Annotated in this window: 28 protein-coding genes and 2 pseudogenes (2 of these 30 cut by a window edge); 6 read left to right on the top strand and 24 right to left on the bottom strand. The window is 41.4% G+C overall.

The window, feature by feature from the left end; translation table 11 throughout:
- From AB3G73_RS22535 to AB3G73_RS22505, 7 genes are all read right to left on the bottom strand, one after another.
- A protein-coding gene (locus AB3G73_RS22535; RefSeq protein ID WP_367745650.1) for a fasciclin domain-containing protein crosses the window boundary here: on the bottom strand, positions 1–588 show its start. The gene continues 1,674 nt to the left of window position 1, outside the view; the window shows 588 of its 2,262 coding nt (coding positions 1–588); the start codon lies at positions 586–588; the stop codon falls past the left edge of the window.
- A 31-nt stretch (positions 589–619) separates the two neighbouring features.
- Positions 620–1,195, bottom strand: coding sequence for a hypothetical protein (locus tag AB3G73_RS22530; protein WP_320980167.1), 576 nt, complete (start codon positions 1,193–1,195; stop codon positions 620–622).
- 29 nt (positions 1,196–1,224) lie between these two features.
- On the bottom strand, positions 1,225–2,910 hold the full coding sequence (locus AB3G73_RS22525) for a pectate lyase (RefSeq protein WP_320980168.1): 1,686 nt from the start codon (positions 2,908–2,910) through the stop codon (positions 1,225–1,227).
- A gap of 83 nt (positions 2,911–2,993) precedes the next feature.
- Positions 2,994–5,525 carry a glycoside hydrolase family 88 protein gene (locus AB3G73_RS22520; RefSeq protein WP_367745649.1) on the bottom strand — a complete coding sequence of 844 codons (2,532 nt, stop codon included), beginning with the start codon at positions 5,523–5,525 and terminating at the stop codon, positions 2,994–2,996.
- Positions 5,526–5,725: 200 nt separating this feature from the next.
- Positions 5,726–7,036, bottom strand: a complete 1,311-nt coding sequence (locus AB3G73_RS22515; RefSeq protein ID WP_148364279.1) for a glycoside hydrolase family 28 protein — start codon at positions 7,034–7,036, stop codon at positions 5,726–5,728.
- A gap of 172 nt (positions 7,037–7,208) precedes the next feature.
- Positions 7,209–8,699, bottom strand: a complete 1,491-nt coding sequence (gene ltrA / locus AB3G73_RS22510) for a group II intron reverse transcriptase/maturase (RefSeq protein WP_367745096.1) — start codon at positions 8,697–8,699, stop codon at positions 7,209–7,211.
- 232 nt (positions 8,700–8,931) lie between these two features.
- A complete protein-coding gene (locus AB3G73_RS22505) occupies positions 8,932–9,084 on the bottom strand; it encodes a hypothetical protein (RefSeq protein ID WP_167511788.1) in 153 nt (50 codons plus the stop codon).
- Between the two features lie 1,043 nt (positions 9,085–10,127).
- Here AB3G73_RS22505 and AB3G73_RS22500 point away from each other — a divergent pair.
- Positions 10,128–13,091, top strand: a complete 2,964-nt coding sequence (locus tag AB3G73_RS22500) for a sugar-binding domain-containing protein (RefSeq protein ID WP_367745648.1) — start codon at positions 10,128–10,130, stop codon at positions 13,089–13,091.
- 42 nt (positions 13,092–13,133) lie between these two features.
- On the opposite strand, the gene AB3G73_RS22495 is transcribed toward AB3G73_RS22500, so the two are convergent.
- The 5 genes and pseudogenes from AB3G73_RS22495 to AB3G73_RS22475 all read right to left on the bottom strand — a co-directional run.
- On the bottom strand, positions 13,134–13,934 hold the full coding sequence (locus tag AB3G73_RS22495; protein ID WP_367745647.1) for an alpha/beta hydrolase: 801 nt from the start codon (positions 13,932–13,934) through the stop codon (positions 13,134–13,136).
- Between the two features lie 114 nt (positions 13,935–14,048).
- Complete coding sequence (locus AB3G73_RS22490; RefSeq protein ID WP_367745646.1) at positions 14,049–18,341, bottom strand: two-component regulator propeller domain-containing protein; 4,293 nt, start codon at positions 18,339–18,341, stop codon at positions 14,049–14,051.
- 90 nt (positions 18,342–18,431) lie between these two features.
- Positions 18,432–18,746, bottom strand: a complete 315-nt coding sequence (rhaM, locus tag AB3G73_RS22485) for an L-rhamnose mutarotase (protein ID WP_004301580.1) — start codon at positions 18,744–18,746, stop codon at positions 18,432–18,434.
- 18 nt (positions 18,747–18,764) lie between these two features.
- A pseudogene (locus AB3G73_RS22480) lies at positions 18,765–20,111 on the bottom strand (glycoside hydrolase family 105 protein); the annotation flags it as partial.
- A pseudogene (locus AB3G73_RS22475) lies at positions 20,109–21,947 on the bottom strand (rhamnogalacturonan lyase); the annotation flags it as partial. The pseudogenes AB3G73_RS22475 and AB3G73_RS22480, both read right to left, overlap by 3 nt.
- Positions 21,948–22,190: 243 nt before the next feature.
- On the opposite strand from AB3G73_RS22475, the gene AB3G73_RS22470 reads away from it, so the two are divergent.
- Together AB3G73_RS22470 and AB3G73_RS22465 are read left to right on the top strand one after the other, a co-directional pair.
- Positions 22,191–23,333: a glycoside hydrolase family 88 protein gene (locus tag AB3G73_RS22470; RefSeq protein WP_367745645.1), complete on the top strand. Its 1,143-nt coding sequence runs from the start codon at positions 22,191–22,193 to the stop codon at positions 23,331–23,333.
- Positions 23,334–23,463: 130 nt separating this feature from the next.
- Positions 23,464–25,098 carry a rhamnogalacturonan acetylesterase gene (locus tag AB3G73_RS22465; RefSeq protein WP_217721964.1) on the top strand — a complete coding sequence of 545 codons (1,635 nt, stop codon included), beginning with the start codon at positions 23,464–23,466 and terminating at the stop codon, positions 25,096–25,098.
- Between the two features lie 616 nt (positions 25,099–25,714).
- On the opposite strand, the gene AB3G73_RS22460 is transcribed toward AB3G73_RS22465, so the two are convergent.
- The 9 genes from AB3G73_RS22460 to AB3G73_RS22420 form a co-directional block, all read right to left on the bottom strand.
- Complete coding sequence (locus AB3G73_RS22460) at positions 25,715–29,065, bottom strand: DUF6250 domain-containing protein (protein ID WP_367745644.1); 3,351 nt, start codon at positions 29,063–29,065, stop codon at positions 25,715–25,717.
- 167 nt (positions 29,066–29,232) lie between these two features.
- Positions 29,233–31,323: a hypothetical protein gene (locus tag AB3G73_RS22455; RefSeq protein ID WP_148364274.1), complete on the bottom strand. Its 2,091-nt coding sequence runs from the start codon at positions 31,321–31,323 to the stop codon at positions 29,233–29,235.
- A gap of 29 nt (positions 31,324–31,352) precedes the next feature.
- A complete protein-coding gene (locus tag AB3G73_RS22450) occupies positions 31,353–33,065 on the bottom strand; it encodes a RagB/SusD family nutrient uptake outer membrane protein (RefSeq protein WP_148364273.1) in 1,713 nt (570 codons plus the stop codon).
- 22 nt (positions 33,066–33,087) lie between these two features.
- Positions 33,088–36,159, bottom strand: a complete 3,072-nt coding sequence (locus AB3G73_RS22445; protein WP_148364272.1) for a SusC/RagA family TonB-linked outer membrane protein — start codon at positions 36,157–36,159, stop codon at positions 33,088–33,090.
- 38 nt (positions 36,160–36,197) lie between these two features.
- Entirely contained in the window at positions 36,198–38,216 is a 2,019-nt protein-coding gene (locus AB3G73_RS22440; RefSeq protein ID WP_148364271.1) for a RagB/SusD family nutrient uptake outer membrane protein, read from the bottom strand.
- A gap of 21 nt (positions 38,217–38,237) precedes the next feature.
- A complete protein-coding gene (locus AB3G73_RS22435; protein ID WP_234131851.1) occupies positions 38,238–41,432 on the bottom strand; it encodes a TonB-dependent receptor in 3,195 nt (1,064 codons plus the stop codon).
- 105 nt (positions 41,433–41,537) lie between these two features.
- Positions 41,538–43,106 carry a fimbrillin family protein gene (locus tag AB3G73_RS22430; RefSeq protein WP_195648506.1) on the bottom strand — a complete coding sequence of 523 codons (1,569 nt, stop codon included), beginning with the start codon at positions 43,104–43,106 and terminating at the stop codon, positions 41,538–41,540.
- Between the two features lie 50 nt (positions 43,107–43,156).
- A complete protein-coding gene (locus AB3G73_RS22425; RefSeq protein ID WP_167511718.1) occupies positions 43,157–44,173 on the bottom strand; it encodes a fimbrillin family protein in 1,017 nt (338 codons plus the stop codon).
- Positions 44,174–44,492: 319 nt separating this feature from the next.
- Complete coding sequence (locus AB3G73_RS22420; protein ID WP_195648508.1) at positions 44,493–45,671, bottom strand: phage integrase SAM-like domain-containing protein; 1,179 nt, start codon at positions 45,669–45,671, stop codon at positions 44,493–44,495.
- Positions 45,672–46,115: 444 nt separating this feature from the next.
- Here AB3G73_RS22420 and AB3G73_RS22415 point away from each other — a divergent pair, with 444 nt between their 5' ends.
- Positions 46,116–49,247, top strand: coding sequence for a TonB-dependent receptor (locus AB3G73_RS22415; protein ID WP_342993131.1), 3,132 nt, complete (start codon positions 46,116–46,118; stop codon positions 49,245–49,247).
- A 24-nt stretch (positions 49,248–49,271) separates the two neighbouring features.
- Positions 49,272–51,353: a RagB/SusD family nutrient uptake outer membrane protein gene (locus tag AB3G73_RS22410; RefSeq protein ID WP_367745642.1), complete on the top strand. Its 2,082-nt coding sequence runs from the start codon at positions 49,272–49,274 to the stop codon at positions 51,351–51,353.
- Positions 51,354–51,455: 102 nt separating this feature from the next.
- Here AB3G73_RS22410 and AB3G73_RS22405 read toward each other — a convergent pair whose 3' ends face one another.
- The 3 genes from AB3G73_RS22405 to AB3G73_RS22395 form a co-directional block, all read right to left on the bottom strand.
- A complete protein-coding gene (locus AB3G73_RS22405; RefSeq protein WP_195648510.1) occupies positions 51,456–52,142 on the bottom strand; it encodes an SGNH/GDSL hydrolase family protein in 687 nt (228 codons plus the stop codon).
- 88 nt (positions 52,143–52,230) lie between these two features.
- Positions 52,231–53,613 carry a glycoside hydrolase family 28 protein gene (locus AB3G73_RS22400; RefSeq protein WP_167511717.1) on the bottom strand — a complete coding sequence of 461 codons (1,383 nt, stop codon included), beginning with the start codon at positions 53,611–53,613 and terminating at the stop codon, positions 52,231–52,233.
- 59 nt (positions 53,614–53,672) lie between these two features.
- The gene (locus AB3G73_RS22395; RefSeq protein ID WP_367745724.1) at positions 53,673–56,417 is read right to left on the bottom strand and encodes a beta-galactosidase; all 2,745 of its coding nucleotides are present in this window, start codon (positions 56,415–56,417) and stop codon (positions 53,673–53,675) included.
- Between the two features lie 446 nt (positions 56,418–56,863).
- On the opposite strand from AB3G73_RS22395, the gene AB3G73_RS22390 reads away from it, so the two are divergent.
- A protein-coding gene (locus AB3G73_RS22390) for a sugar-binding domain-containing protein (RefSeq protein WP_367745641.1) crosses the window boundary here: on the top strand, positions 56,864–57,671 show its start. Its footprint extends 2,069 nt past the window's final position; 808 of the gene's 2,877 nt are visible here — the first part of the coding sequence; the start codon lies at positions 56,864–56,866; its stop codon lies off the right edge, out of view.

The raw sequence follows: 57,671 nt of genomic DNA, 5'->3' as shown, positions 1-57,671 counted from the left end.
TTCGTAGTTACTCTTCGCATCAATACCTTTCGTCTGGAAATAACGATAAGAGAATACCGGCAAATAGCGTTCCAAGTGGTACACCATAACAGAAGAACCTGTAGCAGTTGTCTCAATTGTTGGCGCATCACTGCTTCTTGTTCGGTGTTTGTAATACAGACCTGCTGCTACACTCTGCTCTTCTTCCGTTTCCGTATTTCCCGTTGGGCGGAAGTTTACCAACTTCTCCTTATTATAAGAATAATAAAGAACGTGGTAACCTATTACTTTTTTTACCTCATCGACAGGCATGTCGTAAATAGTGGCATAACCTTTTTCGTTTAGATAGGATTGGAAAGCACTATCGTCTGGTGCCATAATAGTCAGGATTGCTTTACCTTCAAGCATTTGCTTGAAACCGGCAATCTCCACTCCTTGTAGGAAGATGGAATAGTTTCCGTGTTCACTAGAACTTAATACTTCCCATGCGTTGTCTGCTACCCAATCAGGCACTTCGTAATGCTCGTCCATGTTGTCTTTACAGGCTGTAAAGAGTAATGAGAGGCATAACAGCCAAAGCATTCTCCGTAAAGATACTTTGTTTTTCATTGTTTTCATTAGTTTAAAATTATGAGTTTTATTATTTGAAATCCAGATTGATTGATAACGCATAATTATTCTCTTCCAAATATGGATAATCTACATCAAATTCTGCTACAAATCCGGCAGTTGTGGTAGATGTATGGTCTTCATCCAAATCTACCGTATTGTAATAAAATTCTTCCCCTAAAGCAGTAATTTCAGATGTTACTAATATTGTACATTTTTGATATGAGTAACGGACTCCTTCGTCTATCATAATAACTAGCTTTACATGATGTTTTCCATAAGACATTTTATGCCATATATCAACATATTTTTCGTTTTCTAAGGGTACAGTAATATTGGGATAAGCAGGATACTCTGCCCCATCTAAATATACATGACAATAATCCTGTCTATCTTGCGTATTATAAATATAGCCATTATGAGCCATTGCAATAACAGATATTAGATTCTCAAAAGTAGAATCTTGTTCTGATATACTTTTTGTACTCTTTTCTATTTTTTGTATACAAGTAGATGTGTCGAATAAATCCGTACTATCGCAAGCAACAATGAAAAAAGAAGAAAATAAAATTCCTAAGATGAATTGTAAAAAATATCGCTGTTTCATATAACTTATTATTTATTGTATTTCACTATTTATTCACCGTACGCTTCTTTCCAAGCCTTTTCATACTCATCTAGAAATTCGAGTGAAAAAGCATAGTTTTCAATCATCGTATATCCGTTCTCTGCAATACGAACGGCATCTCCCGCATTATTTTTATTTAGCCCCCATTTGTCCTCAAAATCATCGGGTATGCCGTCGCCATCCGTATCTTTTCTAGCAGTGCCAACATTAATATTTTGCCAAGTCTTGGCAAGAGGGTATTGTGTCTCTATGTTTTGATTTCTAAAAATTGTTCCTTTAGTACCTAATGAAGTCAGTTCATCAATCATGAATTTATCTACCAAATCACGATTGGGTAAAACCGGCCCAACATTTTCAACAATCCAATGATAAGCTTCTGTAGCACTAGTTTTTATGCTGATTTCCGAGTGTTGGCTATCTGGTTTACTCAAAAAGACAGGAGTGGCACTGCAATAAGTCTGCCAATTACCCTGAGTGATTTCGAATCCATTTAATGTGCCGTCTTTATCGTTATCATAATAATTACCTACACAATAAGTATCAAAATCACCATCACCATTACCACCTATGAAAGGTTTAGTTGGATTTACTTGTTGATAAGTATCTGCCAAGTAATTATTATTGTCACTACTTATTCCATTATAATGATATTTCGTTTCATCATCGAACATACTCTTATCTGTAGTTGCTATAGGATATGACGTATTCACCCATGTATAAGCTGGTCCTTTGATAAAATAATTATTTTCAATAACTGTGTTAGAGTGCCCTGAAGATTCCCCCCCCATATTATAAGCCGCTCCATTTCCCCAATTATAAATAACATTGTTAACAAATTGATTCAATCCTTTCACTTTAAAATTACGAGTTTTATTGTCAATAAATAGATTTCGAAAGACAGTAACTCCTTCTTTATCACTAGTTTGAACTAAACCTCCGCAAGAATGATTCTGGCATCCTTGTCCTAAAATTGAATTCTGCAATGTTATGTTATAGAGACCTTTCGGTTGCTTGTCATTATTGAGTGAAAAACATTCATCTGTTCCCCATGTGAAAGAACAATGATCATAAATTTGATCATGCCCATAGGCAGCTCCTCCTGCGTCTATGTTGTCACTGCCACTAACCTGGCGACCAGTACGCATACGCATATAACGTACAATCAGGTTATTCGCATTGGTGGAAGAAGTCCTACCATTATAAAGTTCGATGCCATCGCCGGGAGCCGTCTGAAACAAGACTGTTTGATTGTCTTTAAACACAAGTACTTCTTTATTCAAATCAATCACACCTGACACGTTAAACACTACAATTCTGTTTGCTTGACTAACAGCATCTCTTAACGATCCAGCACCACTATTATTCAAATTAGTTACTACATAAATTTCTCGGTTGTTACTACCACGTGCACCATCAGCGTTTCTGCCATATCCTACTGCACCCGGAAATGCCGGTGCATAATTGGCTAAGACAGGAAATGCCGGACCAGAACTTGTATTACCACCACTTTCTTCCTCCTCCAGATATGAACTGTGAGGATTGATGGCAGGATCTGCATCCTCCTCATCTACAGGTTCTTTATCTACGCAAGCCGCTAACGACGAGAGTGAAAACAAAAAGAAATATAAAATGCTTGTTAAGCATCTCACGGCAATTGAACATGCCTTTTTTTGAAAAAATACTGTGTTTTTCATCAACATAAATTATAATTTAAATTGTTAATTTGATTAATAAATAAAATCAAACTTAAAAAGTGTACATCTATTATGGAATACACTCAATAATTCAACTCAATACATCCCATAATGAAAGGTCCTGTTGCTTTAGCATCATTATCTCTCATTTTCTCTCCTATATAATACTCGAAACTGCCGTCACGGTAAGGCTTACCACCTAATCCACCCACTTGGCAACATTTTGTCAATGTCAATGTTCCGTCCGAATTTGAGATTAGTAGTTTATCACACAGACCTTTAAAGGCTTTTTCTGCAATAGCACGATACTGACTATCAATATATCCTTTATTCACAGCTTTCATATAAGCATACATACATTGTGTCGTAACAGAAGCTTCCGGAAAATTACCGGTACGTGAAGGTTGGTCAATTACTTGATACCACAAGCCATTTTTATCTTGGTATTTTGAAAGAGTTTCTGCTAATTCCTTCGTCCATTTAATCATATCAGCATAGCCTGAATGATCTTGGGGAATATATTCCAAAGCATCTACTAAAGCCATAAACCACCAACCGATACTACGTCCCCAGAAATTAGGAGAATGGCCAGTTTCCGGATCAGCCCAGCGCTGGCTACGGTCCTCATTCCATGCATGATAATAAAGTCCGGTCTTGGTATCGTATGTATGCTGATGGCAGAGAGTGAACTGTTTAACAGCCTCATCAATCCATTCCGGACGATTAAATTCAGCTCCATATCTAGCCATAAAAGGAGAAGCCATATACAATCCATCCAACCACATCTGATTAGGGTATATTTTCTTATGCCAAAAACCTCCATCTGTTGTACGAGGCTGCTTTTTCAACTGGTCTATCAGATTCTCGATAGCCAATTTATATTTCTCCTTTTGGGTTTCATCGTATAAATCAAAAAGAACTTTCCCGGAGTTGATATAATCCAAATTATAGGTTTCTTTCTTATACAAATAAATATCCCCTTTATTATCTACCAAAGAATCAGCCCATGCCTCTACATAATCAAAGTACCTACGGTCTCCTGTTTTCTTCCAAACTTGTAACATCGCACAACAACCTACTCCTTGCGCATAACCAAAATACAGGCGTTTTCCATGATCCAGTTGCCACGCTTTCGGGAAACGGCGAATTTCCGAATCGGCAAACAGACGATAATAAGTGTCGGAAGCAAAAGAATCCGTACGGAAAGGAACTGCTGGAAATCCGGCTTTATTAAACAGATTCACTCTAAAGAAAGTCCCATAACCGTAGCGTACAGCTACAGGTACAGAGACATAAGTTGAAGAAAGCGTTATCGAACTTCCATCAATTACGGCTTCAGCCGGATAAAACCGCGCATCATTGCCAGCAATAAAAAATCCTTTTACCGGTTCATTGCCGGGTGTCTGCAGGCCACCTTCCGCAAATTCAAAATCTAATGTAATTTCTCTCCCATTCACTTTCATTGATTTGTAGAGAGGTCCTGAATAAACAATCTTTTTACCATATTGCTTTGCTAATGCCCAAGCTGCCAGCCGTTCGCCCGGTGCAACTTTATTTCGTGGATGTATGTCTGTAGAATCGGCTGCATCCGTCACTACTGCCATTCCAATGTTCTCAAGTCCACCTAACCATGTTTTCAATTGTGCTTCACGAATACCTGCCGATTGTTTGTAATGTGGTGCAATCTGTACAAAATAGAATGGCATATCCGGCTGATTCCACTCTTTCCGCCAACTATTTATCAAGTTAGTAAATACCTCCTGATATTTCTCATAACGAACAGAGTTGGACTCTCCCTGATACCAGATATTCCCTTTTACAGTATACCCTACTATAGGAGCAATCATACCATTCCACAATGTAGCCGGAACCTTGCACTTATCTTTTTCCCTACTCACCTTTTCCTTTGAATATTGTTTTAAGACATCGGCATACAGCGGATTGTTTTCCATCACTTTCATGCTTGTCCAGGATTCGGCATGTGTTCCTCCCCAAGTAGACTGAATTAAACCAACCGGTGTACTCAATTCCTTATGCAATTTACGCCCAAAGACAAATCCTATAGCAGAAAAGTCTTTCAGATTCTCCGGACTACAAACCACCCACTTCCCTGTACAATCCTCTTTTTCACCATCAGGCGCCATCTGATGCTCTACATGAAACAGACGGATTTCCGGAAAATCAGCATCTTTCATTTCCTCCGCTTCATTCAGCATTCCTGTTTTCCATTTCACTTGCGGATTACGAGCTACTGGAAATTCCATATTTGACTGTCCGGTACAAAGCCAAACTTCACCTATTAATACATTATTGATATGAATCTTATTATCGCCTTTCAATATCACAGACTGTCCGGAAGTAGCAGCCGGTGTTTGTATCATCAATTCCCAATGACCGCTTTCTGAAGCAACCACCTTATATTTCTTATGATCCCACGAAGTTTTTACCTGAATCTTCTCTCCGGGACGTGCTTTTCCCCAGAAACGTACCTTCGCATTTTGCTGAAGTACCATATTATCTGATAATATAGAGGGAAGTTGTATATCTGCATAAATTCCCAAAGGGAAAAAACAGATCAATAGCCACAGACAAAAAATAATTCTACAGAATTTCATTGTATTTTATAGTTTTAGATTCAATGTTTTACTAAATAAGCACATGTCAAAGATACCGTATTACATGGCAGAATGAAAGGAAAGGAATATGGAGAATTCGACTTTCTTATGTAAATTCATATGCGTACAGCCTATCAGACGTCGTTTTTGTACGATTTTACAGTCTATGTACAATTTTCCAGTCTTTCTGCCATTCTTTTTTAATTCACCTTAGTTATTTCAACCTTTCTTATGATGAGTGAATCAATTATGTTTTCATCTATCTTCACATCCTTTTTCGCCTTGATAGCCAGATTGTCGAAACAGAAATTGGATAATTTGTACTGATTTGATTTCTCTACAGCAAAAAAGGAATCGCAATCCAGGTGAATATTACGCATCGTTATATAGCTGGAATATGAGACCGGCATATCTTTGCGATCTTTCAGATCATAAAACTGTGTCCATGGAGCAATAAAAATGCAATTGCGAACATTCCCTTTTACGTCTTCAACCAAGATGTACTTATATTGTTGAGGAGTATCCGGACGCATTTTCAGCCATAAAAGGCGTTTAGCCTGATCCAAATCACAACGCCGGAGAATTATATTATGATTATAGATTGACTCACTTCCACAAGTCAGCACTCCGTGACAAAATCCGAAAGTACAGTCTTCAATAATAATATCACAATTGCCACCATTATCGGGATCTTGATCCGCCCAGGGTCCTTTCCCGCCTTTTAAAGCAATTGCATCATCGTTGACAGACATATAACATCCCTTAACTAGTACATTTTTACATGCATCGATATCAATAGCATCTGTACTGGGAGCTTTTACAGGGGAAGAAGGAGAATAGATATGTAAATCCAAGAGTTTTACACTATCACACTTATAAATGTGAGTCGTCCAAAACGGAGAGTTCACCAGCCGTACATCAGAAATCTGTACGTTATTACTATGGGATATATGAAGCAAACGGGGACGCAATTCATCCATATTAGTACATTTAGGAATAACCCGCCGCCGCAACCAGAATGATTTCCAGTATCGCTCACCGTTTCCATCAATCGTTCCTTTCCCGGAAAGAGTAAAACCATCAATCTTATCAACATTAATCAAGGCAGAAAAGTATTTCAGATTCTGTCCTTCCATCCGTGTTTCTATTACAGGAAAGTTGCTAATATCATCACTACCTTTTAATATAGCCTTTGATTCCAGATGTAAATGTGTTCCCGGTTTGAAGAAAAGTGCGCCACTAAGATAAGTGCCCTCCGGAATGACAACAACTCCCCCACCATTGTCGGATGCCAAATCTATAACAGCCTGAATCTTTTCAGTTTGTAGTAGTGTACTATCATTCACTACTCCATAATCTGTAATCAAGAATTTCTTTCCCATTATACTGATATCAGTTTTCTCATTTTGGTAAAACCAATCCGGTATCATTTTGCCATCGGGAAATTTCTCCTGACTAAATAGTTGTAAGCTACAACATGCCGCTACTATTAAAATTGCTGACTTTATCATTTTCTACTGCTTATTAGTTATGTAGGTCGGCGGCATTGCTGCCGCTTTCCCCATTAAGAACTGTACGTGCGACTTTCACCGCATACAGCTCCGATAATTCTAAATTTAATTCTCATAAAATTAAATCGGCTCATAATCATCTTGCGATGACTTGTTTCCGATAAAGTTTTCTTCACGCACGTTGACGGGCACTTTTGAGTTTCCGCCTTTCGAAGTATTCGTCCCATGATGGGTCGAACGGATTGGCCTCGCATCTTATCTTTGTGTGTCGCTTGATTGGAATTTCTGTCAGTTGCTGTAATGTGAACTTATCCTTTATTTCTCCACATACATATTCAAAACCGAAAATCCAATTTCTGCCACCTTTTCGGATAAAATACTTCTTCCTTATCCATTTCCTTGACTTGTCGGTATGTCTGCGATATGACCATCTTTTAAGTTGATTTATTAAGATATGGTCACATCGGCAGAACACCTCCTTTGATACCACATGGCTGTAGTAGTTACCCCATCCCTTTATTATAGGATTGAGTTTCTCTATCAGCTCCTGCTGGGATGATGCCTTACCTTTGGTCAGCACAACCTCATGCAGCTTGTCAGTGAAACGTTTCTGACTTTTCTTTGACGGCTTTATTAACAATGTGCCGTTGTACTTCCGGACATTGAAACCTAAAAAGTCAAATCCGTCACTGATATGTGTTATCAGTGTCTTCTCATCGGATAGGGTAAGTCCTCTTTCCTTTAGAAAAACTGTCAACATTTCCTTTATTTCAAGTAACGTTTTCCTTTTGTCAGCAGTGACAATGAAGTCATCCGCATATCTTACGAGATTGACTTTGGGGCAGTAAAGTTTTCCATTGACATAACTTGCCTTGTACTTCTCTTTGAGCATCCTTTCCATGCCGTCAAGAGTTGCATTTGCAAGTGTCGGTGAAATAATGTCGCCCTGTGGTGTCCCTTCAATAGTCGGTTGAAGCAGTCTGTTGAATACAACTCCACTTTTCAGCCATTTTCTTAATATCTGCCTGTCGATTCGTACGTTATCGAGAAGCCATTCATGGCTGATATGGTCGAAGCAGCCTTTTATGTCTCCCTCCAATATCCATTCGGGAGAGCAATCCCTGCTTAGCCATCTGTGAAGCGCATCTATCGCATCTGCCGTACTTCTGAACTTTCTGAATCCGTAAGAGTTTGCATCCGCTTCACTTTCCGTTATGGGTTCCAATGCCATAAGATACAGTGCCTGCATGGCTCTGTCTTTCATGGTCGGTATTCCCAACGGTCTTGTCTTGCCGTTTGCCTTAGGTATGTTAACTCTTTTCAATGGGAGGGCTTTATATCCTCTCCGTGTCAAAGAACGTATAGCTTCTATTTTATTGGCATCGGTATCCCACTTTATGTGGTCAACCCCTGCCGTGCGTTTACCTTTATTGGAGGTCACTTTCCTTACTGCCAATGCCTTGGCTTCGAACGAAGTGACAAGCAGGTGCTGCAAGGCTTTAACCTTGTTGTACCTCTTTTCTTTATGAGCCTTTGCTATTCGGACTTGCAGCTTTCTGACCTTTCGTTCACATTTGGAGAAGTCAATGCTTTTCCATGTTGTGTTACGCTCGGCTGAAGATGCACACTCGGCTTTCGCCTTGCTCCTTTGCTGTTTCTTCATTTCGTTAAAGTTCTACAATCATTTCACAAAGAATTACCCTGCGGAAGTCTGCCTGCTTTCGCATGAGGTGACGTTTAAACCTCTATCTTCCGCATTACACGGAAGCGTTCGCTTTCTCCGCAATCCTTTACCCGCACATCATTCGGCTTCTCTTGCGATTGGCTTACCTGCCCGATAAAGGACAGGAGAGATACGGGCTTACCAAGTTCCGTACAAGTAACTTACGACCGACTTAAAGTCCGCCCATCCACCGGCAGTGCTGCATCCGTGTAGTCCTGAAAAAGAGAGAACTATCCTGACTGCCCGCCATTTTGGCTATAGCTTGTAAATATCCGTAAGCTATTCTTTTGTTACGATGGTGCAGCGGTTCACATACGTTACTCATATCGGTCAGCCTAACAGCCTATACATTGGATATTTCTGCATAGAACCATATTGTCAAGAGGGCTTCGCACCAAACAATTACTCGTAAAGCACGCCTCTTTAGGCTACTGTTGACGGAACAACAGGTTCAGACATTATGCTGAACAATTACTTGTACGACTTCTTGTCGCACCTTTTTCTGCAAAAGTACCGCATCTGCCCATTCACCCCAAGCTTAAGGATATGGAGATATTGATTTTCTTATGGAGTTCCATGCAAAAGCCTCAAATACTACTTATTCGTATACAATATTCCATATCCGGATGCACTTTTCTACATACCTAAAATCAGTACAGTTTCTCCGTCTCTTAAATAAAAAGCGCATCCTCTTTATAAAAGAAGACACGCTACAAATAGACTTTTTTCTTATATCGACGTTTGGAGATTAATTCCCCGGCAGAATATTATCTCGTAGTCACAGAAACTGTAATATCGTACGTAAAGAATATAATTTTCCAACAACAATGTTTATATCATTTACTTTTCATAAAAAATCCCCAATCAAGTTATATTTCGTATTATACCAAAGAAGAAAAAAACTGACTCATCTTTCATAATCCTCTTCACCGTTCTTAATAAATTATTGAGGAGTTTATTATAAACGCTATCCAAGTTTATTATAAACTATAAATTCCGGATCTAAGAACACAGCCATGATTTTTTGCAACAAAAAAGGCTGCAAATCCCATAAAGATTCGCAGCCTTTGGCTTATACGAAAACTCTCACAGTTTAACTACTGCAAGAATTTCCTAATATATTGTCATCATATTGTACCGGTTTCTTTTTCATTCTTTTTATAATACTACCTTTTACCCATTGATATTAACATCCACAAATATACAACATAAAAAAGGTTTTGTCAAGAGCATCCCGCCCATAAGAAGAATTATTTTTAAATTAATTTCAAAAGGTGCACAATTGTATATAATCTTTGTACATTTCTCCATTTCATACATTCAAAAAAGAAGTAATTTTGCGAGTGAATAAATATATTATTGATTATCATGAAACACCAATTATATCTTTTCGTTTTTCTGCTGATCACACTGTCTATTATCAACAGTCAGGCGGCCGAACGCAAAAAATACAACTTCAACAGTGAATGGAAGCTGCAAATAGGAGAATTTCCTAAAGCCAAAGACACTAAATTCGACGACAGTGAATGGAAGCAAGTAACTTTGCCTCATGCTTTCAATGAAGATGAAGCATTTAAACTCTCCATCGAACAATTGACAGACACAGTGGTGTGGTATCGCAAAAGTTTCCGGATTCCGGAACTGAAAAGTAACCAGAAAGTATTTATCGAGTTCGAAGGAGTACGTCAACGTGGAGACTTCTATCTCAACGGTCATAATCTGGGCAGACACGAAAATGGCGTAATGGCAGTGGGATTCGACCTGACTCCATATATGAAGGAGGGTGAAAACGTAATTGCCGTTCGCACCGATAACAACTGGATGTACAGAGAAGAGGGAACCAACTCCAAATTTCAGTGGAACGACCGCAATTTCAATGCTAACTATGGCGGTATCCCCAAAAATGTATTTCTGTACGTTACCGATAATGTATATCAAACTCTTCCCTTATACAGTAACCTGAAAACAACAGGTGTTTATGTGTACGCCAAAGATTTCGATATAAAAGGGCATAAAGCAACCATTCATGCCGAATCAGAAGTCAGAAACGACAGTAAATCTCCCCGCCAGTTCAGTTATCAAGTGACTGTACTTGATGCCGATGGCAAACGATTGAAAACTTTCCAAGGTGATAAAGTGACTTTAAAAGCAGGAGAGACTAAAACGGTAAAGGCATCCGCCATTATCAATAATCTTCATTTCTGGAGTTGGGGATATGGTTACCTGTATACGGTAAAAACTGCCTTGAAAGATGACAGCAATCAGATATTCGATGAAGTCAGCACCCGCACCGGATTCCGTAAAACACGCTTTGCTGAAGGAAAAATAGAATTGAACGACCGTGTTATCCAAATGAAGGGATATGCACAACGTACCAGTAATGAATGGCCTGCAGTAGGTCTGTCCGTACCAGCCTGGTTAAGCGACTTTTCTAATGGTCTAATGGTAAAAGGAAATGCAAACCTGGTTCGTTGGATGCACGTCACTCCATGGAAACAAGATGTAGAATCTTGCGACCGTGTAGGTCTGATACAGGCAATGCCTGCCGGAGATGCAGAAAAAGACCGTGAAGGACGCCAATGGGAGCAACGGGTGGAACTGATGCGCGATGCAATCATTTATAACCGCAACAACCCGAGTATCTTGTTCTACGAATGTGGCAACAAAGCTATCAGCCGTGAACACATGATAGAGATGAAAGCTGTTCGTGACAAATATGATCCGTTTGGCGGACGTGCTATCGGCTCACGTGAAATGTTGGATATTCGTGAAGCGGAATACGGCGGCGAAATGCTGTATATCAACCGAAGTGAGCATCATCCGATGTGGGCTACCGAGTATTGCCGCGACGAAGGTTTAAGAAAATACTGGGACGAATACAGCTATCCTTTCCATAAAGAGGGTGACGGTCCGCTTTATAAAGGTAAACCGGCTACTGATTATAACCGTAACCAAGATGAATTTGCCATTACCATGATAGCCCGCTGGTATGATTATTGGCGTGAGCGTCCCGGAACAGGCAACAGGGTCAGCTCCGGCGGCACTAAAATTATCTTCTCTGACACCAATACCCATTACCGGGGAGCGGAAAACTATCGCAGAAGTGGAGTGACAGATGCTATGCGTATTGAGAAAGACGCCTTCTATGCACATCAGGTGATGTGGAACGGATGGGTAGATACGGAAGAAGACCAGACCTACATTATCGGACACTGGAATTATCCTGAAAATACAGTAAAACCCATACATGTGGTATCTACCGGGGAAGAGGTGGAACTTTTCCTGAATGGTAAATCTCTGGGTAAAGGCAAACGCCAATACAATTTCCTCTTTACTTTTGACAACATAACATTCAAACCGGGTAAACTGGAAGCAGTCAGCTATAATCAAGCAGGAAAAGAAATCAGCCGCTACGCTATACATACAGCCGGTGAACCAGCCAAACTGAAACTTACCGCTATTCAAAATCCCGAAGGATTCCATGCAGACGGTGCAGACATGGCTTTAATACAGGTGGAAGTTGTAGATAAAGACGGAAAACGTTGCCCGTTGGATAATCGTACGGTTCAATTCACACTTAGCGGTCAAGCAGAATGGCGTGGAGGGATTGCCCAAGGTGAAAACAATCATATCCTTGATACAAAACTTCCGGTAGAATGTGGCATCAACCGTGCACTGATCCGCAGCACAACCACTGCCGGAAAAGTAACTCTGACAGCACAGGCTAAAGGATTACCTGCCGCCACACTCACATTGGAAACAGTGCCTGTAAAAGTTACTGAAGGTTTAAGCACTTATCTCCCGCAGGAGACTTTAAAAGGACAACTGGACAGGGGTGAGACTCCTTCTACCCCTTCTTACCAAGATAGCAAAAAAGGTGTACGCATCGTTTCAGCAAAAGCCGGTTCCAATAACAGCGATGCTGAAAAGAGCTATGATGATATCGAACTGACAGAATGGAAAAATGACGGTAAGTTGAGCACTGCCTGGATTACTTATACACTGGAGAGAGAAGCCGAAATAGACGATATATGTATCAAATTGCAAGGGTGGCGTTCACGCAGTTATCCATTGGAAGTATATGCCGGAAACATCCTGATTTGGAACGGAAATACAGATAAGAGTCTGGGGTATATTCATCTCAATGTAGAAAAGCCGGTACGTGCCAACACTATAACCATTCGCCTGAAAGGAAATACTAGTGACAAGGATGCTTTCGGACAGATCATTGAAGTAGAAGCCAAAGCTGCCAATAAAATGGAACAGGAAAAGAGCAGTAGCAAAAATCAGTTAAGAATCATTGAAGTAGAATTTCTCGAAACAATCAAATAAATTAGTTCTCAACAGGTATTAGCACTGCTTTAATAGCCTCCCCTAAAAAGTCATTAGCCAAGCTTTCAGCTCCATCAACATTTCATTGCGGAATTTAAAACTATCTTTCATTCCCCATCCGTGTCCACCACTGGGATAAATATATATGGCAGCCGGTATCTCCTTTTCTTTCAAAGCAGAATAGTAACGAATAGAATTCATAGGTACCACGCCCCTGTCGTCATCGGATAAAGCTATAAACGCTCTTGGTGTAAGAGAATCCACCTGATACTCATTACTAAATTCCTTTTTCAATTCCTCCGTTGCTTTTTCACCTAGAAACTGTCTGCACGATCCACCATGCCCGTATTTAGATTCCATCGAAATTACCGGATAAAAAAGAATCTGAAAAGCAGGACGAAGTTCTTCGGAAGCATGCGTAGCCACTGTAGAGGCCAAATGCCCACCTGCCGAAAATCCCATGATGCCAATGCAATCAGGATTAATATTCCATTCAGAAGCATGTTCTTTCGCATAACGAATAGCTTCGTATGCATCCGACATGGGAACTTCCCGATTACCATTAGGCATACGGTACTTCAAGACAATAGCAGCTATTCCCTGTTCATTGAAAAACGGTGCCCAGTCATACCCCTCGTGAGCCATTGCCAAATGCCCATATCCACCTCCCGGACATATAAAAACAGCTCTCGCCGGCTGTTGAGAAGCTTTCGGCAAATATACCCGGATACTAGGTTTGAAATTATTCTTTTTATCATCATATCCCTGGGCTTCCATCCCATTCGTATTGGGTAAGCCGTTTTGCCACAAATCTATATCAATAGGCGAATCCTGTTTTTTCATAACTTTGTCTTGTGCATTCATAGAAGTACAAACAGTTGTAAAGCAACCGCTTAAAAGTAATATTTTACAAAAAGAAATTAGTCTCATACTATGCTGTTTTAATTAATCTTATTCTTATGAATCCTGCGGAGAATCATTATCATTACTCACACCACGTTGATAAACGGACGGTGCTACTCCGAATTGAGCTTTGAAGCATTTACTGAAATAGAAAGGATCGCTGATACCCACCTTATAGGAGACTTCTGCAACCGTCAGATTATCTTCCGACAGTAACAACTCGGCTGCTTTCTTCATGCGCACAACACGTAAATATTCATTAGGCGAATATCCCGTTACTCCACGTAGTTTCCGATAAAATACCGTTCGTCCCAACTTCATCATCTGTGCAAACTCATCAATAGAGAATTCAGGCCGGGCGAGGTTCTGTTCAAGGATGGCAGCCAACCGATCTGCAAATTCTTTATCCCGGTCAGTGGTACACATGGCCGGACGCACAATACCCGGTTCACTGGAGAACTTCTCACGCAATTTATCGCGCTGCTCGATCAGGCGGAATACACGTGCCAACAACAATTTTACACTAAACGGTTTGGCTATGTAAGCATCCGCTCCGGCTTCTATACCTTCCAGATGTTTCTCCGGCGAACTCAAAGCAGTCAGCAGAATGATAGGAATATGGCTCGTATCAAAATCCGATTTCAGCTTCTTAGTAACCTCAAATCCCGTCATTCCCGGCATCAGGACATCGCAGATAATCAAATCTGCATCATACGTACGTGCCTTTTCAAATCCGGACGTACCGTCGGCTGCAACTTCCACTTCGAAATAGGCTCCGATTTCCTCTTTCAAGAATTCACGAATATCATTGTCATCTTCAATAATCAAGACTTTCCGTTTATTCAGAGGAACAGCCAGTTTTTCCGAGTCAGGAAGTTCTTCAGAGAGCTGCAACAAATGATGCGCATGTCCATCCGCCTCTTTCAGCAGTACATTGCCCGGGACAAGGAAGTCTTTCTCCGAATACACCGTCTTATCCGTCGGAATGCATACGGTAAATACTGAACCACCGCCTTCATTATCCTTATACTCAATCGTTCCTTTATGTACCTGAACTAGTTCATGGCTCAAATGCAACCCTACACCGATACTGTCACCGGAGAAGTTGCTCTGCATAAATCGCTTGAACAATTCGTTCTGCTTCTCTTTAGGAATGCCGACTCCCGTATCCGAAACCTGAATCTGCAAGGTTTGCTTCCCTTCGTCCACATTCACCGAGAGAATAATTGTTCCGTTCGAAGGAGTATATTTAAAGGCATTTGAAAGCAGGTTATAAGTCACCTTATCCAAATTTCCTTTATCAATAAACATTTTATAGGACGGCACCGAAGGCAGGAAACGGAAATTCATATTCTTTTGTTCCGCTACATCTCCGAAGCTCAAAAATATTTCATAAAGGAAAGAGATGACATCCGTTTCCTCTAAAGAGAGTGCCAGCTTATTATTCTGCATCTTTCTAAATTCCAGCAACTGATTGATAAGCCTCAACATACGCTGCGTGCTCTTATCCATTGTTTTCAGCGGATATACCAATTCACGCGGGATATCAGTCACCCGTTGAATCTTCTCCAATGCTCCCTGAATCAAGGTAAGCGGAGTACGGAATTCATGAGAGATATTGGTAAAAAACACCAGTTTATATTCTGTCAACTGCTTTTCTACATTGATGCGGTTACGCAAGCCGTTAAAGTTACGAACGATACGGAAAGCAAAGTACAAGGCTATGATTAATAACAGCACATAACCCAGCATTGCCCAAGTCGTTTTCCAGAATGGAGGGACAATTACAATTTTCAGTGTAGTCTCGCTATCATTCCAAACACCTGATCCATTGCTCGACTTGACGTGAAGTATATAAGTTCCCGGATTAAGATACTTAAACGAAGCAAAATTCAGAGGAGAAGGAGCACTCCATCCCTGATCGTAATTTTCCAGCCAATACATATATTTGGTATGACCGCTATCCGAATAATCAAAAGTAGAGAAATCTATCAGGAATGAGTTCTGAAAAAACTTCAGGGTTATTTCGTCCGAATAAGCCAACGATTGCTTTAACGGAGAGTCCTCCATCTGCGGATTCATCTGCGTTCCATTGACATATAAATCCGTGAAAACAACCGGGGAGAAAGTTTCGTTATCCTGTATCTTTTCAGGATCGATCACTATTAATCCGTAGTTTGTGCCAAAAAGCAGTTTTCCATCTTCGCGCATACAGGCGCTATTCTCACTATACACATTTCCCAGTGTATAGGAAGAAAAGAAATAGTTTTCAAAAGAATGGGTAGCCGGATTAAATTTGGAAATACCATATTCGGTGGCAACCCAGAGATTCCCCTTTTTATCTCCCAGAATGGACTGGATTACATCGTTAACCAATCCTTCGGAAGTTCCGTAATGTTCATATTTCAAAGAACAATAGTTATCCTGCGGCTCACAAAGATTCAGTCCCGAACCGGACGTACCAATCCACATCCGCCCTTCCGTATCCCGGTAGATACACTTGATTTCATTACTGCAAAACTTTCCGTTTGTATAACTGAAAAGATGATAATTATCGGCATCTGCAATCAATGAATCCGGATGAAAAACACAAATACCCTCACTGGTTCCTACCCACACCATCCCATTTGCATCTTCTTCTATCACACGCACCATCCTCATCCCGAATGTTTGCTGGAAGAAATGACGGAATTTATATTTACCGTCGGGAGTAGGTTCAGCCAATTCCAGCCCACCGCCAAATGTTCCTATCCACATGCGGTCTTTACGGTCGCGATAAATGGCAAAAACGTTATTATCGGATAAGGCTGTCAAATCAGAAGGATTATTATAATACCAGGTATCCCCCACTTTGAGACCATTTCCACGAGTTCCCATCCACATTCGTCCCTGCTTGTCTTCGGTGAGAGCATAGATATTAGAATGGAAATATTGATTGGTCATTTTTGAATGAAGGCTCGAATCAAAAGTGTATAATCCCCCCTTACGCGTACCTACACAGATATCTCCATTAGACATTCTAGTAAGCATACGGATGGTGTTCGACCGGTCGAACAAATCACGGGATTCGGGATAGATGCGGGAGGTTCCTTCATTCAATACGGAAATACGGGACAAGCCTGAATATTCCGAAGCTACCCAGATGCCACCAGCACGATCTTCCATCACATATTGCAGGAAATCCGAACTGATATGACTCTGGTCATTAATGTTCGCCACAAAATGCTCCAGTTTATCTTCGGCAGTATTATAAGCGAAAAGCCCATTTCCATAGGTCGAAATCCAAATAATTCCCCGCGAATCATGGACGATATGATAACGTTCAAAGTCGATATAACTTATCTTATCCTGGGGAATCAACTGGAAGTCCTTACTCTCTCCGGTTTCGGCAAGCACATATGTAAGTCGTCCCGTATGATTGTATATCCAATAATCTCCACGATTATCACGTATCAATTCTCCCTTTTTAATATTCAAGCGAGGATCTGCGGCCATCTCTCCGGTAGCAAATTGATAAGTATATACTCCGGTAGTAGTCAGGATCACCCACTTATCTTTCAACAGGAAATTTCCGGTTGGCGATGTCGCCCCTGCCACAGTGGCAAGAGAAGCCAACTTTTGCATCTTTTGAGTAGCCTCCTGATAATAATAGATATCTCCATCTGCTGTAAGGAAATACATATCGTTCTTATAGGCTAGCGAAGAAGTGAAGTGGATTAATCGGTCTTCTATCCGATATTGTCCGTTGGAGACAGAAACCAGACCGCATTGAGTGCCGATCCAAATACGCCCACTGGTGTCCTCATTCACGAATTTCACCCGGTTATCCGGCAGGTTTCCACGTTCGGTCCTGAATACGGTAGATGTCATCTCACCATTTTTCTGATGTACCATCTTCCGGCAGCCGTTTCCCGAATGGGAAAGCCAGACATCTCCGTTAGCAGCTACAAATACCCCTGAATAATTCTGTCTTAGTTCGCCACAACCGGTATAGTCAACAAAACGGGCACGTTGCAAATCATAGCAACTATATAATTCAGGTGTAGTGGAAATCCACAAAAAACCATCTTTATCTTCTGTCAGATCGTAGATACGGTTGTCTGCCAAAGACACCTTGTCACCGATTTCCGGACGGAAAGTAAGAAAAGAGTTGCCGTCATAACGACTTAATCCGTTCAAAGTAGCCAGCCACAAAAAACCTTTGCTATCCTGATAAATGTATCGAATAGAGTTATTGGGAAGACCGTCACTCGTTCTCATTTGTGTAGAACGAAGCTCTATCGCACCATAGGCATTCAACACAAAACTAACAAGAAAGGTAAAGATTAAAAGGTGTCTTTGCATCATATAGATTCCAAGATTAATAATTAATGTTGGACAAAAATAATCAAGATAGTTGAGATAATAAAAGAAACAACGAACCTAATTACTAAAAAATCAATCCATGTGAAATACTTCCGGCAAAGGAATGGACACCGGCGAGTTGTCCGGATTCACTTCCATGATATCCGCCATATAGTCCCACCATTTCTGCACAATCTCCGTATTACCCAAGTCCTGCGAACCGGCCTCACCTTCCGTTTTCTGGAAAGCAAACAGGATATTGGTCTCCTTATCCCAATAAATCGAATAGTCCGACACTCCGTTCTTGGAAAGCAATGCTTTCAATTCGGGCCAGATGGCAGCGTGTCTTTTCTCATATTCAGCTTCACATCCGGGTTTTAAATACATTTTAAAAGCTTCTCGTTTCATGGTTCTATCTATTTAAAGTTAATCTTTCTTTTCTTCTGTATCGATGGCAAAAATAGGTGCAGTCGTCTTCTGTTTCACCTGATAATACTGAACGGCGCTGTCATTCATCTGCGGGTACTGATTCTTCAATAGAGAAATCATTTCCGCACCTGCCCAAAGCACCGGTCCGTATCCATGTGCCGCATATACATTGACCGGACGATAGTAATAAAAAGCAGGATCGAAAGCCATCCCCGTACCCACACAAGTGCCTTCCACCTGACCTTCCGCATTGATCTTACCGGCCACGGCATGCCATCCCAAATGAGCGACAGGTCCATAAGCAATGGCATCAATCCAGCCTTTATTGATAGCATGCGCCAAACAGTATACGTAAATAGCCGTAGCAGACGTCTCCAGATAAGAATCATTCCGGTCGAGCAATTGATGCCAAAGCCCTTCTCCACTTTGCAAGGCAGTCACTCCGCGTACATGAGCCCGGAAATAATCCATCACTTTCGCGCGTTGGGGGTAATCTTCCGGTAATACATCGAGCAATTCACATGCTGTCAGCATAGCCCATCCATTGGCACGCGCCCAACAAAAGGCAGGATGATCGGTACTGCTTTCCACCCATCCATGACGATACAAACCTTTTTCAGGGATAAACATACGGTCGGCAAATTGCAGGAATTGTCTGACAGCCTCCGCCAGATATATCTCTTTTTGAGCCTTGTCATAACGGCTCATCTGGGCTACTGCCGGAATCCCCATAAACATGTCGTCCAACCAAAGTGTATTATGTTGCGGACGATTGCGGGCAAAAGTACCATCTGCCAACCGATATTCTTTATTCTGAATAAAATCAAAATAGTTCTCAATTAATCCGTCTACAGGAAGCGAGCGGTCTTTCACACGGACTTTCACCATCGCTGCACACACAGCCCCGGCATCATCCAGGGCATGAGGGGTGAGGATTTGCAGCAGTTGAGGGTCTGTCGTGCCTTTCTCTTCGTACACACGCCTAAAATGAGGCGCCACTTCCGCCAGAAAGCGGAAACGGTTCTGCACATAGTCCATGTAACGTTGATCGCCCGTAGCTTCAGCAGCTGCTATCAAGGCTGAATAGGTTACTCCCCATTCGTAACTTGCCAGACGGAAAGCACCACGTTCCAGTTGCGCTTCCTCTCCCATCGTGGTGTAGTCGGTTATCAGTTTACCAGTGTTCTTATCTACCACACGTGCCGGAGTCTCCTTATCAATATAAGCAAATACACGGTCTATATCTTTCTTGACCTGCCCGGGTGTCAGGTCACCATAAGTACCCTGATAGGCAGGTTGCAGCAAATGTAAAGGAGTATTTGAATCATTCACTACCGTTTTCTTCCCAGGTATTTCACATCCTCTGAATACGGTTCCCTGAAGTTCCGGTCCGAAATAGAATCCGGGCTGTGTAGGCTGATTATAAGCAACATTCTGGGTAGCGATACTTATACGATAAATCGGATCTTCGAGGAAAGTATGAAAACGATAGTCGGTAGGAATAGTGGAGACGTAAAGCCGCAAAGCTGTATTATCAGTTGTACGCATCAGTACTTCTTCGCGCCAGTCACCTACGATATCTCCCTGAAGGCAAGGATTCGCTTTGGTTCCATTATTAGAAAGAGTCCCCTCAAAAATAGCTATGCGCTCACAGATTCCTTTTTCCCAATTGTATTTGCTGATCCTATTTCGATCCAGCAATTCACGCAACAAATCTCCATCCCACCAGACAGCCATATTACAGGACAAACCTCTCACCCGGTCTTTTACTACTTCTCCTTTCACATTCCTTATTCCTCCGGAAGCAACAGACCACATTTCAACGCCCGGTTGAGTCGGGTCAATATCGGCTGCCATACAACGCCCCACATCCGTACTGTCTTTAATCTGAAATAAAATTTCTCCGGTAGCTGCATCCCGATAGGTAGAACCGTCACGTTTATTTTCATGGCAATCCCATACTTGCAGCCCTTTACGAGAAGGGTCGAAATGAGTCAGGTGAATGGCATCGCCGTGTCCCATTTTCGTGGTGTAGAGTCCTTTGCCGTTATGGTCTATGGCGCATGAACCGTAGATGATCTCATCGCATCCGTCACCGTCCACGTCACCTACCCGCAGGTTATGATTTCCCTGTCCGGCATAATCTTCACAACCGGGATTATTACTGTCGAATACCCAACGTTGTTTCAGCTCCTTTCCATCCCAGTCAAAAGCAGCCAAAACAGTACGTGTATAATATCCACGACACATCACTACGCTTGGGTGTATGCCGTCGAGATAGGCAACGCAGGCCAGAAAACGGTCGCTGCGATTACCACGACTGTCTCCCCAATCCATCAGGTTTCCTCTTTCGGGCACATAATCAATTGTTTGCATCGCTTCTCCTGTCAATCCGTTGAATACTGTCAGATATTCCGGTCCGGTCAGAATACGCCCCTGCTCACTTCGATAGTCAGCCTGCGCATCCCCAATCACTTTTCCTGTTCCATCCACCGTTCCGTCCGCGGTCTTCATCACCACTTCCGCATGACCGTCACCATCCAGATCATAAACCATAAATTGAGTATAATGCGCACCTGCACGTACATTCTTTCCCAGATTAATACGCCATAGCTGCTGACCGTTCAATTTATAACAATCAACATATACTTCTCCCGTATAACCGTCGTGTGAATTATCATGTGCATTACTCGGATCCCATTTCAGAATAATCTCATATTCACCATCACCGTCCACGTCACCGATACTGGCATCATTCGGAGTATAAAAATAGTTTTGTCCTAACGGAGTCGTACCATCTTCGGGGCGGTTCAACGGAATATTCAGATAACCCGACGGGGCATTTGCCGGTAATTGATAGCTGCTTTCCGTTTTCCCTTCCCTTGCTTTCACGGTATAAAGTACAGATTCTGTTCCTGTATAAGCATCCTGAAAGAAAGTGGCATCCTTCAACGGATGGTTATTTATCTTTTCACCATTCCTATAAATATCAAAAGATTCATTCATCGGGTCGGAAGACAAATAACGCCAGGAAACAGCTACAGTAGACGGATTCTCCCGGATAGCAATTACACCACGTCCCAGACGTTCGCGTTTCAACTTCGAAAAGTCATAGTTTGGCTGGGCTATCGAGGAGATAGCTATCAGGCAGAAACTAAAATAAAGAGTTATGCACTTCATAGTTTTATCGATTATCAAATTACAACACAAAAGTAAAGGACGCAGTCCATTCATGAAATAGAATATTGTACAGATATATGTAGAAATCATCATTAGGTATGCATTTTACGCTATTTCCTGCTGCCTTGTGAACGAATTTAAAGACATTTGCACGAAAATCCATTGAAAAAGAAAGGAACGTCTCTTACCTTTGCAATAGAAATTATTATAAACAGCAAATTAATAAAACAGAACTATTGTACCATGAAGAAACCACTATCCTTACTCTTTACAGGATTGCTTCTTTCTTGTCTGATACCAGTCCATACGGTCACAGCACAAGAGCTCCCGGCACAAAAAGAGACTTTAGAGAATATCATAAAGGTGAATGACTACTTTATGAAGAAGTATGCCGATTACACTACTCCCAGTTTTTATGGTCGTGTACGTCCCAGCAATATCTGGACGCGTGGTGTATACTATGAAGGATTGATGGCTCTCTATTCTATTTATCCGCGCGAGGATTATTATAAGTATACTTACGACTGGGCAGATTTCCACAAATGGGGAATGCGCAACGGCAATACTACCCGTAATGCGGACGATCATTGTTGCGGACAGGCATACATTGATATCTATAAAATCTGTCCGTCAGACCCGAATATGATCCGGAATATCAAAGCGAGCATCGATATGGTGGTGAATACGCCGCAGGTGAACGACTGGTGGTGGATTGATGCCGTACAAATGGCAATGCCTATCTTCGCTAAATTCGGAAAAATGACCGGAGAACAGAAATACTACGATAAGATGTGGGATATGTACTACTACACACGCAGCCAACACGATGAAACGGGTATGTTCAACCCTAAAGACGGTCTGTGGTGGCGTGATCAGGATTTTAATCCTCCATATAAAGAGCCGAATGGCGAAGATTGCTATTGGAGTCGTGGAAACGGATGGGTATATGCTGCTTTGGTACGTGTGTTGGATGAAATTCCTTCTGACGAGAAACATCGTCAGGACTATATCAATGATTTCCTGACCATGAGCAAGGCTTTGAAAAAATGTCAGCGTGAAGATGGTTTCTGGAATGTCAGTCTTCACGACCCGACGAACTTCGGAGGAAAAGAGACTTCCGGTACGGCCTTATTTGTTTATGGTATGGCTTGGGGAGTCCGCAACGGATTGCTCGACCGTAAAGAGTATCTTCCCGTCCTGTTAAAAGCATGGAACGCTATGGTGAAAGATGCCGTACACCCGAACGGATTTCTGGGATATGTGCAGGGAACAGGCAAGGAGCCTAAAGACGGACAGCCGGTTACTTACAAGAGTGTACCCGATTTTGAAGACTACGGAGTCGGTTGTTTCCTGCTTGCCGGAACAGAAGTTTATAAATTAAAATAACATACAGTTTTCGATAAGGTATAAGAGAATAATAAGGCACGGATTACACGGATTAACACGGTTGTTTTACGTAATCATAGCACTAAAACCGTGAAATCCGTGTAATCCGTGCCTAAAAAAGAAAACGAACATGAAAAATAAATTGTTTCAGTATACGTGCGGACTGATAATCATTGTATGCAGTTTACAACTGCAAGCGCAAAATAAAGTTTCCGCTCCCATGGCAGACGTCAATCAGGTGGTTGACAACACGCTGGACAGCTTGAATAAGGCACGCACCTCGCGGCCGGAAGCCGGTTCCAGCCGGAAAGGTAACAACCCGGTTCTGTTTCTGGTAGGTAATTCAACCATGCGTACCGGAACTTTAGGAAATGGCAACAACGGACAATGGGGATGGGGCTATTTTGCCGGCGACTATTTCGATTCCAACCGGATTACTGTTGAGAATCATGCGTTGGGAGGTACCAGCAGCCGTACTTTCTACAACCGTCTTTGGCCGGATGTAATCAAAGGGGTACGCCCCGGAGACTGGGTTATCATCGAATTGGGACACAATGACAATGGTCCTTATGACAGCGGACGTGCCCGCGCCTCTATTCCGGGAATCGGCAAAGATACGCTGAACGTAACCATCAAAGAGACCGGAGTGAAAGAAACCGTATATACATACGGGGAATATATGCGCCGTTTTATTCAGGATGTAAAAGCAAAAGGTGCTCATCCTATCCTATTCTCGCTTACTCCCCGTAATGCTTGGGAAGATAAAGACAGCACCATCATCACACGCGTCAACAAGACTTTCGGATTGTGGGCAAAGCAAGTAGCCGAAGAACAGGGGGTTCCTTTTATTGATTTGAATGATATCAGTGCCCGCAAATTCGAGAAGTTCGGTAAGAATAAGGTGAAATATATGTTCTACATCGACCGTATACACACAAGTGCTTTCGGTGCCAAAGTCAATGCGGAATCTGCTGCGGATGGAATACGTGCTTATGAAGGATTGGAATTGGCCAATTATCTGAAGCCCGTTGAGAAAGATACTGTGACAGGTTCCAGTCGTAAAGATGGACGTCCGGTATTGTTTACTATCGGAGACAGTACAGTCCGAAATGAAGATAAAGACAAAAACGGTATGTGGGGTTGGGGAAGCGTAATTGCCGATGAGTTCAATCTGGATAAAATTTCTGTAGAAAACCGTGCCATGGCAGGACGCAGTGCCCGCACTTTCCTGGACGAAGGTCGTTGGGATAAGGTTTATAATGCCTTGCAGCCGGGAGATTTTGTGCTGATTCAGTTCGGACATAATGATGCGGGAGACATTAATGTAGGCAAAGCCCGTGCCGAATTACGTGGTTCCAGTGACGAGAGCAAAGTCTTTTTGATGGAGAAAACAGGGAAATATCAGGTGATTTATACATTCGGCTGGTATCTTCGGAAATTCATTATGGACGTTCAGGAGAAAGGAGCTGTTCCCATCGTTCTAAGCCATACTCCGCGTAACAAATGGAAAGATGGAAAAATAGAACGCAACACAGAGTCTTTTGGTAAATGGACACGTGAAGCAGCCGAAGCTACCGGAGCTTACTTCATTGATCTAAATAAGATTAGTGCCGATAAACTGGAAAAGGTGGGTATCAAGAAAGCAGCTACTTACTATAACCACGACCATACGCACACTTCCCTGAAGGGAGCACACATGAATGCGAAAAGCATTGCCGAAGGACTGAAAAAGACCGATTGCCCGTTGAAAGAGTATCTGAAATAATAATGCAATAAAGACTAAGAAGAAATATCGACCATATCGAATGCTTACATATTCAATATTAAAAAAGGAATATTTAAGCATTGCAGAAAAGGAAGAATGACATAAATGAATAAGGGAGGATGAAATAATCCCTACATTTCCCAATATCTTATTTCTTCATTCTATCTTATGTGGCTAATATCTGTCAAATAATAAATGTTATACGTTCAATCCTTACGAATAGGCGTTATTTTAGCAGAACACCCCTCATTATAACATTCATCTTATCATTTCATTTTTGAGCCAATTAGATAAAAAACAACCTAAAGAAAGTACATTTGCAGCTTCCTCACCGATGAAAGATAGATTTCCCGGTGAGGAAGGTAGTGTTCCTCACCGAGGAACACCTCGTTGGTTTAAACCCAACGAACAGTTTATCTACTAGAAAAGCTACATATTCTATCGGTTATCATTCACTTTCTGGCTATATTTCCGTATATTATTGCATTCATTTATGCAGTTTTTCCTCCAGTTCACCAATCCTAAAAGGATTATTCTCCAGTCTAATCTTAAAAACAGAACGCCGGGATAGGAAAACTACTGTCTCGTCGATAAAACCATATATCAAACGTATCAATTATTCATCCCTCGGAATAACTTCCTGCATATAAATAGCGTCGAGGCTCCAAAGGGCAGCATCATTCGTGCTGATGCTTGCACATTCGTCTAATGGAGCCGGAACTTCCGGTGGAAGGATGGTCGTGATGCGGAAAGAGGGTGCAGGTGTATGTTCCAAACGGGTGAATAAGTCCGTCCAGGCTTCTTCTGCCATTTGTCTATCACGCAGATGATAAGCCGCATAAGCCATCAGGCGGGATATACGGAAACGGCTGTGACTAAGTTCCCATGCTTTCTTCTTATAACGTGCGGCATGGTCAAGCCAGGCGTCTTTCCATTCGGGTATATCAATCATACGCATCATTTCATTGGCAACCTCAAATCCGCCCATGATCGTCATTAAATGATTAGTCGATTCTAATTTCGGATCACATTCGGTTGTGATGATACCTGTTTCCGGATCAAATCCCAGAGCTTTTGGGCCGGTAAACAGGCGGTTGGGTAAGGCGGAAATACTCTTCATTCCTGCTATGATTTTGTCACGATAAGCCGTGTTACCCGTACGCTCCCACTCTGTCATCCAATTACCTGCATAGGCCAGCCAGTCGGGACCGATACGCAAACGGGCAGGTGCAGTGCAAGGATATTCACTGCGAGGTTGAGCCAGACGCATAGGGTCTAGTTCGTAGAGTTTATGGTCGGCATCTTTGACTTCGGTCATTAAGTCTCCAGAGCGTTCGTCAGTAGTGAGATAATAGTAGAAACGGTTCCAGGCGGCCTGACTGATTCGTGCTTCTTTTGCACCACACCCCCAATGACTCACATTATGACGGCTACCCAATCCGGCATTCGGACCAATGTGGTAAACGTCGACTTCACCCGTATGCCGGGTCATGGCTTCAGCCATACGCCAGATGTCGGCACGACCGGTACGGAGAAAATTATACCAAAGCCACATATTGGAAGCTAGTTCTGTATTGTCCCAGGCAAAGCCTCCGACGTCATAACGCCAGGTATGACGGACAGGATCATAAGCGTGCATCACATCACCATAATTCCAGAAGCCATACCATTTGTTCTGTTCAATAGCTTTCTGGTAGAAGTGGATGTAAGCATCCAGACGCTCTTCCACACGAATACGAAAGGAAGTACTGCGATCGGGGAGGCTCCATATTCCAAAGGCTCGGCGGTTATACAGGTATTCCGGAGTTGGCATTAATATGCTGGTGGCAGAGAGCTGTCGGGCATCATCCGCAAAAGTTTTCTTTCCTGTGTAACCTCCTTGCGGAACGAGAGTGAGCGTGGTGGTGCGGGCAATACCATAGGGAGTACTCATTCCTTCCTGCACATCTTCATAGCTGGCATTCAGACCGTGAGCCACATTATCATAGTGGCGTAAGTCCATCGGTTCTGCATCCGGACTCCACAGCCAGGCAGTAAGCGTGGCAACCGGAGTTCTTGCATCTGAAATTTCGATAGAAGACGGATAAGATTGCCAGAAGTCATGTAGGCAAAGTCCCAGTCCACCTGTTATATCACCGGCAAAAGCATAACCGTCACTACGGGTACCGGAGAAAGTCCCTATCCAGGGAGCATCACCATTGGTACGTTTACGAATGGAGAATGCGTCAGCCGTGAGTTGAGACAGGCGGTAGCCATTCCATGAAGCCCAGTCATTAAGCAATTCCCGGTTTTTCTCGTCAAAAGCTTCATAAGGAGGAATACGTTTGCCCTCCATTTGTTGCTGTTGCAGAGATGGTTCATCTTGTACCTGTGGCATGGTAAGCATACGTCGTCCCACTAATGGTTGCACCGGTTCACTCCAGACTCCTCCATCCGCACACGAAAAAGCGACGTGACGGTTGTACAGGGCTTCACGCATCGGAACATCGAAACGAATGCCCAGACTACGGATGAAATCCATCTTCTGATCGCCGTCATAGATAAAGCTATGCACCATTTTTATCTGTTCACTACCAGCATAAAAATAGAGGCGGACAACAAAAGGAAGCCACTCACGATTATTCTGACTGTTCTCATCAGAGTCATTCGCGTAGTTCCCTTCAGAGTAGTTCGTATCAATCTCCTTATTTCTGTTCCGATGCACGCCTTCCAACTTTATAAGTGCCCGTACTGAACCCAGACGTTCTACGGTTACTGATTTTATTTCTCCTATGTAACGAGTAAAAGATATTTGAGATGTATTTTCTTGAATCGGTTTGCTTTGAGTGCTACAAATAAGATGTGCTTTCTCTCCTACTTTAGTTCCTTTATATAACAGACTATCAATCAGGAAATCTCCGTATCGAGGGATAAAAACAGAAAGTACCCCTGTTTCAATTTGAATATTTTCAGGTGTTTCAGTGATAGAGATAGAAGCCTTAGGCTGTTTATTGGTCGTTTTTGCTTTCTTGGAGGCTTTTTCTAATGTCAATCTTTCCGTTCCGGCAGGAATGACTCCGGCAACTCCGCTCCATTTCACTGAGCCATCCGGCCAATAGGCTAATGGCCAGGTATCCACTGGAATATCTTGATATTCATTCACTTTTAGCCGCAACGGAGTTGCAGGAAATACATCTCCTTCATCAAAAGGAACTCCGAAACTTACCGCTTTATCCTGTTCAGGGGTATCACCGATCCAATGCAAAGGGACGGCAGAAATCTGTTGAGGTGAACATTCATAGCGAAAATTAGTAATGCGGGTACGTGATAAGGTGGTACGAAAACCGAACCATCCTTCAGTCAGAGGTTCGGCATCGCGGAAGTCCACCAGTCGCTCGCCATCGATGTAATAACTAACCCTATTATCTTCATTGGTTATCTTGATGTGATACCAGTGATTTGCCTTTAGCAAATGGTCGGCATCCGTATATTCTTTCCATATAGCAGGACGTATTTTCGGATCTGCGATTCCTGCCTCATTACCGTCATAACGGCGGAAGCGCGTAGTGGAGTTATAATTTCCACCATATCCCATATAGTAGAGTTGCAGGGAATAACAATTCAGAAAGATTCCGTTGCGCCACTTTTCACGTTTCCAGATATTATCAGGACAGGTAGGATCCGAAGCCATCCAGAAACAATTCAAATCACTCAATCGGTCTCCTTCTTTTTCTACAACTACACACGCGTCATATTCAATCGTCACCCGTCCATTCATCTTTTCTTTTCTCCAGAGAGTTAGCCCTTTGGGAGAAACGATTTCAGCTGTATCACCGATAAATGTCACTTTATAATCAGGAGACTCCGATTCGACCTTCCAATATTTATGAAACTGGCGGGCGTTGAGGCCGGAGACTTGATTGTCTTGTGCATTCATGTTCATTCCCAAAGTGATGAAAAGGAACAAAAGAGGAAATATGTTCTTCATACGTCAATAAGCTATGTCACACTGCAAAAATAAGGAGAGCCGATTAATAAAGAAATGGAATATCATCCATTTATATGGCGATTTGTGCAAATATGAAAAAAAGAACAACCCGACAAAATGGTCGGATTGTTCTTTTTTACAAACTAATCTTTCAAATAAAGTTCTTCTTATTCTGCATTCTTCATCGTTTCTGCACCGACGTAGTAACCTAAATTAGTCCCCTGGTTATATCCCATATTCTGCATAGCTTGAGACATATCATAAGTGTGGTCTGTCATCAAATGAGGTAAACGATGAGTCGTAGGATGGTTAGTCGAGAATATATAAATAGACTTACCATCACTCGAACCTAAAATGACCTCTTCACGATAATCACCGAGGAAATCGCCATAGTAACAAGGATTATATTTCGTACTGTGATTTCCGTCGTTAGCACCATAAATACCGAAATACACCAAACGATTTTTATTTGTCTTGTTTACATCCGGATTGTTCTTGTAACTAACAACACAAGCACGGTCATACATTTCTCTAGTCGGCTGGCCACTCCAATAAATAGCAGCATTATACATCACACCACTACCAATTCCTTTCGGATAATCAGTAGCAACCACTCCACCACTACTACAACTGTACATACCCGACTGCAAAGACGAATAATATTCAAATCCCGGACTATCCGGATCTACATCTGCTACAATACAACGTCCCACATCACCATTTTTACCTGCTCCATGTCCGGTAATCAGGTTTCCATTTCGCGCATCAATCACCTGACAACCGTATCCAAGCCCTTGTGTACTGTAAGTTTCCTCTTCCTCAAAACAAGCAACAATTTGTAATCCTGCACGGTCTTGAATGAATTTACCCACATACAAACAGTCGCCATGACCATTTCCCGTACACCATAGTTCTACTCCATTATCGTCAATAGCTGCTGATCCATATAATATTTCATCCTTTCCGTCACCATCCAAATCAGCCACACGGAAACAATGTGAACACATCGCTTTCCATTTATCATCATGGTCGGCTGTATCAAATTTCCAACGATTCACCAGTTCGCCTCCTTTCAAGTCGAATGCCCACACCTGCCAATTCGCGTAAATACCCCTACTGATAATCAGACTGGGATTGGCTGTTCTTACACCAGTTGTTTCGTCTGGTATACCGTCCAGATAAGCCACACCAATAAAGAAGCGGTCCATACGGTTTCCATAATCATCCCCCCAATAGCTATTCCAATATTGAGCACGAGAGGTTTTAGATTCATCTTCTTTGCCACGAGGTATATTAGTAACACGCGTGATTTCGCAACCGTCATATCCACGGCAAATAGAAATATATTCAGGGCCTTCCAATATCAATCCACAAGTTGTATACAGGCTTGCTCCCGAATACCAACCCACACCATTCGTGTCACGTATACGATAATCATTCACATTTCCATTCGCATCAGTAATTTGTTTACCATTACCGAACTTCGTTCCTTCGGACGAACGGAATGCGATTTCACACAAGCCATCTCCGTCAAAATCATATAATATATAAGAAGTATAATGCGAACCGGAACGAATATTTATACCTAAGTCTATTTGCCATAATAACGTACCGTTCATCTTATACGCTTCAAGCAAAGTGGTACCATTGCGCCATCCACCTTGATTAGCTCCGTCATACGGTTCTCTTTTCACAACAATTTCCAATTCACCGTCACCATCCAGATCGCCTACCTGAATATCATCCGGAGAGTATGTTAATGATAAATCCGGCACATTCGTATTTAGGACAATTTCATGATAGAATTTGGTTGCCATTTGAGAGGTAAAGGTATAGTCACAAAGCGTTTCTGTCTGACCGGCCAGTGTCACTCGATAATAACTATTCTTATCCGGATCAATATCTGCATCCGTCCAACAAGTAGTATTTGTAATCGCTTCCTCATTCAGCTTTACTTCTATACCACCATTTTCCGATTTATAAATATCAAAAGCCGTATTCGCCGGATCAGTCAACAGTAATCTCCAACTTATTAATGCAGACGAAATACCTGTTGCATTGTTTACATCAGAACTTGACATAGGATCATAACTAACCCACATTGCGCGACTACCTGTGATTACCTCCGTCGGCAAGTCTGGCAAGACTTCCTCCGGTTGGTTTGAATTATTACTGTCGTCGACTATAGGATCACTTTCTGAGCAAGCACCTGACATCAGCAAGCTCAACAATCCCATTGTATATAATATCTTCTTCATATTCAGTACCTTTTTTGTTTAATAATCATTTACCATCCCGGATTTTGCACTAAGTTAGGATTCTTCCCTCTTTCACTCTGCGGAATCGGGAATAAATACATCTTGTCATCCCACTGCCGACTCACCGTATTACGAGTATATTTAAATGAACCATCTGAATTTTTAGTGATTTTCATTTCATCAATACTCTTGAAATAAGTATCTGCTTCTTTCCAACGGCGTACATCCCAAAAACGATGTCCTTCAAAAGCAAGCTCTACCATACGTTCATTTTTATACTTCTTCCACCAATTTGCATTAGTCATACCGGTAGGAAATTCCGGCATTTTAACCCGAATACGAGTCTTATTCACCATATCATTGGCAGAAACTCCAAATTCAGGATCTTTTGTATAAGGATTATCGAAATACTTGAACAATGCTTCCGCATAGTTCAAATAAAACTCACCCAAACGGAACGTAATCCATGTATGATAAGATGTAGAAGCACTTGCAGAAGTTGTATTTACCGCAGCCTGACAATACTTTTTCAAATAGTAACTGGTAGGAGTACCTCCACTTAAAGGTTCACCATTTGCTCCACTCGTATAGGTTTCCAAAGCTGTTTCATTCCAGTTCGGCCACTTTGTATCGCCATTTTTAGCTATTGTTTTTTCAAATCTCGGGTCACGTCCTTCATAATAAGGTTGATTCTTATCATAACCAGTAGTTTCATCCGGTCTCAAACCGGTTGCCTGAAATTCGTATGCATCTACTAACGTTTGTGTAGGACAGTTTCCTCCCTTACAATTTTCCAATCCAATGGGAAAATTATATTTTTCGAATGAGTTGGTACCGGTCGAAGCGCGTTTTCCAAAAATAAGTTCATCAATAGCATCATTATAGCTTGTTGCACTCCACAGAGTTTCATATTCACTGATTAATTTCATCTTGGCTTCGTCACAAGCATCAATCAGTTCTTTGCTTGCCGTCGCAGCACGATACCATAATTCTTTATTATTGTCCGGATTAAACAATGGACTCGCTGCATAAAGGGCAGTACGCGCTTTGAGTGCCAACACAGCACGTTTGTTAGCTCTACCTGTCTCTGTTGATTCACCTGAAGGCATTAAATCTCCCAATTTGGTATAGTCAGGGATAATATCATTTTTTATTGCATCACATTCGGAAATGATGTAATCAAAAATATCTTGCGCAGGTGTACGAGTGAGTGAGTTGACCTCACTCGTTGACAATACATGATCCGTAAAAGGAACATCACCGTATTGTCGCACCAGATTGAAATAGAAATAAGCTCTCAAAAAACGAACTTCATATTGGTAATTGTTATAACGGTACATCTCCGCTTTATAATCTGATATTTGTTCATAATCAGAAAAAGTCAGTCCCGTAAACTCTTCCAAATAAAGATTACAATCGGCAATAGCCTTATAACAGGCAGTCCACATACTGCTTTGTGCATTTGTCGGACTCCAGGAACCATTGTAGAAATACTCAATCGAATTTCCTGTATAGGCATATTCCGCTTCATCCGTAGCAGAGCCTAAAACAGCCCCGCTATAGTTACCGAAGTCAGTGTCGAGTTCTTGATAAATGTTGGACACTAAACCGCCCACATCACCAAAAGTACGTTTCACATAATTCGCGTCATAATTACTGTATTCTTTATATTCCATATTGTCCGCGCAAGAGGAAAGAGCAAAGATGCCCAGAACACTATATATCAATTTATTCAGTTTCATTCTTTCGCATTGTTTTTAGTGATTAAAAACCTATTATCACACCAACTACCACGCTCTTATTCAGCGGGTTTGTCGCACCGTAAGATTCCGGATCCGCCACATCAATGTGGTCAAAACAAAGTAAGTCTACTCCACGGACATACAACTTGGCACTACCTAATATTTTAGTACGCTCCATCAAACGTTTGGGAAATTTGTAGTAAACTTCCAGGTTACGTAATTTCAAAAATGAACGGTCAGCCAGCCAAATGGTATTAGTCTGATAATTATTAGCATTACTTTCTGAACTCAGACGCGGATATTTAGCATTCTGATTCTCCGGCGTCCAACGATTTTCATAATAGTGAGTAGAAAGAGACGAGTTGCTGATTAATGGCCAGAACACGCTTTTTGTATTCAATACGGCAGAGTAATTACCAGCGCCCTGGAACATGGCATCGAAACCAAGTCCTTTCCATTCAGCTCCCAAATGGAATGAATAATAAATTTCAGGAGCAGTAGTGCTATATCCAATAGCTGTCTGGTCGTTGGAATCAATGATGCCATCACCATTTACATCTTTATATTTAATATCGCCTGGTACTACCGTACTGAAATTCTGTGTAAGACTATTTGCTATATCCTCTTTATCTTTGAAAAAGCCCTCTGCTATCATTCCATAAACTTGTCCCAACCGATGACCGGTTTGCACCAAATTGTTATATAGACGTGGTTCTTCTAACTGTTCTTTAATCTCATTCCGATTCCAGGCAAAATTACCTCCGATGTTAAAAACTAAATTACCTATCCGTTTGGTATAGTCCAGACCAATCTCCGTGCCCCAACTATCTACAATACCTGCGTTCTCAAAAGGAGCATCCATACCTAATACCGTGGAATACTGCCCTTCGGAAGATACCCAAATATCTTTTCTACGTTGATAATAGCCTTCCAACGTCAAATTCAACCCTTTAAACAAGGTGGCATCAATACCTACATTATATTTATAAGCCTTTTCATGGGTAGAGTTTACAGTTGCTAAACGACTGACATACGTACTTCCGAAAGCAGAGTTGTAACCGGAATCAAAACGATACATTGTACCGGAAGTCGAATAAATCTGATCCCAATAGTCATAAACCGTATTGCTTCCATCTTTAGGAAGATAATCGGCATTGATAACACCAAATGAAGCCCGTAGTTTTAATAAGTCAATCCACGAAGTGTTCTTCAGGAAGTTCTCTTCCGAAAGCACCCAAGCTGCAGAGATGGTGGGTGAAAAAGCCCACTTATGTCCCGGTGCCAACAGGCTCGATTCAGACCCCAACAGTGCCAAATCTACATAATACCGTTTATTGAACCCGTAGTGAGTATACCATGACACATTCTGACGGTAGATGGTAGTGTTTAACCCGTAACTGTCACGATATTCATACTCCCACTTCAATTGAGAATAGAGATCATGTTTACCAAACGAGCGGTTGTAGTTAATATTACCGGAAAAGTTAAACTGGCGTGTCCAATCGTTTGTATTAGCACTGGTTGACATTTCGCTAGGCGTACCACCCGTAACAGTAGTATACATCGGACCACCGGCACTAGGGTCTGTCCAACTGGCCGTATACCCTTTATAAGAATAAGTCTTACTATGGTCTTCCCAGATAGACGAATAGTTGTCATAGGCCAAACGCAAATCAACTCCTAATCCTTTTACGAAACCGGATAAGTCTTGTGATAAAGTCAAATCAGCAAACAAACTACGTGTATGTCCCTTACTATAGGCCGCGCCTTGTGACTGTGCCACAGGGTTTAATGTGCCTGCCCAAGTGGAATTACCACCCCAAGTTCCATCTTCTGTACGTACGGGGAAAGCAGAGGGAGGCAATGAGTAAACCATATTCCACAAATCTGCCGAAGCTCCCGGACGACTTGATTCCGCCAATGTACCCAGAATATTCAACTTCAATTTAGTCGTATTCGTCAAATCGATATCCAAATTCGAACGCAAGTTGGCACGAGAATATTTATCTTGCGTAGAGTATCCATCGTTCATATTGGCATTCTTTATGAAACCTTTATCGGTTAGTAATCCAACCATCGTGTAGTAACGAAACTTATTACCTCCACCTCGGAACTCAATGGTATATTTATTTGAGATACCTGTGTTTTTGAATGTTTCATCAATCCAGTCCACATTCGGATAAAGATAAGGAAGCATGGCAGATATATTTGCACCAATACCGCTTCCTGTCACCGTTCCATTACGAAACATATTAATTTCATCCGAAGTATAACGTGCGCTCAATCCTTCATAGCCACGTGCTTCATTGATTGCTTCAGCATAGGTTGCAGCATCCGCAAACTCCGGACGACGCACTTGGAAATTCGTCACGTGGTCGTAAGTAAAGTTCACTTCTCTGGTGTTATACTTACCACGTTTCGTAGTCACCAGGACAGCACCATTAATACCTTTGTATCCATATAATGCTACCGCGGCAGCATCTTTCAATATAGATACTGATTCTACTTCTTCCGGGGTTATCAAGCTCATATCACGTTCCAAACCATCTACCAATATAAGCGGTGAACTGCTTGACAAGCTCTGCAAGCCACGTATATAAAAGGTAGGCTCCACGGTGGAGTAGTTACCTGCATTTTGCAAAGTGGTTAGTCCCAGTCCTTGTCCGAAAAGAGAATTAGAAATATCCTTTGAGGCACGCTTGTTGAATTCCTCGTTATACACAGTAGAAACCGCTGCAGTTGATTCGTGACGGGTGAATGTACGATTGGCTCCTACATCAATTGTTTCCGCTCCATAATCCATCACTATCCTCACTGGTTTTCCGTTTTTCTCCACCTTTACAGTGGTAGAACCTTTATCCGATGTCACCACCTGTAAACTCCGCCCTGCCTCGGCAGCAATCTCAAATTTACCATTCTTGTCGGTCTCTACTCTGACAGACGGTAAACCTGCTACTTGTACGGATGCTCCATACACAGGATTTCCCCATTTGTCTACAACAACACCTGTAATATTGTTGTCAGTATTCTGTGCTCCACCCGGAATGCTTAAACATGCCAACAGAGCCAGTACCAGAATCTTATATTTCTTCATATTATTATCTAATATCGTTATTCATATTTGTTGCCTCATTACCATCCCGGATTCTGAATCAACCCATATCCTTTGTTGATTTCACTCTGTGGGAACGGAGAAAGGTACCACTTGGAATCAAAACCTTTTGTCCACCAGACACGCGTTCTGTTTTTCAATTGGAACTTTTTATAACTAAACTTTACAGGCTGCAAAGCACCGCCATTCTTACTTGTTGTTTTATCAGATCCTTCACGCCATGCTTTCTCTATAGGTGAACCATTACTATCCAAACGATAGATCAGCAATCCATGCAAAGGAGTTTCGAATCGATCGGCACGTTTGTAACGAACCAAGTCAAAGTAACGGCTATCTTCCATACCTAGTTCACAGGCACGTTCACGCAATAGTTCTTCCAGTAAAGCGTCTTTGTCAGAAAGCAGATTCTTGTCGGGATTACATTTCACGAGTCCGGGCAGTCCGACACGAGCACGCACAATATCAATTTGGTTTACAGCTCCTTGAAGATCATTGTTGGCTTGAAGCAATGCTTCTGCATAAGTCAAATAAAGGTCGGACAAACGAAGATATACCCAATGTACCCCCTGGCGATTATAATCGCTATCACTCAAGTAGTATTTCATATTCTCGTAACCGGTGGCAAAACGTCCACTCTCCAGGAAAGAGCTTGTTCCGGCATCCGAGCCGCCTACCCAAAGCTCCCACGGGTCACCACTCATGCTGGCAGAAGACCATCCTAGATTTTCAGGTACGTTGTTCACTATCGCCGATTCATATAGACGTGGGTCACGTGTTAAATCAAGATCTGAAAGTGTTTGTTCCCCATCTTTAAAAGTCCCCTTCAGGAACATCTCGTCCAACTTACCTTCTGCTTCAGTCTTATCCCAATCGAAAGGTGTACCATCTGCCCAAGGAAACATTTCCACATATTCTTGTGTGGGGGTATATGAATTACGACCATTGTTACACCAGGCATGCCAGAAATAACTTGAAGAACCACCGGTTGTCTCATACCCATTTACACGGACAGAGTGTAACACTTCGGGACTATTCAGCAATACATATCCCATACGATAAGCATAGCGGTAATCAGCAGGAGTATCACCAGTTGCTTCTTTCAGCTGATAGAATCCATTCACTGCCATAGCGTTGAAGAACTCCTTGCAGGCTGCCAAGCAGTTGTCCCAAAGTTCTGAACGATAGCTTCCGTACCACACCAGATGTTGTTGTTCAGCTTCACTGCTTCCGCCTGCATATCCCTGGCTGGCATTAAATAGAGGAGAAGCAGCAAACTGCCAGATTTTACACTTCAGAGCCATCGCTCCGGCTTTTGTCCAATGTCCCGTTTCAGTAGTAGCATCCGCTCCTGTATAAGCCCATTCAAGCCCTCCTGAATTAATAGCTTCATCCAACAGGTTAATCATATATTTTACTGTTTCCTCCACAGTAGCACGCGGTAAGTTATAGCTTGATTCTGTTCCGGAAAATGATTCGTAAACTAATGGTAATCCTCCGTAATGGCGGAACATATCAAAATAGCGGGCAGCCATTATACACTTAGCTTCTGCTTTTATCTTTGTTTTTTCTGTATCGCTCATACCCGGTACATTATCCACATTCTCCAATAACAACCAACACCAGCGTACAACCTGCCACACTACCTCACGAGTGTACCCAAAGATATCACCACGCGTTCCATAATTGGCTGTGTGTGTACCACTATAGTAACTATTGTAAATGGTAGTAGACTCATAATGAAGTTGCCAACAGTCAGTCAACGCATCAAACTTTCCCAGATAAGGATTAGATGAGTCCGGGAAATCGACATTCGAGCTATTTCCATAAGGCAGTCCATAATATTGGCGACTGTAGCAGGAATTCAGAAATTGACGCGTATAGGTAGCACTGTTAAACACCGTATCTTTAGTAGCCGTTCCGCCCGGTGCTTTATCAAGGAAGCTATTTCCAAATTTAATTTCGTCCACACAGGATACAGAACCTATGCAAAGAATCCCCCCTATCACTGCTCTGACGAGCCATTTATATCGTTGTTTCATATTTTTTCTTTCTAAAAACGGTTAGAATCCTAATTTCAAACTCACTGTATAGGTCTTAGTCAATGGATAGGAAGGTGCATTACTTGCTGTTGCTTCCGGATCTCCCCAAAGGTATGGGGTAAACGTCAACAGATTGTAACCACTGAATGCCAATTGACAGGTGTTCAATCCTAATCTCTTCATGAAAGGAAACTGGAAGTTATAAGACACGGTAAGCGTTTTCAGACGCAAGTACTTGGCATCTTTCTCATACAGTGTAGAAGTGGCATAGTTATTGTCCGCATTATCCCAAGTTGCACGAGGATATTCCGCATTCTGCGAAGGATTCTCTGTAGTCCATGTATTGGTCAAGTGGTAAGCCAACAGTCCCCCCCCGGTCTTGGTAGCAGAAGAGACAAAGGGCTGACGGAATACATCTGAAATCATACGGCTTACATTCCAAGCCCCTGTCCACTGTGTATTTACTTCCCAATTCTTCCAGGCAAATCCGAAATTAAGACCAACCATATATTCCGGATCATCCGTAAATCCATAGTCGTAACTCATATCGTTAGAGTCTATTTGACGGTCACCATTTAAGTCAACGTACACAGCATCCCCATTTTTCAAGTCTACTGAATGTGTTGGGAATGGACGATTGAATGTCTTTTCATACAGTTCGGGAGTACTTTCATCGTAATAACGCCAAAAAACATACTGGCTACGCGAACCAATGCGGTGACCTTTCAAATACTGATAGTCGTAATCTTGCGGTGATTCTTTACGTTCAATGATCTCATTCTGGTTGTAAGAGAGATTAATCCCTGCCCAATAACGGAAATTCTTACCTATTCTATCATTCCATTTCAGTGATAATTCCCATCCCCAGTTTTTCACTTCCCCAAGATTTGAATATGGTGTGGTAAATCCCAGCATACCTGGCGCTGTTCCATCCTGCAACAGAATGTCCCAACGATGTTCCTTGTAATATTCGATTGTAGCGGATAATCGGTCATCAAAGAAGTTGATATCCATGCCATAATTCTGCTTGAAAGCTTTTTCCCATGATACGTCCGGATTATTTTTTGATTTTTCGTAGGCTCCTTTGCTAGTTGTAACATTCAGACCGTCCGTTCCGAAAAAATAGCCATAGCCACCACTACCGGAAGAACTTGCATATCGATTGGTTAAATCATTTAAGTTAACGCTATACGGGTCAGCTGTATACATAAACCGGCTACCACTGATCTTGTCATTACCTACCAATCCGAAACTAGCACGTAATTTCAAGAAACTAACGAACGGTTTTGCACGTTGAAACCAATTTTCTTCGCTCATCACCCAACCCACAGAACCTGCAGGAAAAAGAGCAAAACGTTTATCCGGAGCAAAGTTCTCAGAACCGTTATAACCCATATTAGCTTCAATCATATAACGATTCTTCCAGTCATAAGTGACACGTCCTACCAGTCCGACATAACCACGCGGAACATCTGGATATTCTGTATTTGAATAATAATATTCTTTGGACTGATTGTAAAGTAACAATGCACCTACATTGTGGTTTCCGAAAGAACGATTATAATTCAATCCTGCCTCCATATACCAATCACGCGATTTACCTGTACCACTACTATAACTTACATCTGTATACTTACTCCCATCCACAGGGCGCAGATTTACTATACCCTCACTTGACAATACAGGGTTATAAGTCATTTCTGTTCCACCGGATAGATATTTGTAAACAGTGAATGAACTATTATAAGATCCTTTCAATTTGAATGAAAGTCCCTTCGTGATAAAATCCAATTTCTGATCCAGAACAAGGTCAGCGTTCAATGAGTTATTACTAGTGCGAGTAGCACCACCTCCATAGTAAGTAAATGGGTCGATATCACCAGTAAAAGGCAGGCTCATTCCATCATCATAGCTGTCAGTTGTAGTGTAAACCAATTTATCATTTACAAAACCGGCACTTTTGAATGGAGTGGCATAATAGATATTTTTCACCATACCTGATGAGCCCTGACTTGTACGTGGTTTATCAGAAGAATTAACATTACCCGCCACATTAAAAGACAGAGTGGTTGTTTTTGTCACATCCATATCCAGATTACTTCGGTAGTTGAACCGACGATACTGATAACTGATGTTATAAGGTAACTGAAATTCATTGAAAAGTCCCCCTTGTGTATAAGCTCCGGCAGAAATGAAATAACGTACTTTATCCGTACCTCCGGATATATTAACATTATGTTGACTTTGCAAGGTGGCATCTCCCATGATATAATCGACCCAGTTAATACTTGGGAAACGAATAGGATCAGATCCATCTTTAAATTTCTGAATTACCGCATCACTAAACATCGCTTCTTTCCCATCATTGGCACGCATCTGATTATAAAACGTTGCATAGTCATACGAATTGGCCGTCTCCACCATTTTAGTCGGCATCAATACGGAAGCTGAAGTAGTAAACGAAATTTTCGCCTTTCCTTCTCTACCACGTTTAGTAGTTATCAAGATAACACCATTAGCACCACGAACACCAAACACAGCAGTTGCCGAAGCATCTTTCAGGATAGAAATGGACTCTATTTCATTCGGGTCAATATCATTCATGCTACGTTCCACGCCATCCACTTGTATCAATGGAGTAGAATCTGCCCACGTTGCTTTACCACGAATAAAAATATCTGCAGCATCCGAACCCGGCTCACCGGAATACTGTACAGTAGTCAAACCTGTCATTTGACCTCCCAATACATTAGAAACAGAACCTACAGATGTACGTGTCAAAGCCTCACTCTTCACACTGGCAATCGCACCGGTCATAGTCACTTTTTTCTGCACACCATAAGCTACGATTTCTACCTCTTGCAAGGCAGTAGCATCTTCGACCAGCACAACCCGCATATCTTTCTTTGCCGCCACTATCTGGTCGCTATATCCAATAAAGGATATTTTCAATTTTGTACCTGGGCGTACATTGACTTTGAACACACCATCAATATCGGTGATTGTACCGATATTAGTGCTTTCAACAACTACATTCGCACCGATCACCGGTTCGCCTTTATCATCTACCACCGTTCCTTTGATGAAGCCTTGCTGCTGGACTACGTCCATGGCAGCAAAGACTTGTCCTTGATTACCGAAACTCGGAAGCAGGGCGAAGGAGAAAAACAGTGCGACAGGAAGAGCAGTTCCTTTTATTAAGTTTTTCTTATTCATATTTATCACTCATAATAGTTTTTTAATCGCATATTGAAAGAGTCGCTCCATTTATTTTAGACAACATCCTCAACATATTTCTTATAGCAAATTATCCTGATGCTTTTAAAATGCAAGCATCATAGGGAAATAACCAGCTGCTCCTCCTTGGTTTCGATATTTATCAACCAGGTATGCTCCTGTAGCCTGAAGTAGATGCTGATATATTACCGTTGTATTTCCTGTACGTTCATTACTACTCCAATGACGACTACCTACAGCCAGAGCCTCTCCACCTGCGTTTTTAATACTTTCTTGAACGGTAGATATAACATTTACGAGTTCATCTAATTCGTATAAAGAGGGAAGATACCAGCTAGAGGCAGAAGCAGGCACGAAAACTGCTCCACGATAAGCCTCAACATAACTTACAGCCTTGTCGCACACAAATGTATTAGGAGACATCGTCATTAATACTGTATTGTTATATCCCAAATATGCTGCAATGGAAGTATTATATGTTGTACAAGCTACAAATTTATCCGACCAATCTTCATCCGTTGAATACCAGCCGCCAAAAAACACATCTCTATTAGTTGAAAATGCAGCAGTTTGTGTTCCACCAACTGACGGGTAAGTTATAGCCAGTACGAGTCCATGCGTACAGCTTGGATAATCACGGCGCAATGCATCATTTGTTTCTGTATATGTAGCAGGAGTTGTTATTGACGGTTGCGGATTACCTACATGATATACAATACCGATTACATTGTCTGGTGCAGTTTCTACATCTTTGCTGACAATAGAACCATCTGCACAATAATAGTCTCCTACAGCCAAAAGATGTGAACTCTTATTTGTGTCCTCGATCACATATTTTTTTGCAGTTCCACTTTCCAAAGTACCGTTAGCAGCATAATCCATTTCTTGTGCTCCAGTATAAGTCCCTTTGATAGAAAAAGCCGTATTGGGTTTCACCAAAAAGCGATAAGTATCTGTACTTGCCTGATAATAAGGAGATGCCTCCACATTATCTATAGTAAAAGAACCTACAGTTACAGGCAATTTATAATCTTCCAGTGTTACATCCGTATTTGTAAAGGTATACACCTTTTCAGGCATTTGTATCACAGCCATCGCCATTCTATGCTGCATGGTAAAAGCAATTGACCCTTTCAAGCGGTCACCTTGTACAGTCCCTGTGCTTGTCATCAAATCATACTTAGTATAGTTATCACCACTTTGGTCTACTCCAACTTTCCAATTGCTGACATATGTAGCGAAAGGATCATCATTCGCAGGTTCGAAAGTAACTTTAGAGTCATAGGGATAATAAGCATAAAAGTTCATTTTAGAGAACTCCGAACCTTTATATTCTATAGCATCTTCACCGTCGGTCAACACCCATTCCCCATCCTGATACGTAAATTGGCGGTTATTTATATCTTCAACAATATTTTCACCTTTGACTGCGAAAATACCAATCATATCGCCTTCGGAAAATTTAGTTGTATAATTATTCTCCGTAGCCCGCGTTCCAGGAGCATTTACAGTTTGAAAGCCATCTTCAGATACGCTGATTTGGAAGCCTTGTAAAGTTCCCATATTTTCACCTTCTATCCCGTCATCCTGCGAACAAGAAGCCAAGGACACTACTCCAAGAAGAAGCATTGATATATAGTTATATACTTTCATAAATCAGATTTTATTTAGTTTTTAGTAATTCTTTCGTTTTATTCAAAATATCATTTTTTGGATGTAGGAGTAATAGTTTCTTCTGTGATATTCCAGCTTGGATTAGTGATGTTCGTACCTGTTCCTGCTACACTCGGATCTGACTCAACAGTTCCGCCATCTTCATTTTTCCATCCAATGATTTGTGTCTCTTCGGTAATAGTTAATACAAAAGGATTATCTTTATACTCATTAGCTTGAATAGTATAATTATAAGAAACCCCAGGCTCCAATTTTGTCAAATTCGGAAAGTGAACTTCGTAATAATATCCGTTCATTCCTGCTTGGATATAGACTTCTTTCTGTGGAGTTTGCGGTAATAAGATAGCCTGTATCGTATAATTATCAGCTGCACCTACTTTAGTCCATACAATATCATCATCCGACGTTACAGATTCTATACTTACAGTTGTTTCTCCTGTATTCGGATTAAATGTCCCGTTCTTCTTCAAATTAATAAGGTAGCATGTGATATCCGACAATGTAACATTCGTACCAGCTGTAAAAGTCAGTTTGATACGACTCATTACATGATTAAATGCTAATTTTACATTGGGAGTTTCGGCAGTTGCCTTTCCTGATGCATAAAGAAAGTCAATCTGTTCACGTTTTTCTGCTGTAGCCTGATTTTCACTATCAGTAGACACTTCAATGGTTTCAGCTTCCGTACCTGATGTTCCAGTGAACGGATAATAAGCTGTCACATCATATTCTTGAGTACCTAATACCCAGATATCTTCAGCATATCCACTTTTTGCGGCAAACAAGCTATTTTCACCACCGGTATATTCATACTCAATATTCACCTGCCGGGATCCGCATGTAATTCCAACCAAGTCGCCCATTTCCCAACTTGTTTCCGTAGCCCTAGTCTTAAGTTCACTTGCCTCCTGATTATTAATCACTGCACTAAAAGAAACTTTTGCACCTGTTTCTCCTGCAAATTTGATATCAGATTCTTTCACGTCATTACTGCATCCCGCCAAAAGCAGCAGAGCAAAAGCAGCCGTTACATAGTTTATTTTCATACCATGTTTTTTAAAGTTAAACAAATATATTCTCATTTATAGATTCTCCATAAGTAATAAAGAATAGCCCTCGAAATTCATCCTTTCTAATGACTATAAGTGAAAGGCTGTGTTTTCCATAGTTTATCATACTTCAAAATATTAAGTTAAACAAAAGTTAGATTCTCTTTTGACTTGAAAGCCTTGTTTATCAAAGCATTATTAGGATTAGAGAGTTACCGTTAGACAATAATGAGGCAGCTATTGAAGAATCTTCAATAGAGAAAAAACTTGAAAACAGAAGAAATGCCTCAAGACGAGGCATAAAAGAATCAACGTTTTATAATAACTGATTTAATATTTCCCTAAATACTTTATCAGCATGTTCTTGCATAATTTTGATATAATTGAATATAGGACGATTGTTTTTCATACTGTGCCCTATGCAATACTCTATTTTCTCAATTTGGATTCCTAAATTATATCCATGTTGTGCAAATGTCTTTCGAGCAGAATAGTAAGTAACCTTTTTACTTATCCCTGAAAGTCGTGCCACCTTGTCTATATGTCGAAAAATCAAACTGTATATCTGTCTATAAGATGAATACTTTCCAAATTTTAAATACCCGTCTCTAGTCAGATATTTATCTATGATAGCTTTTGCTTCGGGTTGTAGAGTAAATGCAATTTCATTCTCTCCTTTTTTACTATTACGTGTTTTATGACGTATATATCTCATATACTTTTTATCTTTAAAATTATATGCCAACAAATCTCTCAAGTTAATACCACCTAAATAATAAGTAAGCATAAAAATATCTCTTACTATAGATTGAGAAGGTTTAAAAAGACGAGTGTCTCGTATTCTCTTTAATTCATCTACTGACAAATCGAGTTCTCGTACATTACTTGCAGGCATTTTAAAGAGAACAAAAGGATGGATAGAATAAGTTACATAGTTCATTTTACCTGCATAATTCAATACGACTTTTATCAGAGTCAAATATATCCTGATAGTAGTATCTGCCAGATTCTCTTTACGGAGAGCTTTTGAAAATCCTTGTATATGGAGAGGACTCAACTGTATTAGAGGGAAATCTCCATTCATATACTTAATGAATCTCTCTGTAGCTATCTTGTAGAGTTTATAAGATTTCTCCCGTTCTTTTCCTTTCATAAAATCCATATACTCTTTCGCAACAGTTTGAAAAGTGATTCCTTTTTTCTTTTGTTCATAAGTGATAATACGTATTAGCTCAGTACATGAGATTACAGGTAAATAGCTGATTGATGTAACAATTTCCTCATACTCATTGATTAGTCTTCGAAGACAAATGTTCATATTTGCAGCATTCTCATGCCTTACTACTCTACCATTTTTTAACTGGTTGGCAGAATCCAAAGTAAACTGGGTAGATATATATCTGGTTTGTGAATGGTGGGCTACTGCTACCCTTATCCGATGTCTGCCATTTGATAATTTTTTAGTTGGAACAATTACAATTGAAAAATTCGCCATATCGTTTTTTAGGTTTATAAATTACTATTTTCAATACAATAAAATAGAAACAAAAAGATTCATAGTCATTGGTCACCAATCGAAAATCGCACCCATAACATGGAATATCGTGCAAAAGACGGTATTTTCCATGCATTTGTACGATTCTGCATTGCTATATCTTGATTAAGTCGTTATGTTTGCAACACTTTTTCACAGGTAGAATGTAAAAAGTTTCTTTTAAAAAGAGAATCTAACTTTTGTTTAACTTAATAACAATAAATACACTATGTAAATATATAAATATTATATAATACATTACATTACCAATCCTCTATAAAATCCTATATTACAGGAATATCCCCATATAATAAAGCAAGAGATAAAAAGTCCTCAAAAGAAGACGAAAAGAAAATGAACAATAAAGGCTATATAAACCAATATTTATAACTTAATAATTAAAGTATGAAAAGCAACAAAAAAGGTAATCACCTGTACGCCTATAAGGATACTATCCGACGGCTATTTCTCCTCACTTTGTTTTCTTTTTTAATAGTAGAATCTTATGCCCAGAATAAGACAATTTCGGGCACAGTTACAGATTTCACCGGAGAACCGGTTATTGGTGCCAGTGTATTGGTTAATGGTACTACTAATGGTACAATTACCGATTTAAATGGCAAGTTTTCTCTTTCCAATGTGCCAATGAAAGGTACAATCACTATCACTTATATAGGATATAAAAAACAAGAAGTATCCGTGGCCGGAAATACTAACTTCCAAATTACTCTTCAAGAAGATACGGAAACCTTAGACGAAGTAGTAGTTGTAGGATATGGAGTCCAGAAAAAAAGTGACGTAACCGGTGCTATGGCTCGCGTAGGAGAAAAAGAACTGAAAGCAATGCCTGTAAGAAACGCACTGGAAGGAATGCAAGGCAAAACAGCCGGTGTAGATATCACGTCCAGTCAACGTCCCGGAGAGGTCGGTAACATTAATATCCGTGGACAACGCTCCATTAATGCGGAACAGGGTCCGTTGTATGTGGTAGACGGTATGGTCATTCAAAATGGAGGCATTGAAAACATCAATCCTTCCGATATTGAATCTATTGACATTCTGAAAGATGCTTCAGCCACAGCAATTTATGGTTCACGTGGTGCCAATGGTGTCATTCTTGTGACTACTAAAAAAGGAAAAGAAGGGAAGGTAACCCTGAACTATTCCGGTACTGTCACTTTTGAAACACTACACGATGTAACAAAGATGATGTCTGCCTCCGAATGGCTGGATTATGCCCGCTTAGCTAAATACAATGCAGGATCTTATGCTTCCGCCACTCCGACTTATGAAGCAGATAAAGCTGCATTCGGCAGTGTAACCTCTTCATGGCAGAACATCGAGAAGGCATGGGTAAACGGAGTTTACGATCCATCTTTAGTAGGTTCATACGACTGGACTTCTCACGGCAAACAAACAGGGATCACTCACGAACATACCTTAAGCGCATCCGGAGGGTCTGACAAATTTCAAGGCTATGCCTCATTCGGCTATCTGGACCAGAAAGGTACACAACCGGGACAAGCATACGAACGCTATACATTGAAAACCTCATTTGACGTAACTCCTGTCGATTGGTTCAAAATGGGGTCTTCAATCAATGCATCGTATTCAACTCAAGACTATGGATACAGTTTCTCAAAATCTGTAACCGGTTCGGGTGATTTCTATAGTGCATTAAGAGGTATGATCCCCTGGACAGTGCCTTACGATGAAAACGGTGAATATGTCCGTTATCCGAGTGGTGATGTAAATATCATCAACCCTATTCGCGAATTGGACTATAATACTAATCAACGCCGCACTTTCCGCGCTTCTGCCAGTTTGTATTCACAAATTGATTTCGGTAAAATCTGGAAACCATTGGAAGGTTTGTCCTATCGTCTTCAGTTTGGCCCTGAATTCCAATTCTACACCTTAGGAGTTGCTAACGCTGCTGATGGTATTAATGGAGACGGTAACAATGGTGCACAATATAAAAACGAACAAAAACGTGCATGGACATTAGATAACCTGATCTATTACAACAAGTCTCTGGGACAGCATAATTTGGGAATGACATTGATGCAATCCGCTTCTGCCTACCATTACGAGATGGGAGATATGAGAGCCACTAATGTAGCCTCATCGGATGAGCTTTGGTATAATATAGGCTCTGCCGGCACACTGAACTCTTTCGGCACAGGACTGACTGAAACTCAAATGGCTTCTTATATGATTCGCCTGAATTATGGTTATAAAGATAAGTACTTGCTAACAGCATCTATGCGTTGGGACGGTGCCTCTCAATTAGCCGAAGGACACAAATGGGCCAGTTTCCCCTCTGCTGCTATCGCATGGAGAATGGATCAGGAAGATTTCCTGAAAGACATCAGTTGGCTGAATCAGTTGAAACTTCGTGTAGGTATGGGTGTTACAGGTAATGCGGCAATCAAAGCATATGCAACCAAAGGTGCCATCACAGGTTTATACTATAACTGGGGACAGAATGACTCATCTCTGGGTTATGTACCTTCAGATCCTTCACAGAAGGAACCCGCCAAAATGGCTAATCCGACTCTAGGCTGGGAAAGAACTACACAATACAATGTCGGTGTTGACTATGGTTTCTTTAATAACCGGCTTACCGGTAGTGTCGATGCATACAAAACGAAAACAGATGATTTGTTACTGGAAATGTCAATTCCTTCGCTAACGGGTTATGTTTCCACTTATGCGAATGTGGGTAAAACATCCGGATATGGTATTGACCTACAAGTAAATGCAATACCTGTACAAACAAAAGATTTTTCTTGGAGCACTACTTTAACATGGTCAATGGACAGAAACCGAATTGACGAATTGTCCAATGGTAGAACGGAAGATGTGAACAATAAATGGTTTGTCGGTGAAGAAATCGGCGTTTATTACGACTGGGTATATGATGGCATCTGGAAAACAGAAGAAGCTGAAGAAGCTGCCAAATATGGACGTAAACCGGGACAAATCAAAGTGAAAGATTTAAATAATGACGGCAAAATTGATGCTAATGACGATAAGAAAATTGTAGGGCACACACGTCCACGCTGGACAGGTGGATGGAGTAATACTTTCAGTTATAAGAATTTTGAACTGTCCTTCTTTATTCTATCACGCTGGGGGTTTACAGTTCCACAGGGAGCCGTTACTCTTGACGGTCGCTATATGCAGCGTAAAGTAGACTATTGGGTGGCCGGTACCAATGAGAATGCAAAATACTATTCACCCGGTTCTAACGGTGAAGGAGCCGATGCCTTTAACAGTGCAATGAACTATCAGGATGGCTCATACATCAAAGTTCGTAATATTTCATTGGGTTATAACTTTGCCCCACAGCAATTAAAGAATTTGGGTATCAATAATCTGAAGTTGTATGTTCAAGCCATGAATCCATTCAACATCTATAAGGCATGTGACTTTTTGGATACTGACTTGGTAAACTATGACAATAACACCAAGACATTTGGCTCACCTACCACTTTGAAGAGTTTTGTAATAGGTGTCAACATTGGATTCTAATAAACAAATTAAAGTAAAGACATTATGAAATTAAATAGAATATTATTTGCAGCTCTAATAGCCGGCGCAACAGGAAGTTCGATCACTTCGTGCAGTGAATCTTTCCTTGATGAGAATTTAACAACTCAATATAGTACTGACCGCTTTAAGACACAGGAAGGACTTGATGAATTAGTGACTGGAGCCTACCAGAAACTAAAATTCAAATTCAACTATATATGGGGTATTCAGTGTTACAACATGGGAGTGGATGAATTTACCGATGCTAACAATGTTATCCCTGCATGGAACCACTATAGCCAAGATTTAAATTCATCTGAAAAAGATGCCAACCAACCTGTCTGGGACAATTACTACGGACTGGTTGAACCCGCAAACATATTGATCCAGAATATACCTCAATATTATAACCAAAGTTCACCCTCATATAACACACGTCTGGGAGAAGCGCATTTTCTAAGGGCTTATGCTTATTTCGAATTAGTGAAGCAATTTGGTGGCGTACCGTTAAAATTAGTTCCGTCCACAAGTGCGGAAACATATTTCACACGAAATTCTGCTGAAGAAATATACACCCAGATTATATCAGATTTTGGAGAAGCCTACAGACTACTTCCGGATAAAGGTGAATCGATTGGACGAATCAATAAATACGCTGCCGCCCATTTCCTCGCAAAAGCGCATTTATTCCGGGCATCCGAATTGTACAGTGACTGGAACAGTAATTATGTAGCATCCGACCTTGATGCTGTGATTCAATATGGTTCGGAAGTGGTAGATGCACATCCGTTGTGCAATGACTATGTAGAACTTTGGGACTATGAGCAGCCGAACGGAGCCAATGAAAAAGTAAGTGAAGTGGTTCTGGCAGCTCAATTCTCTAACGACGAATCAACATGGGGACGTTATGGAAATCAGATGCATCTTTATTATCCGGCCGTATATCAAGGTAATGATATAGGTGGATGTAAACGCGACATCTCCGGAGGACGTGAATTCTCATATGTGAGTGCCACAGAATATACTATGCAGGTGTTTGACCGTGTCAATGACTCTCGTTTCTGGAAATCATTCATTACCTGTTATGGAGCCAACGAGACCAAAAGTGCTCCCACCTGGACAGCAGAAGATATGCCATATGCCCCGGCAGGTGTAAAAGAAGGCGACAAACGTTTTAGTGGAGGTGAACTCGGTATGAAATACATCGTTAATGCCCCGGGCGACAACCGCTATGAAAAATATCCCAACGCTCCGGCATATACTGTTCTGAAAGATGGAAAAATGTGCAATACATATACATATGTACGTTATTTCAAAGGACAGGAACACAGCTGGAATATAAATGAGAAAACGGGCAATTATTACGATATCATACCTCACAAGCGTTCAGTAGCTTTATCTAAATTCCGGGATGGTTACCGTGTTTCCATTGCATCTCAATTCGGTACTCGCGATGCCATCATCGCCCGTTCGGCAGATGATGTATTAATGGTTGCCGAAGCGTATATTCGTAAAGGGGAAGCCAATTACGACAAAGCTATCGAATGGATAAATAAACTGCGTGAACGTGCCGGTTACGAAACAGGTGAAGACCGTAGTAAGAATGTAGATGGCGGACAAGCTTATAAGAATAATCCTTATTGTTCCGGAAAAGGTGGCGGGCATTCTTCCGAAGGTGCTATTTACTGGGAAGAGAACACTTATTATGAGTCAAACAATATCGGACAGGAGACTACTGCTTCTACTAAAACAACAATGAAATTAAATAGTGTGGCAGATGTTTATAACTCTACAGTCGACACCCCTATCTACAACGAACTGGGCTGTACATCCAATGCTGACAAAATGATGTGCTTCCTATTAAATGAACGTACCCGTGAGCTTTGTGGCGAATTGCAACGCTGGGAGGATTTGGCGCGTACCAAAACATTAGACGCACGTTGGCATAAATTCAACGATGGTGTCAGCAGAGGTCTTGGTGAATTCAAACCGGAGAAACATTACTATCGTCCGATTCCTCAAGCCTTCCTGGATGGTATCACCAATTCAAATGGTTCTGCACTAAGTAATGAAGAAAAGAAAGCAATGCAGAATCCGGGATATTAAGATAAACAACTAAACTTATTGCCACTTGACACTCTTTGAAATAGTATTCCTAATCAAAGAGTAGCAAGTGGCAATATCATTATCTTAATTCCCGATGTATTTTCACTTCGTCTTCTTCATAAACATCTTAATCTGATCGCTAATCTGCTCCATCCCCTTTATCGAAGGATGACCGCTCTTTTTATCAATATCATGCAGTTCAATACAATCAATATTATAGTGATGACAGATAGCTCTGACCGACTCATTAAACTCTTCCTTTAAACCTGAATTCAGCAGAAAATAGATCTCAACATTAGGATAACGATCAATCATGTGGTCAAGCAGATATGCCATGGCCGGACGGAATGTATATAAATCTTCCTTGGTCCATCCTTCATACTTGTAATCCCCAAGCGGTGAACCGGCCCAACAATCATTCGTTGCACCGAAAATAAAGATGATATCCGGACATCCCAACTTATCCATACGGGTAATAAAAGAACGATCCGAATAATCAGCCTGATTATAACCGGTATTACAAATTGTTGCACCGGAAAATGAGTTATTGATACAAAGGCGGTAGTTATTCTCTTTGATGAATTTATGCCACCAAGTCTGCTTTACGGAAGTTACGTCCGTTTGCTGTTGCGGAGAAACGTAATACCAAATGCTATTGGTATCGGGTTGCAGGTATCCTTCAAATGTTGAATACGAATCGCCTAAAATAGATATAGATTTCAGGCTTTGGGCAAAGCTGATACTGCTATATAGAGTGATTAGCAGTAATAAATAAAAGGATTTCTTCATCTTAGCATAAAGTTTTCAATTTTGCTGCTAAGATACTACATTATACTAAAATTATAGCATGAAATTTTCCGCTACTTTCAGGAAAGGGTTATTTCCCTTTCCTATCATAAGTCACATTCTTTTCCACTACATTCTCTACATTATTCACTTTCTTCACGAACTCTTTCACCTCACCCACTTTCACATTCTCAATCGTTACATTCTTAACCGGTAATTTGGCATTCCCCTTCAATTCATAGATGGCATCTGCCGACTCACAAGTCACCTTATCCATATAAATGCCATCAATACGGGTAATCCGTTCCTCATAAGTAGGTACCAGATCTTTCCATTGATACAATACTTCCGTATCTATTTCAAGCACCCGTTGAGCGATGCCTGCCTGTACATTTTTCATGTAAACGTTTTCTATAAATCCACCCCGGCGATGATTGGTCTTCACGAAGAAAAGACGCATTACCGAATTAGGAGCCGTGCAATCGTGCATATAGATATTCCGTATGCCTCCGGATATTTCACTTCCGATGCCAAGCAAAGTATGCCCTTTAAGAATTTGACAACGACGGATAACAATATTTTCACAAGGAGTATTCAATCTCCAGGCATCCTGATTGCGTCCGGCCTTGATAACTACCGCATCATCCCCCTGATCGAAAGAACAATCCTCCACCAGAAAGTTGCGACTCATTTCAAAGTCGATACCATCGTTATTATGTCCATGAGCTTTCACATCCAGATTGCGTACCACTCCCCCGTCACACATATAAAGGTGAATGGTCCAGAACGGACTTTCCCGTATCTTAAATCCATCCAACAGCACATTCTTGCAACGATTGAAATGAATCAGATGCGGACGAAGATGATTCTCCCCTATTGCCATCTGACGTTCTATCACAGGGACATTAGTCGAAGCTTTTGTATACAACTCCTTCAACGCTTCCAAATGAGGCTGGGGACGTTTGAACCAAACTCTCCAGGCATCCATTTTCGGCTGGAGAGTTCCTTTACCCGTAATCGCCACATTCTCACATTCAAAAGCATAAAGTAAAGGAGAATAGTTATAACATTCCAAGCCTTCCCAGGAAGTCATCACTGCCGGAAGATAATCAGAAGGATTATCCGTGAAATTCAAAACTGCATTCTCTTCCAAACAGAGGTTTACATTACTCTTGAAATGAATAGGCCCGGTCAGCCATGTACCAGCCGGAACAACCACACGTCCACCTCCCGCTTGATTACATGCCTCAATAGCGGCAGCAATGGCTTTGGTATTATCCGTCTCACCTCCCGGTTGTGCACCGTAATCCGTTATCGGGAAATCTTTATCGGGATAAATAAAGATTTTAATAGGCTGCATGGGAAAAGGCGCTTTCACCTTTACCGTCTTATAATTATCACCGGCAAAAGCCAAAGAAGCAGTCAACAGACAAAAGCAGATACCTGCCATATATTTCAATAAGTTCGTCTTCATCGTATGATTCTATTTTTAATTCATTCAAATCCTGCAAAGATAAAAATATCTATTTATTGTTACATTGAAAAGACCAATACACCTGCCGTAGGAATTTCCGTAGTTCCTATCAGCGCCTTGCCCCCTTTCGGCAAGTTAAATGTATAAGGACGATCCGAATAGTTCAATACAATTCCCAATCCATTACGATATTCCATTGTCACACCAGATGGCAGGTCCATCACCGGGATATTCAGTTGTACATATAGTTTCTTCAATATATCTTTTTCCAATGCTCCATCATGACTGTCCACTCCAACATAAGTGATTGTTCCCTTTCCTAATTTACGGAAAGTAACAGCCGGACTTCCTTCATAGAATTCGTTTTTATAAGTAGCCCAGACCTGTGCGTCAATGGGAGGATTCAGAATTTCTCCCCATGTATTCCAAGCATACTCCTTTCCATCCATCATTACAGTACCGGGATCTTCAGGAAGAAGTAAATCGTAAAAGTTCATTTCGTTTCCTGTCAAAGGAGTAATCATGGAGCCAAAAGGAGCTTCAGGAAGACGGCCATAACGATCCTTTTGTGCCGTACGGCAGGTTAAGATTAGATTTCCGCCATTTTTCACGTATGCAATCCATTTATCCACCAGTTCCTTATCAGCCAATTGATAAGCCGGTATTACGACCACCGGATAATCGGATAAATTCTTTGTCTCTGATATAAAATCGACAGGAGCTCCGAATGATTTTAGGGTACGGTAGTACTTTTCGATGTGTGCAAAAGTGTCCCATGTACGATTCTGCTTCTGCCGCTCGATACTCCAGGAGTTTTCATGATTGAAAAGAATTGCAGTACGACGGGCAAGGTAATCGGCAGGTTTGGTTTCACGGGAAGAGCAATGTTTACGAAGTTCACGAATCTCCTTTATAAATGTCTCATATTCTCTTCCGCCGGGAGTAACAGTCACTCCGTCCGTGCCGACAATTCCGTAATGATATTGTTCCGTGCCGTAAAGAGGCTGGCGATAACGATAGGTGCAGATAAAATCACTTCCACCGGCAAACACACTCCACATCCACAGACGAACTGCGCCCGGAAGAGGTTGGGGATTGATACTGCCCCAGTTCACCTGTCCCGGCTGTAATTCCATCACACCATAAGTACCCTGTATCGGACGGAAAAAATCATTTGCCCAAGCTATCCGCAACGGATTACCTACCCGGTAGCCTCGACGACCAATCCCCTCATTATCACCATATACCATATAGCGGGTGTAACTCTGGAAATCAAGTGCGGAGCTACCACCGATGTGACCTTCATCATAATTCGGTATATAATTCGTAGTCACCCATTGGTTCTTTGCATATTTCTTAATCAACAGACATTGTTCGTTCAGGAAATCATTGGTTTGTGATGCAGCAAAACGGCGGTAATCCAAAATTTGATGATGATTCATAAACATCTGTACGCGCTTGGGAAGCGTTATTTCATCAAAAGACGAATAAGCCTCACTCCAGAAAGCAGTGCCCCATGCATCATTTAAAAGTTGGATATCATTATTGTATTTGGCACGGAGAAAATCACGGAAAGCAAGCTCCGCTTTCGGATTATAATCAAACTGTACAGCAGGTTCGTTGTCGAGTTGCCATCCGATAATACGGGAGTCATTTCCATAATGTTGCGCCAGTTTTTCAATCATCTTGTATGATAATTCCCTGTAAAGAGGCGAAGCAAATGAAGCATGCTGCCGAGCACCGTGGTCAAGTATCGTTCCATCCTCATTCTTCAATAGAATTTCGGGATATTTCCGGCTCATCCATACAGGAGGAGTGGCAGTAGAAGTACACATGATCACTTTCAAATCATATTTGGCAGCTAAAGCCACGGCTTTATCGAGCCAGGCAAAATCATAGCGTCCCTCTTCCGGTTCCAGTTGCGCCCAGGCAAACTCGGCAAAATGGGTAAATTCAAATCCCAGTTCATGCATCTTCTTGAAATCACGTTCCCACTGGCTTTCATCCCAATGTTCGGGATAATAATAGACTCCTGTCAGTGTCAGGTCTTTGTCGTTAAACCAAGACTTCTTTTTTAGTGCCTCCACAACAGAAGCATCCACCGCAAACGCCGTTCCATGACGGATGCCTCTCGGGAAAGAGACCTGATCGGACACATCTTCCCATGTTTCACCATGATCCAAAGAACGAACAGCTCCATAACGATGGTCACGGTATTTATCAAAATAGACATAAAGCGTATCACCTACAAAAAGAGGAGCCGGACCTTCCGCCCAATATTTTCCTGTAATAGATGCTGATACTTGGGTCGGGAATCCTTTTTCTATCTTCTTTGTACGTGTCACACGCAAATTCTTTTCCGGTGGATTGGAATTTTCATTCTTGACTACCATTATCAGATCTTCCCGCTTCGGATCTTTCACAATAGCGGCATCAATCACACTGAAATCAGGATTGAAGAACATCTTCGTCTTCGAGAAAGTACGAAAGTCCTTCGTTGTTACATAATAAATACGATGATTCAGTCCTTTCTCACTTTCACTGGTAGCCACTTCTTTGTGACGACCGGGAATCGTAGTTGCCCAAAAGATATAATAGGTTTGTGAAGGTTCATCGTAAAACAGTTCGGGAGCCCAACAGTTATGTGCATCCAGCTCGTGCATCATCACAGGAATTGCTTGTTGCTCACTCCAATGAACCAAATCTCGGGAAGAGGCATATCCGATAATCCGGTCCGTCCAACTAGAAGTCCAGACCATGTGAAAAGTTCCGTCCGGCGACTGGCAAATACTGGGGTCACGCATTAATTTATCTTTACCAACCGCAGGGGTAAGATAAGAACGTCCGCCATGTAAAGGCAGCCAGTTCAATCCATCATAACTATATGCTAAATGCAGTCCGTCTTTACTGTCATTGATAAAATAAGAAAAGAGGTAAGCTGTCTCACCGGCAAAGATTGTCATCACCGACCAAAGACTTAGAGCTATCCAGATTACTACTTTTTTCATGGTTCCTTATTAAGATTAAAAAGTTTACCCTGCAAAGATAAGGCATCTCCGCCCCTCCTCAAAGATAAAGAGCATGGACAATATTTCAAATCCATGTAGTTTTGTACACGAACGCTTTTAGATGTCCATTTTGATACAATATTCTATGTATCTGTACATCTTTCTATTTACTAAACCCTTAAAAAGCTCTACTTTAGCGGCAGATTTTAAAAAGAATGAAAAACATATCAACTCTATATATCATGAAACGACTTTTAGTAAATATTGCTATCGTATTTATCTCCATACTGACCGTAGTGGGACAAAATCACTCTTTCAGCTTATCCGGCAAATGGAATTTCCGGATAGACCGGGAAGATACCGGCGCCAAGGAACAATGGTTCAAAAAATCCCTCGACGATTCTATCAACCTGCCCGGCTCCATGCCCGAAAAATGGAAAGGAGATGAAGTGACCGTCCGTACCCAATGGACCGGAAGCCTCTACGACAGTTCCTACTACTTCAACCCATATATGGAAAAATACAGGATAGAGGGACAAGTAAAACTACCCTTCTTTCTGACTCCCGACAAACATTATGTAGGTGTGGCCTGGTATCAAAAGAAAGTGACAATTCCGGCTGACTGGAAAGGAGAAAGAATCACTCTTTTTCTGGAACGTCCGCACATCGAAACTACTGTATGGGTAAATCAGCAGGAGCTTGGTATGCAAAACAGTCTTTGTGTTCCCCATGTCTATGACTTGACTGCTGTAACCACCCCCGGAAAAACGTACCAGATTACCATCCGTATCGATAATAGAATCAAAGAAATCAACGTAGGTCCCGATTCTCACAGCATCACCGACCAGACACAAGGTAACTGGAACGGCATCGTCGGACGAATCGAATTACAAGCTACTCCCAAAGTCCATTTAGAAGATATTCAGGTATATCCCGATTTGAGCAATCAGAAAGCGCTGGTTCGCATGAATATACGGTCTGCTTCTTCCACCAAGGGAGAGATCACCCTTTCCGCCGAGAGCTTTAACACGGACATTCAGCACAAAGTGG

The organism is Bacteroides sp. L008, from assembly GCF_040812255.1.
GTDB lineage: Bacteria > Bacteroidota > Bacteroidia > Bacteroidales > Bacteroidaceae > Bacteroides > Bacteroides vicugnae.
Note: the sequence above shows the minus strand (reverse complement) of the source record. Positions and strands in the feature narration are given on the sequence as shown.

What these genes read in the sequence shown, in the direction of transcription:
- AB3G73_RS22445 (WP_148364272.1), bottom strand. Translation starts at nt 36,159, where the DNA reads ATGAAGAAATATAAGATTCTGGTACTGGCTCTGTTGGCATGTTTAAGC.
- AB3G73_RS22455 (WP_148364274.1), bottom strand. Translation starts at nt 31,323, where the DNA reads ATGAAGAAGATATTATATACAATGGGATTGTTGAGCTTGCTGATGTCA.
- AB3G73_RS22465 (WP_217721964.1), top strand. Translation starts at nt 23,464, where the DNA reads ATGAAAAATAAATTGTTTCAGTATACGTGCGGACTGATAATCATTGTA.
- AB3G73_RS22395 (WP_367745724.1), bottom strand. Translation starts at nt 56,417, where the DNA reads ATGCGTGACCCCAGTATTTGCCAGTCGCCGGACGGAACTTTTCACATG.
- ltrA (WP_367745096.1), bottom strand. Translation starts at nt 8,699, where the DNA reads ATGAAGAAACAGCAAAGGAGCAAGGCGAAAGCCGAGTGTGCATCTTCA.
- AB3G73_RS22420 (WP_195648508.1), bottom strand. Translation starts at nt 45,671, where the DNA reads ATGGCGAATTTTTCAATTGTAATTGTTCCAACTAAAAAATTATCAAAT.
- AB3G73_RS22490 (WP_367745646.1), bottom strand. Translation starts at nt 18,341, where the DNA reads ATGATGCAAAGACACCTTTTAATCTTTACCTTTCTTGTTAGTTTTGTG.
- AB3G73_RS22415 (WP_342993131.1), top strand. Translation starts at nt 46,116, where the DNA reads ATGAAAAGCAACAAAAAAGGTAATCACCTGTACGCCTATAAGGATACT.
- AB3G73_RS22400 (WP_167511717.1), bottom strand. Translation starts at nt 53,613, where the DNA reads ATGAAGACGAACTTATTGAAATATATGGCAGGTATCTGCTTTTGTCTG.
- AB3G73_RS22515 (WP_148364279.1), bottom strand. Translation starts at nt 7,036, where the DNA reads ATGATAAAGTCAGCAATTTTAATAGTAGCGGCATGTTGTAGCTTACAA.
- AB3G73_RS22450 (WP_148364273.1), bottom strand. Translation starts at nt 33,065, where the DNA reads ATGAAACTGAATAAATTGATATATAGTGTTCTGGGCATCTTTGCTCTT.
- AB3G73_RS22430 (WP_195648506.1), bottom strand. Translation starts at nt 43,106, where the DNA reads ATGAAAGTATATAACTATATATCAATGCTTCTTCTTGGAGTAGTGTCC.
- AB3G73_RS22495 (WP_367745647.1), bottom strand. Translation starts at nt 13,934, where the DNA reads ATGAAAAAACAGGATTCGCCTATTGATATAGATTTGTGGCAAAACGGC.
- AB3G73_RS22500 (WP_367745648.1), top strand. Translation starts at nt 10,128, where the DNA reads ATGAAACACCAATTATATCTTTTCGTTTTTCTGCTGATCACACTGTCT.
- AB3G73_RS22505 (WP_167511788.1), bottom strand. Translation starts at nt 9,084, where the DNA reads ATGAGTAACGTATGTGAACCGCTGCACCATCGTAACAAAAGAATAGCT.
- rhaM (WP_004301580.1), bottom strand. Translation starts at nt 18,746, where the DNA reads ATGAAACGAGAAGCTTTTAAAATGTATTTAAAACCCGGATGTGAAGCT.
- AB3G73_RS22470 (WP_367745645.1), top strand. Translation starts at nt 22,191, where the DNA reads ATGAAGAAACCACTATCCTTACTCTTTACAGGATTGCTTCTTTCTTGT.
- AB3G73_RS22405 (WP_195648510.1), bottom strand. Translation starts at nt 52,142, where the DNA reads ATGAAGAAATCCTTTTATTTATTACTGCTAATCACTCTATATAGCAGT.
- AB3G73_RS22410 (WP_367745642.1), top strand. Translation starts at nt 49,272, where the DNA reads ATGAAATTAAATAGAATATTATTTGCAGCTCTAATAGCCGGCGCAACA.
- AB3G73_RS22425 (WP_167511718.1), bottom strand. Translation starts at nt 44,173, where the DNA reads ATGAAAATAAACTATGTAACGGCTGCTTTTGCTCTGCTGCTTTTGGCG.
- AB3G73_RS22520 (WP_367745649.1), bottom strand. Translation starts at nt 5,525, where the DNA reads ATGAAATTCTGTAGAATTATTTTTTGTCTGTGGCTATTGATCTGTTTT.
- AB3G73_RS22525 (WP_320980168.1), bottom strand. Translation starts at nt 2,910, where the DNA reads ATGAAAAACACAGTATTTTTTCAAAAAAAGGCATGTTCAATTGCCGTG.
- AB3G73_RS22530 (WP_320980167.1), bottom strand. Translation starts at nt 1,195, where the DNA reads ATGAAACAGCGATATTTTTTACAATTCATCTTAGGAATTTTATTTTCT.
- AB3G73_RS22460 (WP_367745644.1), bottom strand. Translation starts at nt 29,065, where the DNA reads ATGAAGAACATATTTCCTCTTTTGTTCCTTTTCATCACTTTGGGAATG.
- AB3G73_RS22440 (WP_148364271.1), bottom strand. Translation starts at nt 38,216, where the DNA reads ATGAAACAACGATATAAATGGCTCGTCAGAGCAGTGATAGGGGGGATT.
- AB3G73_RS22435 (WP_234131851.1), bottom strand. Translation starts at nt 41,432, where the DNA reads ATGAATAAGAAAAACTTAATAAAAGGAACTGCTCTTCCTGTCGCACTG.